Source organism: Flavobacterium arcticum (genome assembly GCF_003344925.1).
GTDB lineage: Bacteria > Bacteroidota > Bacteroidia > Flavobacteriales > Flavobacteriaceae > Flavobacterium > Flavobacterium arcticum.
In genome coordinates this window covers 2,712,400-2,770,070 of the sequence record NZ_CP031188.1, presented here as the reverse complement: position 1 = coordinate 2,770,070, position 57,671 = coordinate 2,712,400, and the positions used below count along the sequence as shown (strand labels likewise).

Genomic DNA, 57,671 nt, shown 5'->3' with positions numbered 1-57,671 from the left:
GGCGGTACGTTTAACACACGTTCCTACAGGATTAGTAGCACAGTGTCAAGACCAGAAGTCGCAACATAAAAATAAAGATAAAGCATTACAAGTACTACGTTCTCGACTGTATGAGATGGAACTTGCTAAAAAGCAAGAAGCAGATGCTGCCAAGCGTACATCTCAGGTGAGTAGTGGTGACCGTTCGGCTAAAATCCGTACGTATAACTACCCACAAGGACGTGTTACTGAACACAGAATAGGATTAACATTATATGACCTTGATGGTGTTATGAATGGTAATATTCAAAAAATTGTTGAGGAGTTGCAACTCGTAAACAATACAGAGAAACTAAAAGAAAGCGAAGTTTTCTAAAAATATAAAAAATCCCGCCAATTGGCGGGATTTTTTATAACACTTATGTTATGTTTCGAAATACAACACACATTGTTTACTTTTGCAAAATATAAATAACTACAATATTAGCATGACAACAGAACAACTATATAATCAAATACAACAAAAAAAATCTTTCTTGTGTATAGGGCTTGATACCGATATGGAGCGCATACCAAAGCACTTGCTGGCAACGGAAGACCCTATATTTGAATTTAATAAAGCTATTATAGATGCTACCCACGATTTGGCTGTGTCTTATAAGCCTAATACTGCCTTTTATGAAGCCCACGGGTTGAAAGGTTGGCATTCTTTAGAAAAAACAATTGACTACTTAAATCAAAAGCACCCCGAAGTATTTACCATTGCCGATGCTAAGCGTGGCGATATTGGGAATACATCGGCTATGTATGCTAAGGCATTTTTACAGGATATGAATTTCGATTCGGTGACGGTTGCGCCATATATGGGGAAAGATAGTGTATCGCCTTTTTTAGCGGTAAAAGATAAGTTTACCATATTGCTTGCCTTAACGTCGAATGAAGGAGCTTTCGATTTTCAGATACAAAAAACAGATGATGACGAATTGTACAAAACAGTACTAAAAACATCGCAAACATGGGAGAATAGCGAAAACCTTATGTATGTAGTTGGGGCTACCAAAGCAGAATATTTTAAAGAAATAAGAAAAATAGTACCCGATAATTTTTTACTTGTACCTGGTGTTGGCGCACAAGGAGGAAGCCTGCAAGAGGTTTGTAAATATGGTATGAACGATAAGGTAGGACTTTTAATAAACTCATCACGTGGTATTATTTATGCTTCTAACAAAGAGGGTTTTGCCGAGAAAGCACGCGAAGAGGCTTTAAAAATACAAGAACAAATGGCACAGTTACTTTCGTAATTTTACTTTGTAATTATTATCATGAAAACATATACCGACCAAATAGGTAATACTATAACACTTGATGCTGTGCCACAACGTATTGTATCATTAGTGCCGTCGCAAACAGAGTTGTTATTTGATCTTGGTTTAGAGGACAGGATTGTAGGAGTCACAAAATTTTGTGTACATCCATATCATCTTAAATCGACTAAAAAAATAATAGGAGGGACTAAAAAAGTACATATTGAAAAAATAAAGTTGCTAAAGCCTGATATTATTATTGCTAATAAGGAAGAGAATACCGAAGAAATAGTAACAGCATTACAAGAGATAGCACCTGTATGGGTTAGTAATATTATAACAATACAGGATAACCTTGATATGATTACTCAACTTGGGCAACTATTTGCTGTGCGTACTCAAGCGCAACAGTGGATTGATAAAATAAACTTTGCATTAGCTGACTTTAAAATTTTTATGCAAGATAGAGAGGTGCAAAAAGCAGCTTATTTTATTTGGAAAAACCCTTATATGGCAGCAGGAGGCGATAACTTCATAAATGAAATGCTAAAGCTAAATAACTTTACTAATATTTATGAAGATAGGGGTAGGTACCCTGAGATTATTATTCAAAAGATACGTATACAGGGTGACCCAGATGTAGTATTCCTTTCGTCAGAACCATATCCTTTTAAAGAAGAGGATGCTTTTGAAATAGGGCGATTTACGCACCATGCTAAAACGGTGTTTGTAGATGGTGAAATGTTTTCTTGGTATGGTAGCCGTATGGTAAAAGCTTTTCCGTATTTCAAGCAACTACAGCAAAGGTTAGAATAGGTTACAATTTATATCAATTCAATATATTGCTTATAAGGCTCAATGTTTTCATAGTTTATTCTACTCAATAATACATTCAAGTTTATATACTATCACGATAGTATGGAGAGATTTTGAAGTATTAATGGATTGTTTGTAGATGTCTATTAATGTGTTTTACTCTTGTTAAAATTTTAAATATCAGTCTTTTATATGAGTTTTTTAGTCGGTTAAAAGTGTTTGTTGTTTTAATAACATCCCTTAATAAAAAAATGTTAAAATAAAACCTTATTTAGATTTGTTAAAAATAAAAAAACAGTTTAGATTTGCACGAAATTAAAAAACAGGGATGAAATTTAAATTAATAGCGACTTTTGTTTTAGTCTTGGTAGTAAATTTTTGTTCATACGCACAGATAGATTCACTACAATTAGAGCAGTTGAAACAAGAAGTTAAAAAAGAACTTCGTGAAGAGTTAAAGCAAGAATTAATTGATGATAATAAAACACTTATTAACTGGAGTAATTTTACATTAAGTGGTTATGGTGTAGTAAATTACTATAATTACACAAAATATGATACTGACCCTAGTATAAGAGATAAATTTGATGCTGAGCGTTTAAATTTATACTTAGGCTATATTTTTAATGACAAGATATCATTTAAATCAGAGATAGAGTTTGAGCATGGCGGTACGGGTTCTACTATAGCGCTAGATAATCAAGAAGAGTTTGGGGAATATGAGCAAGAAGTAGAAGCTGGTGGAGATGTGAAGATAGAGCAGATTCATATTGACTTCAAGATTAAGCCATATTTTAATGCAAAAGTTGGTAGAATGAAATTACACTTCAACTTAGCACAAAACCTTGATAGACCTATATACTATTTTACTACGCACCGTCAAGAGATGGAAAATGAAATACTACCATTAGGTTGGTATGAAGTAGGAGTACAGTTTTACGGGACTTTTGCAAAAAGATTTAAATATGAACTATCAGTAACTAATGGTCTTGACGCATCAGGTTTTAGCTCAAGAGGATGGATAAAAAATGGTTATCAAACTCGTTTTGATATGGTGAATGGTAACTCTATAGCACTTACAGGACGACTAGATTATAAGTTTGGTACACATAAAAATACATTTGTAGGGCTTTCGGCTTATATTAATGATGCAGCAGCCAACCGACCTAAACCAGATATGGAAGAGAGTGCTTATGTTACCATGTTTGAAGGGCATATAACTTATAACGAAGATAATTTACGATTTAACTCGGTAGTACTTTGGGGTAATTTAGAAAACTCTAATATCGTTTCTCGAAAAAATGCTACACTTTCTAACAATCTTGGAGTAAAACGTACGCCAGTAGGTAAAAATGTACTTGGTTTTTCATTTGAGGGTGGGTATGAAGTATTACACTTTATAAAACCTAACGCCACACAAAAAGTATATCCGTTTGTACGTTATGACTATTATGATACAATGTATGAAGTAGAGGGTAGTGTTGTAAAAAAACCACGCTGGGAACGTAGTGCAGTAATGGGAGGTTTCAACTGGTTTGTAACACCAGGAATAGTATTTAAAGCACATTACCAGAACCGTACATTGGGTTCTGATCAAATAGATCCTGTTACCTCATTAAACACAGGTGAAAAACAAAAAGAGAACACTTTCTCTGCGGGAATAGGTTTCTCATTTTAAGATTTAAAATTAATTAACACTATATATAATTCATATTATGAAAAAAAGAATATTCAGCCTTAGTCTTTTAGCAATGGCATCTACAACATTTATTGGTTGTAGTAATAACGATGATTCAGCAGATACTAATACTAATGGAGTACTTTATACAGAGGTTTTAACAGACTTAACAACAGATGTAATTACAGCAACATACAATGATCTTAATGAAAAAGCACTAGCATTAAGAACAGCTGTAAGCACACTTTCTACTGAGACTACTGAAGAAAATTTTAATGCTGCAAGAACAGCATGGAGTGCTACACGTGCACCATGGGAAGAGTCAGAGGGGTTTCTTTATGGTCCTGTAGATACAGGAGGTATAGACCCAGCAATGGATACATGGCCTGTAGATGTTAGCTCTATGAACGCTATACTTAATAGTGGTCAGCCTATAACACCAGAAGTTATTGCAACTAATAATGAAGCAAGAGGTTTTCACCTTATTGAGTTTTTATTATGGGGTGAAAACGGTGATAAAACAGTTGAGCAAATGACAGAGAGACAATTAGAGTATCTTGTAGCTGCTGCAGCCGACTTGCAAAGTAATACCCAAACATTATATGATGGATGGAAAGCAGATGGTGGTAACTTTGGATCAAACTTTATCAATGCAGGTGTAAGTAGTAACCTTTACCCTTCACAAAAAGCAGCACTTGAAGAAGTTATAGAAGGAATTATTATAATATCTGATGAGGTAGCTAATGGTAAAATTGAAGACCCTTTAAACTCTGAAGGTGGTACACCAAATGCTCAGTTTGAAGAGTCTCGTTTTAGTAATAACTCAAAACTTGATTTTGCAAACAACATCCGTAGTATTCAAAACATATATATGGGCGATTTTAATGGTGTAGATGGAGCAGGTCTTACAGATATTGTTGCACTTACTAACCCTACACTTGATGCTGATATTAAAGCAAAAATAACGGCTGCAATAACAGCGATAGAAAATATACCTGGTACTTTTACTGATGCTATTTATAATAATAGAGAATCGGTATCTGTAGCGCAGCAAAGAGTAAGTGAACTTTTAGCCGTACTTCAGGGTAACCTTAAGCCCTATGTTAATAGCCTGTAGTTTATAAAATATACGTTTATAAAAACCGAAGAATATCCTTACTTGTAAGGGTATTCTTCTTTTCATTTTCTATACATGATTAAAAAAATTCTTTTCCCGATTTTAATTTTAGGTTTTGTATCCTGTCAAAATGATGATACATCTAGTTATACTGAGGTAGTAGACTTATCTGAAAGGCTTTATGCTGGTGGCGAAACTACACTTTTTAGTGTAACCAGTAATGCTTATAGAACACCTGCACCAAACCTTACTAGTACTGATCTTGAAATGCACCTTTTAGGCGATGTAGATTTTGAATCTGTTTTTGTAACAGCTCCTTCTACTATCAATCAAGGGCTAGGGCCAATATTTAATAGTTCGTCTTGTATATCATGTCATCCGCGCGATGGTAGAGCAGCTTTTCCTGATATGCTTAATAACAGGAGTGGTTTATTGTTACGCTCTAGTATAGCAGGTATGGATGAACATGGCGGACCTAACCCTGTACCGGGATTTGGAGGACAAATACAAAATCAAGCGATATTTGGTTACATGCCCGAAGCAAGCTATAATGTAGCTTTTACCGAAGTTATAGAAACTTTTGATGATGGTACAGTTGTAGCATTACGCAAACCTGAATTTTCACTATTTGATACTTATATACCTGTACCTGCTGGTACAATGCTTTCGGCAAGAATAGGTTCACCTGTTTTTGGGTTAGGATTACTAGAGGCTATACCTGAAGCTGATATAGTAGCAATGCAAGATATAGCCGATGCTAATGGCGATGGTATATCTGGTAAAGCAAACTATGTTTGGGATAAGTTTATGCAACAAACAGTATTAGGACGTTTTGGCTGGAAAGCTAATACAGGAACTATAAGAACTCAATGTGCTACTGCTTATGTAGAAGATATGGGTATAACTAATGTAGTACATAATACAGAAACAGGCGAAGGGCAATCTAATGGTAGCGATGGTTTTGGCGATGACCCTGAACTATCTTCAGATATATTAGACCAAGTAGTTTTATATTGCCAAACGCTTGCCGTGCCTGCACCAAGAGGCATAGATAATGTACAGGTAAAACAAGGTGCTGCTATTTTTGAACGTATTGGTTGTGCATCATGCCATACACCGCGTCAAAAAACAGGATATAGTCCTATTTCGGCTATTTCGTTCCAAACATTTTATCCTTATACAGATATGCTTGTGCATGATATGGGAGAAGGACTTGCAGATAATAGACCTGATTATATGGCTGATGGTAGAGAATGGAAAACCCGACCTTTATGGGGTATAGGGCTTACTGAGCTTGTAAATGGGCATACAAATTTCTTACACGATGGTAGGGCACGCAATCTTACCGAAGCCATATTATGGCATGGAGGTGAGGCAGAAAATACTCAAAAAGCCTTTAAAAAGTTGAAAAAATCTGATAGAGAAGCGCTACTAGCATTCCTTGGTTCGCTATAGTAACTATACTGATTTACAGATAATAAAAATGCCGATATAATACTATATCGGCATTTTTCTAACTAACTCTAACTAACTTTTGAGAAAACTCATCTATTTGAGTGCAAAATAAACGATTAATTTCCGCATATTTGTTAAGTGTGTGTTATTTATATGTTATTGATAATGAGTTTTTAAGCGCATTAATCTTGCAAAGCAAATACTTTTTTAAGTAACGTAGATGTTCTCTCGTTAATATTAGTACGTATATCCTTTTCTTCTACCGCTATCATAGTAAAAACACCTTCTAATGCTTTGTTGGTAACATAATCAGTAAGGTCTGGGTTTACTTTTTCTACAAAAGGGACTGCATTATATTTAGCTATTATATTACTCCATATTTTATCAGCTCCTACTTTGTCAAAAGACGATTTTATAACAGGATTAAATTTAGTATATAATTGTGATGATGTTGTACTTTGTAGGTAATTTGTCGCTGAATTATCAGCACCCATAAGTATATTTTTAGCATCATTAAAAGTCATATTTTTAACAGCCGATACAAATATTGGTGTAGCTTCTTTTACAGCATCTTCGGCAGCACGATTCATTACTTTTAATCCCTCATCAGCAAGTTTACTTAACCCTATTTTACGTAAAGTTTTATCTACCTGTTGCAATTCATCTGGCAATAGTATTTTTACCATTTGGTTTTTATAAAAACCATCAGTTTTAGTAAGTTTAGCTACTTGTTTGTCAATACCTTTATCAAGAGCTTCTTTAAGCCCCGATGCGATATCGGCATTACTCAGAATTCCTGATGCTTGTGGTAGTTGAGAGGCTACTTGTTGTAATTCGGCACAGCTCGAAAGGGTAAATGATATGGCTATTATAGCTCCAAATATTTTCTTCATAAATAAATGCTTTTGTTTAATCCTGTAAAGCAAATACTTTTTTTAACAAATCGGAAGTTCTAGACGATAAATTTGTCCTTATATCCTTTTCTTCTACTGCTATCATGGTAAAAACACCTTCTAGAGCTTTATTGGTAACATAGTCAGTAAGGTCTGGGTTTACATCACTAACAAAAGGTAAACTGTTATATTTTGTTATAATAGTTTCCCAAACGGTATTAGCACCTACTTTTTCTAACGATTCATTTACTACAGGACTAAATTTTGTATATAGTGGTTGAGTTGTTGTTTTTTCGAGGTATAGTGTTGCCGAGTTATCTTCACCTACTAATATATTTTTAGCATCGTTAAAACTCATATTAGTTATAGCATCTACAAATATTGGTGTAGCCTCTTTTACAGCTTCTTCGGCAGCACGGTTCAGTACCTTTATACCTTCATCGGCAAGATCGTTCATACCCATTTTTCTAAGAGTTTTATCTACTTTTTGCAGCTCTTCGGGTAGCAGTATTTTTACAGCTTCATTTTTATAAAAACCATCTTCAGCCGTTAGTTTGGTAACTTGCTCTGTTACCCCTTTATTAAGTGCTTCTTTAAGTCCAGATGCAATGTCTGTATTACTAAGTGAGTTATCTCCTGTTACACTACTCACCTTATCTTTTGCTTTGTTAAGTAGGTCTTTAAATTGAGCATTAGCATTTGTATATAAGGTAGTTACTAATAATAAAGTGAATACTATTTTTCTCATTGTCTTTTATTTTTCATAAATTTAAACAAAAACTGTTCCAATAGAGTGTTATTATCATTGTATAAGTATAAACAATGCTTTTTTGTATAAATAAATACTATTGAAAATTATATTTGTGTAATTAAAATCTATAAACCATATAACTATGAAACATAATAAACTTACAACCGCCTCAGGAAGACCTTATACAGAGAATGAAGATTCGAAAACTGTAGGACCTCGCGGACCTATATTACTAGAAGATTATATACTACACGAAAAAATGGCTCATTTTAATAGAGAGCGTATTCCTGAAAGGGTAGTACATGCTAAAGGCTCTGCGGCATTTGGTACTTTTACAGTTACACATGATATTACTAAATATACCAAAGCTAAATTATTTTCGGAAGTTGGAAAACAGACAAATACATTGCTTCGTTTTTCTACTGTAGGGGGCGAAAAAGGTTCTGCTGATACGGAGCGTGACCCTCGTGGTTTTGCACTGAAATTTTATACCGAAGATGGCAATTGGGATTTGGTAGGAAATAATACTCCAGTATTTTTTATAAAAGATCCTAAAAAGTTTGGCGACTTTATACATACCCAAAAACGCGACCCGCAAACCAATATGAAATCGCCTACTATGATGTGGGACTACTGGTCGCTTAACCCCGAAAGTTTACATCAGGTATTAATTTTAATGAGCGATAGAGGTACACCCTATGGGCATAGACACATGAATGGTTATGGTAGCCATACTTTTTCGTTCATGAATAAAAATGATGAGCGCTTTTATGTAAAATTCCATTTTAAAACAGCACAAGGAATTAAAAATTTTACCGATGAAGAGGCTACAGCAATGAAAGGTAAAGATCCTGATTTTTCGCAACGTGATCTTTTTGAAAATATAGAGCAAGGCAATTACCCTAAATGGAATTTAAAAATACAGGTAATGCCCGAAGCAGAAGCAAAAACGTATCATCTTAACCCGTTTGACTTGACTAAAGTATGGCCACATAAAGATTATCCGCTTATAGATGTTGGGGTACTAGAGCTAAATCGTAACCCCGATAATTATTTTCAGGATGTAGAGCAGGCTGCTTTTGCTCCTGCACACGTGGTAGATGGTGTGGGGTACTCACCAGATAAGATGTTGCAAGGTAGGTTATTGTCTTACCCAGATGCACATCGTTATAGATTAGGAGCGAATTATGAGCAAATACCTGTAAACCGCTGTCCTTTTGCTGTGAATAATTACCAGAGAGATGGAGCTATGCGAATTGATGGTAACGGAGGTAGTAAACCAAATTACTTCCCGAATAGCTTTGATGATATAAAAATAGATGAAAGCTATAAAGAACCTGCACAGGAGTTGGAGAGCAGTATAGCCGACTGGTATGATCGCAATGCAGAAAATGAGAATGACCACTATACACAACCAGGAAACCTTTTCCGATTGATGACAGATGAGGCTAAAGCCAATACTATACACAATATTGTTGGAGCTATGAGTGGGATAAACGGTGTTAAAAAAGAAGAAATAATCAATAGGCAACTCTGCCACTGGTTTAGAGCTGATGTTAACCTAGGTATGGCAATAGCCAAAGGATTAGGTATTAATGTAGATATGGATATGATGAGATAATAAAAACATTTCACAAATAACAAATAAGCCTCTGTAATGCAGAGGCTTATTTACATAATAAAAATATCATTACATTTAAGAATTGACTACCTTGCTTAGTATTGAAACCATCTTCAAATGAAAATATTAGAACTGGAATTGCTTACGGATACTATTACTGGAACAGAATCTTTTTATAGAGAGGTTCTAGGGCTGGAACCATATATGAAAGAAGGTAAATCAGTACTTTTTTACCAAATAGGCTATACCAAGCTGATTTTTAAAAAATCTGAAAATGTAAAACCCGTATATCATTTTGCTATAGATATTCCTAATAATCGATTTGATGAAGGGCATGACTTTATGAAAAAGAAAGTCGATATTATACCCGTGCCAGGCGGAAGCAATATTGCCGATTTTAGGAATTGGCATGCGCGATCTTTCTATTTTTATGATAATAATGGTAATATACTAGAGTTCATTACTCGCTATGATAATAATGTATTATCTAGTACAGCTTTTAGTAATGAATCTTATATTTCGATAAGCGAAATAGGTTTGGTTACTCAAAAAGTTCCTGAGTTTGCCGATAGTATTACCGCAAAGTTTGGAGTACCTATTTTTCATAGACAGCCTCGTGCAGAACAATTTACTGTTTTGGGCAATGATGAGGGACTTTTTATTTTAGTTGAAAATGAGCGCGAATGGTACCCTGTAACAATAAAAGCCCATTCTTATCATACTCGTGTATTGTTTATGAATAGCGGAGTTGTGCATCAGTTTGTTATGTAAATAAAATCAACTTTTAATTTATTATATTTGATATGTATATCAAATACGTTTCACATCATGCGAATTATTAAAATTATTTTAGTTTTTGTTTTATTGTCGTCAGTATTTACAGGTGTGTTATACTACTTTGTTTATAATAACCTAAACGATGCTCTTTTTGTAGGGGTATTCACTGTAGTTTTATCTTATATAGCTCCAGAGCTTAGAAAGATAATTAAAGAACGAAAAGCAAAAGCAGTACAATAAGTTAGCTTTTTTACCATATACATTTTTATACCTCTAATTTGCTTTGAATTTTTTAATAATTCCGTAAATTGCGTGCTTAAAATTGAATATATTTCAACAATGGAACAAGCACAACCTTATACTCCCAAAAATAAAGTAAGAATAGTTACAGCAGCCTCATTATTTGATGGTCACGATGCTGCAATAAATATTATGCGTCGTATTATTCAATCGACAGGTGTAGAGGTTATACACCTTGGGCACGACCGTAGTGTAGAAGAAGTGGTAAATACTGCTATACAAGAAGATGCTAATGCTATAGCCATGACATCTTACCAAGGTGGGCACAACGAATATTTTAAGTATATGCACGACCTTTTAAAAGAAAAAGGAGCAGGACATATAAAAATATTTGGTGGTGGTGGCGGTGTTATTTTGCCTGAAGAGATAAAAGAGTTGCACGAATATGGTATTACCCGTATTTATTCGCCAGATGATGGTCGTGAGCTTGGACTTCAAGGGATGATAAACGATTTAGTACAACAAGCCGATTACCCTATTGGCGATAAGCTAACCGATGAAGCAAATCATCTTGAAGATAAAGTACCTACAGCTATTGCAAGAGTTATCTCGGCAGCAGAGAATTTCCCTGAAATAGCTAAAGAAACGCTTGATGCTATCCATAAGAAAAACGAAACTTCAAAAATACCAGTACTAGGTATAACAGGTACAGGTGGTGCAGGTAAATCATCTTTAGTAGATGAGTTGGTACGTCGTTTCCTTATTGATTTCCCAGAGAAAACAATTGGTCTTATATCTGTAGACCCTTCTAAGCGTAAAACAGGTGGTGCTTTACTGGGCGACCGCATCAGGATGAATGCCATAAATAACCCGAGGGTATATATGCGTTCGCTTGCTACAAGGCAAAGTAACTTAGCACTTTCTAAATATGTAGCCGAAGCTATACAAGTGCTTAAAGCTGCAAAATATGATATTATAATTCTTGAAACATCAGGTATTGGTCAATCTGATACCGAGATATTAGAGCACTCTGATGTGTCGTTATATGTAATGACACCAGAATTTGGTGCTGCTACACAGTTGGAAAAAATTGACATGCTTGATTTTGCTGACCTTGTTGCCATTAATAAGTTTGACAAACGTGGTTCGCTAGATGCGCTTCGTGATGTTAAAAAACAATACCAACGTAATCATAACCTGTGGCATGACGACCCAGATACTTTACCTGTATTTGGTACGATTGCTTCGCAGTTTAACGACCCAGGGATGAATACGCTGTACAAAAAGATAATGGATAAAGTAGCGGAAAGAACAGAAGCCGACTTAAAGTCAACTTTTGAAATTACCCGCGAAATGAGCGAGAAAATATTTGTGATTCCGCCAAGCCGTACACGTTATCTAAGCGAAATAGCAGAGAATAACCGTAAGTATGATGAGGTAGCCTTATCTCAGCAAGAGGTGGCACAAAAACTATACGGTATATATAAAACCATAGAGTCGGTTACAGGTAAAATACCACAACTTACTAAGTTTGGTATAGAAGAATCTTCTTTCGCAATGAGCCAAGCCGAAGGGCAAGACGGTAAGCAGGAATTATCGTCACTTTTACTAAAAGAGTTCGACCGTGTAAAAATGGATCTTGACCCTTACAATTGGGAAATTATTTTGACTTGGGATGAAAAAGTAAACAAATATAAAAATCCTGTTTATACCTTTAAAGTAAGAAATAAAGAAATAAAAATACAAACGCATACCGAGTCGCTTTCGCACTCACAAATACCGAAAATTGCCTTACCAAAGTATCAGGCTTGGGGCGATATATTACGTTGGTGTTTACAAGAAAATGTACCGGGAGAATTCCCATTTACATCAGGATTATATCCGTTTAAACGAGAGGGCGAAGACCCTACACGTATGTTTGCAGGAGAGGGAGGTCCCGAGCGTACCAACAGACGTTTTCACTATGTAAGCTTAGGTATGCCTGCAAAACGTTTATCTACAGCATTTGATAGTGTTACACTTTATGGTAATGACCCAGATTTCCGTCCAGATATTTATGGTAAAATTGGTAATGCAGGTGTTTCTATCTGCTGTTTGGATGATGCTAAAAAATTATATTCAGGTTTCAACCTAGCAGATGCTATGACATCGGTGAGTATGACTATTAATGGTCCTGCACCAATGTTGTTAGGTTTCTTTATGAATGCAGCTATCGACCAGCAATGTGAGCTTTACATTAAAGAACACGGACTGGAAGCAGAAGTTGAAGCAAAAATCAAAAAAATATATGCTGATAAAGGCGTAGCACGTCCGCGTTATAATGGCGAATTGCCAAAAGGTAACGATGGTTTAGGGTTAATGTTACTAGGTGCTACTGGAGATATGGTACTACCTGCTGATGTATATAATGAAATAAAAATACGTACCCTAAGCCAAGTGCGTGGTACAGTGCAAGCCGATATATTAAAAGAAGACCAAGCACAAAACACTTGTATTTTCTCTACGGAGTTTGCACTTCGATTAATGGGCGATGTACAGGAATATTTTATTACTAATAATGTAAGGAACTTCTACTCGGTTTCTATATCAGGATACCACATTGCCGAGGCGGGTGCTAATCCTATTACACAGTTAGCGTTTACGCTTGCTAATGGCTTTACATACGTGGAATACTACCTAAGCCGTGGCATGAACATTAACGATTTTGGTCCTAACCTGTCGTTCTTCTTTAGTAATGGTATCGACCCTGAATATGCAGTAATAGGTCGTGTGGCTCGTAAAATATGGGCTAAAGCACTTAAAAATAAATACGGCGCTAACGAGCGTGCACAGATGTTGAAGTATCACATTCAAACATCAGGACGTTCGCTACACGCACAAGAAATTGACTTTAACGACATTCGTACTACGCTACAGGCATTATATGCTATTTATGATAATTGTAACTCGCTACATACCAACGCATATGATGAAGCGATTACTACACCCACAGAGGAGAGTGTGCGTAGAGCAATGGCAATTCAGCTAATCATAAACAAAGAGCTAGGACTTGCTAAAAACGAAAACCCAATACAAGGTTCGTTTATTATAGAAGAACTTACTGACCTTGTAGAAGCAGCCGTATTAACAGAGTTTGACCGTATTACAGAGCGTGGTGGAGTACTTGGTGCTATGGAAACCATGTACCAACGTAGTAAAATACAGGAAGAAAGCTTGTATTATGAAACCTTGAAACATACTGGTGAGTTCCCTATTATTGGGGTAAATACTTTCTTGAGTAGTAAAGGTTCGCCTACGGTTGTACCATTAGAGGTTATCCGTGCAACAGAGGAAGAAAAACAATTTCAGATTGAGACACTAAATACGCTACATAGTGCGCATGCCGAAAAGGTAAAAGAAACCCTTGCCGTAATACAAGAAACGGCTATTAAAAATGAAAATATCTTTGAAAAGCTTATGGAAGCTACCAAAGTAAGCTCATTAGGTCAAATTACTGCTGCATTATTTGAAGTAGGCGGGCAGTACAGGAGAAATATGTAATTTCGATTTTTTGAAAATTTGATTATAAGATAAAAGCCTTCCCGATTGGGAAGGCTTTTTTTTGTCAGTGTAAGAATATGATAATAAAAATTTGATTAGTTTTGTTGTATGGAAAAGACGAAACATATCAAAAATATTACTATTGAAAACTTCAAATGCTTTAATCACTTTTCAACAGGTGAATTTGGTTTATATAATATAATATTGGGAAATAATAATGCTGGAAAGACAAGTTTTTTAGAATCTCTTCTATTTGAAGAAAATATTTCTCAAACGATTCAACATTTTCAAGCGCTATTACAATTTAAAAATATTATAAATTCTTCAAGTGTATTTTTTTCGAATCCATTTCATTTTTTCATAAATAGATATACAAAAAAAGAGAGTATAAATATTTCTATGAATTATTATAATACCTCAAAATTTATTGCAAGTTTTAAAACTATTAAGGCTAATGATATTCCTGTTGAAGAAAGAAATAGCTTGTTAAAACATTTTAATGGTTTGACTATGACTGACGAATTATTAAAAGTCAATTTAGGAAATAAAAAAGAAGTATATCGAAAATTTGATACAGTTCAAAATTATGAAAAAACAATTGATTTTGTAAATTATGTCTATTCTTCGTCTTATTATTCCAATGATTTAATTGGATTTTACCTTGATAATTTTGCGAATAGCAAAGAAAAAAGAGAAGAATTAATGTCTAATATTAGATTTATTATTCCAAATATTCAAGACATTGAAATTACGATAAACTCTATTAATAAGGAACCTTTAATTGGTATTTGGTTGTTAGATAAAGATGAAATGTTATCACTTCCAATGTTTGGCGATGGTACTATAAGGTTATTTAGAATAGTACTTGAGATAGTTATATGTAAAGGTAAATATATATGTATTGATGAAATAGATACAGGTATACACTATACCAAATATAAAGATTTTATAAGAACCATTTTTAGAGTTGCAAAAAATAATAAGGTTCAATTATTTATTTCAACGCATAATAATGAGTTTTTAAAGTCGATTAAAGAAGTGTTAGAAGAAAAGGACTATTCAGAACACCAGAATGACACTAAAAGCTTTACTTTGAAACGATTACCTGATGAAAGTATAAAAGCTTACCGTTACAATTTCGAAGAATTTGAGTTTGCTATCGAACAAGAAAATGAATTAAGATAATGAGCAAGTCAATACGATTTTTTGGAGAAGGGAAAGCCGATGAAAAATTCTTACGTGATTTTGTAAAACATCATTTTAATATTGAAGAAATTGATTATGTGGACGTAAAAGGTAAAGACAGTATTCATCTCGTAAAGAATAAATTTATAATGAATACAGATCAAGGAGGTATTAACCTTTTGATATTTGATGCAGATAATGATTTTCAGGCTGCGTTAGACAATGTTCAAAAGCAAAAAAATGAATGTGGAGTTGAATTTGAAATTTTCTTATTCCCTAATAATACTGACATTGGTGCTTTAGAGGAATTGCTTATCAGATTAACTGTACCTGAACATCAAAGTATCTTTGAATGTTTTAAGCCTTTTAATAAATGCTTAAATGCTAGTGGTAAGGGTTATAATGTACCAGATTTGAAAACTCAGGTTTATTCTTACTTGTCTTTTCAAAAGTTAGAAGCTAAAGAGGAAAAACGAGATTATACTTTAGATTGTTGGGATTTAGATGCCGAATATGGAGAGTCTTTAAAGGAATTTATTGCGAAATATATTTAACAAAAAAAGCCTTTCCAACTGGAAAGGCTTTTTTATTTGTTTAAACAACTCATCAGTATCATATTACAGTTCAGTATTGTTTTTTATGACGGTTGTATATTGTGGTGCAACTTTGTACCATCAAAAAACAACAGTTATAATGAAATCAATCTTTACAATTATTTTTCTTTGTGTTTGTAATACAATTTTTGCACAGGTAACCATAAGCGGTAAAGTAACCGATGCTAAAGGCAATCCGCTTACAGCAGCTAATGTGTATATCGATGGTACGTATGACGGTGCTGTTACTGCGGAGGACGGTACTTTTTCTTTTGAGACTACTGAAACAGGAATCAGAACGCTGATTATCTCTTTTGTTAGTTATGAAGAGTTGAGACAACGTATAGTGGTAGGGGAGTATAAACCGCAAACCTTTACCATGCGCGAGGATGTAAACACGCTTGATGCCGTGGTTATTTCGGCAGGAACGTTTCAGGCAGGAGACAATACAAAAACAACGGCGCTAAAACCGCTCGATATTGTTACCACCGCAGGTAGTGCAGGCGATATTATAGCAGCATTGCAAACGTTGCCCGGTACGCAAACCGTAGGCGAAAGCGGTAGGCTATTTGTACGAGGTGGAGAATCGGACGAAACACAAACGTTTGTAGATGGCATTAGGGTGGCGCAGCCGTATGGTGCATCGGCTAATAATTTACCTACACGTGGTCGTTTTTCGCCTTTCCTTTTTAAGGGAATGACATTTTCTACAGGAGGATACTCAGCAGAGTATGGCGAGGCACTATCCAGCGTATTATTACTTAATACGATTGATGAACCTGAACAAGAGCAAACCGATATATCGCTGATGACGGTAGGGCTTGGGCTTGGCAATACTCAGAAATGGGAGAAGAGTTCTCTTAGTTTTAATATGGCTTACGTCAACCTAGAGCCTTATCAGTGGATGATACCTCAAAATGTAAGTTGGAATAAACCCTACCAGTCATTATCGGGCGAAACGGTGTACCGATATAAGTTTTCTAATGGTTTATTAAAAACCTATGTTGCTTTCGACCATGCCGATTTCAGTATCAATCAAAAAGATGTTAATTATACTGAGCCTATACGTACGGGCATTACTAACGATAACTTGTATGCTAATAGTTCTTACAAAGGGTTGTTAGGTAATATGTGGTCAATACATACCGGATTCAGTTATGGTTATAGTCATAACGATATAGGTATTAATGAAAATAATGTTACCAACGGAGAGCATAGCTCGCACATTAAGTTGCGGTTGAAAAAAACAATTACAAACCGTTTTAAGTTGACTTTTGGAGGAGATTACTTCATCACTGATTTTAATGAAGATTATAACGAGCCTACAGGTTTCTCTTTCAATAGTGGTTACAATAACTCTATAGCAGCGCTATATGCCGAAACCGATATATTTTTCTCAAAAAACTTAGCTTTAAAAGCGGGTTTACGTACCTCTAACTCAAGTGTATTGGGTGAAACTTCTTTCGAGCCAAGAGCAGCGTTAGCTTATAAAGTAGGGAAGAAAGGGCAGTTCTCCGTTGCCTATGGCGATTTTTATCAAACACCACGACAGGGGTACTTGAAGTATTATAGAAACTTTGAGTACGAAAAAACATCACACTACATTGCTAACTATATGTATAACCATAACGGGCGCACCTTTAGAGCGGAGGCGTATTATAAAGACTATGCCGATTTAGTAAAATATGATACTAATATGCCACAGTATGGCACACAGTTTAATAATAACGGGAGTGGGTATGCACAGGGGCTTGACTTATTTTGGCGAGATGATAAAACGGTTAAAAATCTGGAATACTGGGTTTCGTACTCCTACATAGATAGTGAACGCGATTACAGAAATTATGAAAACTCAGTAACGCCATCTTATATTGCAAAACACAACCTATCTATAGTAACAAAGTATTTTATAAGCTCACTAAGGTCACAGGTAGGAGTAACCCATAGTTTCAACTCAGGAAGACCGTATGATAACCCTAACGAAGTAGCTTTTATGAACGGCACGACTAAAAGCTATAATAGCCTTAGTGTAAGCTGGGCTTGGCTCTTGAGTCAGCAGAAAATATTGTATTTCTCAGTATCTAATGTTACGGGGAGTAATAATGTGTTTGGTTATAGTTATGCTAATACACCTAATATAAATGGTCAGTTTGATAGACAAGCTGTTACCCAACCTGCTGACCGTTTCTTTTTCGTAGGTTTCTTTTGGACTATCAGCGATGATAAGAAAACCAATCAGTTGGATAATTTGTAGTATTTAATTTAAAGAATGGTATCTTTCTAAACCTGAGCGTATTTCTTTTTCTAAATCATCAAAAGTGCATTGTAATGAAGTAGATGAGATACTTAAAGGAGTTCCATACATTTTGTGATTTGATTTTAGTAGAAACTTTTTAAATGATTTCGAGTTGTTAATATAGTGTTCAGGGTTTTCGACAAATAGTAAGATGAATTTTGTTGATTTAACCTGTGTAATCTCAATATCTGTTATATCGCTCCATTTAATTAGTCCAACGCTTACACCGCTAGAATTATCTATAACTCCTTTATTGTTAATTATTAGTGAATGTTTACGATTAAACAATGATTTTAAGCTATATATAAATCCAATACTTCCAAAACCAATAGAAATTATTCCAATTATTTTTACATACAGAGTAGGGAGTCTAGTTTGTTCATCAGCAATTTCAATTGAAATCCAATATCCCGCAGCTATAAACAGTAAAGAGCCTAATGTCAATAATATTATTTTTTGTCGGCTTCTTGGAATTTCTATTTCGCTCATGGGGTAGTGTTTTTCAAACAAATATACACCAAATTACAACTCATCATTAAAAAGTAACAGTTCAGATAAACAGTTTTTTCTACCTTAGTAAACCGTTGCATCTTTGTACTGTTAAATTATAACAACCAATTTAAAACTTAAAAATATGATACGATTAATTACAATGTTCGTTTTTTTAGTATGTAGTGCAGTATGCGCACAATCGCAGTATGAAACAGGAATGCAAACAGCTTTTGACCTTTGGCAAGAAAATAAAAATACAGAAGCATCGGCTTTATTTGAAAGAATAGGAGGAGCAGAAAAGGATAACTGGTTACCACCTTATTATGTAGCATTAGTTAATACTACAGCAGCTTTTAATCCTGCGAATAAAGACAAAGTTCCTGCTTTGCTGGCTAAAGCACAAGAAGCACAAGATAAAGCCATGATGATAGCTCCTAATAATGCCGAGCTATTAGTAATGCAGGCATTGATACACACTGCATGGATAGTTTATGACCCTATGACTAATGGTATGAAACTTTCAGGAAAAGTAAATGCAATTTATGCTAAAGCTTTGGCAATAGCACCTGATAACCCAAGAGTAGTATTCTCTAAGGCCGATTTTGAGATAGGTTCAGCCCGATATTTTGGTAACGACACTGCCCCGATGTGTGCTGAGATAGAACGTGCTGTAGAACTTTTTGCTACCTTTAAGCCTGAGACACCTTTTCACCCGAAATGGGGATTAGACAGAGCAACCCAGCAATTAGAGCAGTGTAAAAAATAATATAGACAACAATGATTAAAGCATTATTTAAAAGTTTTCTTAAAGCACTGGGACTTAGTGTTATCATTTTTGTGATACTGGTTATTATTGCCATTGTTTCAGGAGAAAATGTTAATTGGAACTCCAGCCTACTAATGAGTTTTCTTTTTACAATGCTTTATACATTTTCACTTTACGGAGCCAATAACCTTGTATTTGCTGGTGTAGCAAGAGTTTTTAATAACCGTAAGGTGATGGTATTGCGTGTATTAGTAGGCTTTGTTGCTTCGGTTATAGTCTCACTTTTTGTAATATTCCTAATAAGGATATTTGAAGATGTGGCGATAGAAGGTAAATCATTACAACAGTTTTGGGCAGAAGAGCAGCTTTCTAATTATTATGTAGCTATGACCATTACTTTGATAATGAGTATGCTGGGACACATTTTTTATTTTTATAAAAGATATCAAGAAAACAGGGTAAAACAACAAAAAATTATTGCAGGTACGGCTTCGGCAAAATTTGAAACGCTAAAAAATCAGATAGACCCGCACTTTTTGTTTAATAGTCTAAATGTATTAAGCTCGCTTATAGAAGAAAACCCAGATAATGCACAGCGGTTTACTACTTCGCTCTCTAAAGTATATCGATATGTACTGGAGCAGCGCGATAAAGAACTGGTAAGCGTACAGGAAGAATTGAGTTTTGCTAAGACATATATGAACCTGCTTAAGATGCGTTTCGAAAATAGTATATCTTTTGAAATGCTCGATGCTACAACAAACCCTGAAGCTAAAGTAGTACCGCTATCATTACAATTGTTGTTAGAAAACACCATAAAACATAATGTAGTAAGCCAGAAAAAGCCATTACACATCAAAATTTTTGAAGAAAAAGGCTACTTGATAGTACAAAATGATTTTAGAAAGAAAGAGGTACTTAGTAGTCGAAAAGGAGTGGGACTTCAAAACATTGTGAGTCGTTATGATATTATAACAAACAAAAAGGTAATTGTAGAACAAACACAAGAGTATTTTACGGTAAGGTTACCAATACTAACAAAACAGGTGACAATTATGGAAGCACCAATATATAACGAAAAAGAAACCAGTTATTATAAAGCACAAAAAAGAGTAGAGGATATAAAAGGCTTTTATGGTCACCTTACTTCTTTTATAGTAGTTAATTTGGGTTTAATGATACTTAACCTTATTACATCACCACAGCATTTATGGTTCTTTTACCCTACTATGGGGTGGGGTATAGGGGTTCTAATACACGGAATGAGCGTTTTTAACTACTTGCCATTTTTGGGGAATAATTGGGAAGAACGCAAAATAAGGGAGTTTATCGAACAGGAGAAAAATAAATAAAAATGGTAACGGAAGAAAGACATAATGAAGCAGCAGCTTATGAACGAGCTAAAAATAAAGTAAAAGACATAAAAGGTTTTTATATTAACCTTACCTGCTATTGTATAGTAATACCAGTATTGATATTTATAAACCTGAGATTTACTCCTGAATATCATTGGTTTTGGTACTCTACAATTGCTTGGGGTAGCGGAGTACTAATACATGGGCTTGGTGCTTTTGGTTATTTACCTTTTATGAGCAGAAACTGGGAAGAACGCAAAATAAAAGAGTTTATGGAGCAGGATACAAATAAAAACAAATGGAAGTAATGAAAAGTGAACAAAATAAACACGAAACGTATAAACAAGCAGAAAAAAAAGTAAAAGCTATAAAAGGATTTTATTTTAACTTGCTGATATACATTATTACAAACTCGATACTAATATATATTAATCTCATTTATAGTGGTGATTTTAATTGGGTTTGGTACTCTGTACTATTGTGGGGAATAGCAATGTTACTATACGGTATGCTAGTATTTGGTTATATGCCATTTATGAATAGAAACTGGGAAGAACGAAAACTAAAAGAGTTAATTGGAAATAAAGATGTAAAGGAGGAAGCTGTAAATACTGTAACAGTACCATTAAATAATCAAATACATTATGATCGTACAAAAAAGAGAGTACGTGCTTTAAGGAATTTTTACAGACATCTTACTGCTTATGTAGTAGTTATTATAGTTTTACTGGTACTACTTTGGGTTGGGGTTCAAACAGAACAAGATTTGTTTATTTATATTGCATGTGGCACTGCATTAGGGTGGAGTATAGGACTTGTTATCCATATTTTTAAAGTATTTGGAACTTCATTATTTATGGGGAAAAATTGGGAAGAGCGCAAACTTATAGAGTTAATGGAAGAAGAAAATAAAAAGCTATAAAAATACAAATAGTATGGAAAGATCATTAGAAGAACAAATGCGGTATGACCGTGCAAAAAAGAGGGTAAAAGCTATCAAAGGCTTTTTTATACACCTTACTGCTTATGTATTAGTAAATACTTTTTTATTAACTTTAAACTGGGTAGATTTAAAACCAGGAGAAGATTTTTTTACTTTTCGTACGTTTAACACAGCTTTCTTTTGGGGCTTCGGTCTTATGTTTCACGCTTTCGGTGTTTTCGGGTCACAAATATTTTTAGGTAACAATTGGGAAGAACGTAAAATAAAAGAGATGATGAGCCACGAAGACAGAGAATCGAAAAAATGGGAATAAGAGTTTAATTATTATACATTTAGATTAAAAAACAATCAACCAACATGAACGTTATTATAATTGAAGATGAGAAACCTGCGGCAAGACTATTGCAACGTAAATTGCAAAAAATAGGTGTAGAAGCAGGTACTATGTTGCACTCCGTTGAAGAAGCGATAGAATGGTTTAGTAACAATGCACATCCTGAACTTATATTTTTAGATATACAGCTTTCTGACGGGCTTTCATTCGAAATATTTGAAGTTGTACAAATAGATAGCGCTATTATTTTTACTACTGCTTATGACGAGTATGCACTACGCGCTTTTAAACTTAATAGTATAGATTATTTATTAAAACCTATAGATGAGGATGATCTTGAAATAGCCATTAATAAATACCGTGAACACCGTCCGCAACCGCAAAACTTATCGCTCGATTTTGAGCAAATAAAACGTATGCTAGTCAACCCAATAGAGAAGAGCTATAAAAAGCGATTTACGATAAAAATGGGACAGCGGTTAAAAGTTGTAAATGTGGATGATGCCGAATGTTTTTTCAGTGAGAATAAAGGTACTTATATCCATACAACTGAAAATAGGGATTACTTATTAGAGTGTACTTTAGAACAACTGGAAAGTGAACTAGACCCTGCTAAATTTTACCGTGTAAGCCGTAAATATGTTGTAAGCATCGATGCTATTAAGGATATAGTGGTATATACCAATTCGCGACTAAAAGTGATACTACTTACTTATAATGAAGATGAGGTTATTGTAAGCCGTGAGCGCGTAAGCGATTTTAGGCAATGGCTGGGCAGCTAGGTTATATATGAAAATAAAAAAACGCTATTTTAATTAAAATAGCGTTTTTTTAGAATGGTTTTTTGGGGGCAAATCAACCATTCTTCTAATCAAAAATAGACATTATTTCTTTTTTAGCCTTACCTAGTTTTTGCTCTAAGCGTCCCCACATTTCATCTTCTTTACCTTCTTGGTACGTTAAATCATCATCAGTAAGCTGTCCGTACTCTTGTTTTAGTTTCCCTTTGTACTCGTTCCAGTTTCCTTTAATTTCTTCTTGATTTGGCATGGTGTATTATTTTGATTGTTAATAATAACACGAAGTTACAAACCGAGTTCTAAAATTATTCCTAATACACTATTAAGGTTATCCCAAAGTTTATTTGCTAAGTCTATGTAGCGTATAAGTCATAGCTGTAAGTAGGAAAAAAGCAACTACTTGATGCGCTAGTCCTAACCATAGCGGAACTCTTAATAGTAGTGTAAATATTCCTAATATAAACTGTATAAATACGATTATTACGAGAGCGTTTAGTCCATTTTTTTGTTGTGTGTTTAACGCAATTTTTTTGCTTTTAAAATACAGGAACAGTATTAGTCCTACTACAAAATAAGCCATTGTTCGGTGTACAAACTGCACACCACTTTTTCCTTCTGTTAATGCAGTAGCAAGCGTAGGTTTTTCTATAAAAATACTATCGTGCATAAACTGTCCTTCGCTCATCATAGGCCAGTGGTTATGTATAAGCCCAGCATTAAGCCCAGCAACAAAGCCACCGTAAATTATTTGTAGTAATAGTATAATTAAGGCAACACGAGCAATTTTTTTGAGTGGAGTTATCGCTGCTTTGCGCTCAGGATATATAATATCAAGAGCTACCCAAAGCGTATATGCAAAGGTTATGAAGGCAAAAGTAAGGTGTAATGATAACCTAAAATGGCTTACATCAGGATTATCTATAAGTCCGCTTTTAACCATAAACCACCCAAAGAAACCTTGCAAAGCTCCCATGCCAAGTAGTATAAGGCATTTATTAATAGTAGCTTTATCAAGCTTTTTACGGATAAGGAAATATACAAAAGGAATGATAAATACTATCCCTATAATACGTCCTATAAATCTGTGGAACCACTCCCAGAAATAAATGAATTTGTAATCATCTAATGTGAAATCGTTATGAATATTGATTTTTTGATACTCAGGGAACTTTTTATATTCTTCAAAGGCGTGCTCCCACTTCTCCTCACTCATAGGAGGGAAAGTATCGGTAACCAAGTGCCAGTCGGTCATAGATAGTCCCGAGTTAGTAAGCCTTGTTATACCGCCTACTACTACCATTATAAATACTAAAACACAACCTAACAATAGCCAGGTAATAACAGCTTTATTTTGTTTCATAACGTGTATTGTTATTGTTTTATCAATCCCATTTTTTCAGCTTTCTCCATCATAAAGTCATGAGCAGGCTGGTATTCATTAGGTATTTCACCTTCTAGTATTGCTTCTTTAATTGCCTCTTTAAGTTGCCCTATTTCGCGAGAAGGTTTTAGGTTAAATATCTCCATAATTTCTTCACCACTAATAGGGGGCTGAAAATTACGAACATGGTCACGTTCTTCAACCTCAACAATCTTTTGACGGACTATTTTAAAATTCTTATGGTACTTTTTAAACTTATTTGGGTTCTTTGTGGTAATATCTGCTTCACACAGTGTCATTAAATCCTCTACATCTTCACCAGCATCAAAAATAAGCCTACGGACTGCCGAGTCGGTAACAATGTCTTGCGCCAATACTATAGGACGCGAACTTAACATTACCATTTTGGCAACAAATTTCATTTTTTGGTTTAATGGCATATGCAATCTTCCAAATAACTTTTTAACCATTTTTCCTCCTAAAAACTCATGCCCGTGAAATGTCCACCCAACTTTTTTATGGAATCTTTTGGTAGGGGCTTTACCAATATCGTGTAGTAATGCAGCCCATCGTAACCATACATCATCTGTATTTGGGGCAATATTATCTACTACCTCTAGCGTGTGGTAAAAGTTATCTTTATGCGTTTGTCCCTCTACTTCTTCTACACCTTGCAGTGCAGTAAGCTCAGGTAGTATAATATGTAATAACCCTGTTTGGTGCAACAACTTAAAACCTACAGAAGGTACATCGGTCATTAATATTTTATTCAACTCATCTACAATACGCTCACCCGATATAATATTGATACGCTCTTTATTACGCGTTATAGCATTAAGCGATTTTTCTTCTATAGTGAAGCCTAATTGTGTAGCAAAGCGTATGGCACGCATCATACGCAACGGATCATCCGAATAAGTAATATCTGGATCTAATGGTGTACGTATAATTTTGTTTTTCAAATCTTCGACACCGTTAAAAGGGTCTACTAGTGTGCCAAAATCTTCTTTATCTAATGAAAGCGCCAATGCGTTTATAGTAAAGTCACGACGGTTTTGATCGTCTTCTAGCGTTCCAGTTGTTACTAGTGGTTTACGACTTTCCCATTGGTAGGACTCTTTTCGAGCACCTACAAACTCAATGTCAATAAAATCGTTCGGTTCGTTTTCATAACGAAGCATCGCCGTACCATAGTTTTTAAAGACCTGTACTTTGGGTTTGTTGGGTAACAACTGGGCAACCTGCTGTGCCAAATCGATACCGCTACCTACGGCAACAATATCAATGTCTTTTTTAAAATTTCGTTGTAATAAAAAATCCCTAACAAAACCGCCAATAACGTAGCTTTTCACGTTAATTTGGTCAGCAGCTTGCGAGGTTATATTAAATATGTTATTATTTAATGCTTGTTTGTATGAAATAGTTTCTGTCATTAAGGTCGGATAACTTTTACCTGTAAATCATTGCCGAGTTTGATAATTGTTGATGGTTTTGCGGCAATTTTATCGTGGTGCAAATTTACGACATAGTCTACGCCATCCAAAATATGATGGTCAATTTCTTTAAAAGAATTTGGTGTTGGCATTCCACCTATATTTGCAGAGGTAGATACAAGTGGTTTTTTCATACGCTCCATCAGTTTATAGCAAAAAGGTTCTTTTACTAATCGTACGCCAAGCGTGTTATCAGGAGCTATAATATTTGCAGCTATATTACGTGGCTTGTCTAGTATTAAAGTGGTTGGTTTTTCACTTACTTCAATAATTTCCCATGCTACGTCGGGTATTTCTTTAAATACATTGTACATCATTCGGTCGCTGTTCATAAGTACTATCATGCTTTTGCTTTCTTCACGCTGTTTTAAGGCATATATTTTTTTTACTGCTTCGGCATTGGTAGCATCACAACCGATACCCCAAACGGTATCAGTAGGGTAGAGGATAATACCTCCATTTTTTATTACTTCAAATGCGTGGTGTACTTCGTCGTTTATATTGCTGTCGCTCATGGCTAATTAAATTTCAAAATTGTTTATTGCTTTTACAACTGTTTCAAGCTCTTCATCTGTTAACACAGGACTTATAGGTAAACTTAAAACTTCGTTATGTATTTGTTCTGTTATCGGGAAAGATAAAGTATTCAAATCGCTATACGCCTCTTGCTTATGTGGTGGTATAGGGTAGTGTATTAATGTTTGGATTCCGTTTTGGGTTAAATAGTGCTGTAGTTGTTCTCTTTTTTGGGTGCGAATGACGTACAAATGCCAAACGTGTTCATTTTCATTATCAGGCAGTTTAGGCAATATAATAGCAGAGTTATTTATATGTTCATTGTAATACTTGGCAATTTCTTTTCGTTTTTGGTTTTCTTCATTCAAATAAGGCAACTTTACGTTGAGCACGGCAGCCTGTATTTCATCCAATCGGGAATTTAATCCTTGGTACTTATTTATATATTTTTCTTCCGAACCATAATTGGCAATAGCGCTAATAGTTTTGGCTAATGTTTCATTGTTGGTGGTTACGGCACCAGCATCGCCTAGTGCCCCTAAGTTTTTACCAGGGTAAAAGCTAAAACCTGCTGCATCGCCAAGGTTACCTGTTTTTACACCATTCCATGTTGCACCTATAGCCTGTGCATTATCTTCAATAATTTTCAGGTTATGCTTTACAGCGAGTTGTTTTAATGCATCAGAAAATACAGCTTTCCCGTAAAGATGTACTATTAGTATAGCTTTTGTTCTTGCTGTAATTTTCTCCTCTATTTTGCTAATATCAATATTGTAGTTTTCAATGTTGGGTTCTACTAAAATGGGGGTTAGCTTATTATCTGTAATAGCTAGTATAGAGGCTATATAAGTATTTACAGGAACAATAACCTCATCACCCTCCTGCATTATGCCAAGCCCTATATAAGCTTTAAAAATAAGGCGTAGCGCATCCAGTCCGTTAGCAACACCAATAGCGTGTTTTGCCCCGATATAGTCGCAAAGATTTTGTTCCAGTAGTTTTACTTCTTCGCCAAAAAGATACCAACCGCTTCTAAACGTTTTTAGTAAGCGGGTTTCTATTTCCTGCTGATGCAGAAGGTTTACTTTTTGAAGATCTAGGAATTTTATCATGACATACTATTTAAAGCAAAAATAACTAAAGTTGTCTTTATTTTAGGGTAGTAGTAAAGGATATGTTTTCATAATTATGATTAATAGCTACATTTGTGCATTATATAGTTATTATGAAAATACTACACGTATCGGGAGCCAGAGGATGGGGGGGGAATGAACAACAGCTTATTGATTATATACCTGAACTCGAAAAGTTGGGAACGGAGCATATTGTTTTTGGTGTTACCAACTCGATACTGCACAACCGTTGCAAAGAATTAGGTATTAGTTTTATTGAAGCTAAAAAGAAAAAACTAAATAAGTTTGCCAATTATCTATACTTAAAAGATGTGGTAAAAAAGGTAAAGCCCGATGTTATTCATTTGCATACCAGCGATTCACTTACGGTATATACTATTTCTGATTTGCTTACAGGGCTTAAAACCAAAGCTGTTTTCTCTAAAAAGGGGATGGGTAGCCGTAGTAGTTTATTAAGTAAGTATAAGTATAACTATAAAAATGTTGCTGCTACTATATGTGTTTCTCAAAGAGTACAGGAGGAATTTTCAGCGATATTAACAGAAGCTGCTAAAAAGAAAACCATCGTAATACACGATTGTGTTTCGCCTGATATTTTAAAAGACACCAATGATGCTGAGGATATAAGAGCGAAATTTAATATCCCCGAGAATACTTTTATAGTAGGTAATATAGCCAACCATACCGCTGCAAAAGATCATTTCACTTTAATTGATACAGCAGACCACCTTATTAATACAATGGGGCGAAAAGATGTAGCTTTTGTACAAGTGGGGGAATATACCAAGCTCACAGATGAATTAAAGGAACTTATTAAAGAAAAAGAACTTGAAAAACACGTGTTTTTTATGGGACGTATAGCAGGAGCTTATCGATTTAATCATCAGTTTGATGCGTTTGTAATGACATCGCAACGTGAGGGCGGACCAACATCGGTATTGGAAGCAATGCTTCTGGGTTTGCCTGTTGTTACTACTAATGTGGGTGTAGTACCCGAAGTAATGGTGAACGGTACTAATGGTTTTATTTGCGCTGTAAAAGATTATAAATGCCTTGCCGAGAATCTGGCTAAACTTATAGATGATGAGCAACTTATAGAGAAATTTTCTGAATTGGGGAGTAATGCCATAAAAAAAGGGTTTATGGCAGCAACATTAGCTCCGCAAACCCTTGATGTGTATAAAAAAGCAATGCAGTAACTTATTTATCTAAGTACTGATCTACACCTTTTTCTATATAGGTTAATTTTTTTTGGGTAGTTTCTTCTTCAATTTTACGATTAACGTCAATGTGGCTTTTTGATTGTTCTTTATGGTAAATGTGATAGGCTATACCACTATATTTTAAGCGTTTGCCCAGTATGCCTAAGTTGTGTAGTCGTTGTATCATTTCGCTGTCATCTATACCCCAACCCACAAGGCTTTCGTTAAACCCGTTGATAGCCATAAAATCTTTTTTCCAGAATGACATATTACAACCTCTTAATTTTTTAGAACGTAGTGATACGGGTTTTATAAAGTTCATGAATAACGGCACACGCAGCGTGCGTCCTCTTTTTTTGATACCACTTGATAAGAAACCGAAATGCATAAGCTGTTTTTTATACAGTTCGGGTAGCTTTTCTTTAGTAATCGTAACTCTAGAGCCAAACAGGTACATACCCTCTTCGGCAAAGCGCAGGTGGTCTTCTATAAAATGCTTTTCCATAATTATATCGCCGTCAATCTCTATAATATAATCGCCTTTTGCTTGTGCAATGGCTTTGTTCATTATAGCAGGTTTTCTGTTGCCCTTATCCTCATGCCATATATGTATTAGAGGCACACTAAACTTATCCTTGTACTTATCAATTACACTTTTTGTTTCTTCCTTAGAACCATCATCGGCAATAATAATTTCGTCAGGTAGGTGGGTTTGCCTTAGTAAACTCAATAGTAGCAGTTCTAATGCTTCTGGCCAGTTATAGGTAGGTGTTACAAGGGTAGAAGTAGGTAGTTTTCGCATAGTGGCATTTTTTAGAAAATAGAAGTGTTATGATTTAATCTTATAAATACCCAAAGCCTTTTTGAGCATTTTGTTAAATAGTACCCAGTTTACGTACAGTCCGTTTTTAAAGCTCGTCCAAGCCCATTTGCTGTGCGGCAGTATGTTTTTACTGATGTTGGCTTGCATAGCAGGCGAAACGATAAACTCGGTTTTTACATCTTCCCATTTTATATTACCATAACCATCAAATTCGTTTACTTTGTTCTTTTCATGTATTATGGACATCCACAATCTTTTATCGGTTACTTGGGTAATACGGGTTTCTTTTTTCCAATGATTATGGTCGTTAAGCCATACCGTTTTTGGTTCGTTATTTTTTTCAATGAGACTTATGAAAGGATTAAATATATGCTCTTTTTTACCAAGCATAACAACAGGTTTTATTTGTAACGAATAACCTTTTATAACATCTATAGCCATATAATCTTGCTCCTTAAACTGATTTTGCACCTCGTTTATAAAACTGTTGCGAATACAATCATCATTATCAATACGTGAAGTGATAAGGTAAGGTACATTTTTTGTCTCGGCAGTAATCAAGTTTTTTATCTCAGGATAAAAAGCAGGCATTCCTTCGATATAAAAAAGTTTTATATTACCGTGCCCAGCAATAAGAGTTTCTATTTTTTGTCTGTAAGTATCAGGAGTAGTTATATCAAAATAAATAAGCCATGTAAAGTTCTTATTGGTTTGTGCTACTACCGATGGAAAACAAAAGTTTTCGAATAGCCAAAGCCTATGTTCTAGCCATTCATCCGTAAGTAAGGTTTCGTTGTTTTTGGTAACATCCCACTTAGGGTTTTTAAGGTTAAAACGAGTAATGAGGTAATGGCTAAACATATATTGATTTATGGATTATTTGGTAAAAATAAAGCAATTATTTGAAGTCTAAAATGCAAATGGTTACTTTTGTTGAAAATTGCAGTTGCCGATGAATAAAGTGATCCATACTGATTTTCAGAATCAGTCCTCAGAAATTACAGCGATAATCGAAAATTTCGCTACACAAGGTACTTTATTTATAGATGGTAAGCGTAACAAAATAAAGCTTTTTGAGTTAGGAGGTACTACAGTAAATGTAAAATCGTTTAAAGTGCCTAATGTTGTAAATAAGTTGGTTTACCGTTTCTTTCGGAAGTCTAAAGCCCAACGTTCTTATGAGTTTGCTAATATTCTATTAGAAAAAGGTATTGGCACCCCACAGCCCATTGCTTATTTTGAGCATAAAGCTGCTTTATCGTTACAAGATAGCTATTACATGAGCGAACAGCTTGAAGCCGACCTTACATTTAGGCAACTTATAGAAATACCTGATTATCCTGAACATGAAATTATATTGCGACAGTTTACGCAATTTACTTTTAAACTACATGAAAAAGGGATTGCTTTTCTAGATCATACACCTGGTAATACGCTTATAAAAAAAGTAGGGCATGAGCAATATGAATTCTTTTTGGTAGATCTTAATAGAATGCAGTTTCATTCTCAAATGAGTTTAGAACAAAGAGTTATTAATATGGCTAAGCTTACTCCAGAAGAACACCTGATAACAGTAATGAGCGATGAGTATGCAAAATTATATGGGTGTACTTATGAAGCGGTATTAAAGCCTATGATAAAACATACTCAATATTTTGCTAACAGGTTTCACAGGAAACGCGCCATTAAGAGAAAGCTAGGGTTACGAAAAAATTAAAAAAATAATATCTTTATACAATCGTTATACGGTAATTCAATAATAAATCAATATCTATGAAAATATCAGTAATAGTAAGTACATATAATGCAGAAAAATGGCTAGAAAAAGTACTTATAGGCTATAGTAACCAAACGTATAAAGATTTTGAAGTTATTGTTGCAGATGATGGTTCTCGTTCAACAACCAAAGATCTGATAGACCGTTATGCTGCCAATTATCCTGTTACTCTAAGGCATATTTGGCATGAAGATAAAGGTTATCGTAGACAAGAGCTACTTAATATAGCTATAGTAGAAGCTGCGAATGAGTATATTATTATGACAGATGGCGATTGCATTCCGCGTGAAGATTTTGTAGCAGTACATGCAAAGTTTGCCGAGAAAGGTAAGTTTTTATCAGGCGGGTACTGCAAACTACCTATGAGTACCAGTGAAGCAATAACAAAAGAAGATATACTAACTCAACGTTGTTTTGACGTAAACTGGTTAAAGGGTATTGATAAACTCGGTTTTTCTCAAAAATTAAAACTTTCCTCTAGTCCTATTCTTGCTACTGTTTTAGATAATGTAACGACTACAACTCCTTCTTTTAATAATTGTAATTCTTCAGGTTTTAAAGAAGACATGATAGCTATTAATGGTTATGACGAGCGTATGAAATATGGAGGTCCTGACCGTGAATTTGGTGAGCGTTTAGAGAATTATGGTGTAAAAGGAAAACAGATAAGGCACAAAGCAATATGCTTGCACCTAGACCATAGTAGGGGCTATAAGACCCCTGAATCATTGGCTGCTAACCTAGCAATACGTAAAGAAGTTAAAGAGAAGAAAATTAAATGGACTCCTTACGGGATAGTAAAAGACCCTCATCTTTCGCCTGTTTCATAATACGTTTTAAAAACGCTTCAAGATCATTTTCAAATAAATTTAGCGTGAGTTTTTTATACAGTTCTAATGATTGGTCTTTAAACTCTTTAGGGTGCTTAGTGCCATATATTTCAGGGAAATAATCTTTCAGGTGCAAAGCAGTATGCTTTTCGTTTTCAGTAAGCATATTCCATGAGTTTTTGTTTATCCATGGCGAGAAGATAGTAAAAGTAGGTATATCTAAGGCTTTAGCCATATTTACGGCTCCTCCTTCATTGCCTATTAATGCATTACATTGTTCTAGCACAGCTAAAAATGATCTAAGATCTTTAAAATAAAAATCAAAAAATATTTTAGCCTGTGTTTTAGGACTACATAAGTTATATATCTCTTTTGCTTTTTCTATTTGTGATGGCAGGTAGTTAAATAGTAGTTGTGCATTACAACTATCACTTATTTTATCTATCATTTTTGCCATTTCTTCTGCGGGCAGGCTTTTTATATTATCACTACCCAAAACACTTATCATAAATACAGGCAAATGCATATTGAGTTTTTCACTCATTTGTTTTTTTGCCTCTTGCCTTTCTTGCTCTATGAGGTATATTTTAGGGTAAACAATAGGGTGCTTTTTCTCTGTTAAAGCTTCTGCAAGCTGCATACGGTGATATAAAGCCGATCCTGATACTGTTTTATCTGGTGCTATTGTTTTATTGTAAAAAAATGAAGTATACCACTTTTTATATCCTATTTTGGTTTCGGCTCCAGAGAACGATGTTATAATTCCGCTTTCCCATTTGGCATAGGCATCAATTACTACATCATAATTTGTTTTTCTTATTTTTTTAAGGAATTTAAAAAACTTGAGTTTACTTTCTCTATATCCATCTTCAAATGGAATTATATTATCTATATTAGGGTTGTTTTCTACCACAGGTGTGGTAAAAGTATTTACCAAATAGTCTATGCGAGAGCACGGATATTCAGCTTTTAATGTATTACAAATACTACTACTTGCCAGTACATCGCCTATCATTTTTTGTTGTATTACCAATATTTTTGTACGTGCGGCATTCATTTCTCTTAGATATACATAACGCATGTATACATGATAGCCAAGTATTCGTGCAATTTCATAACCGCGCCTACCATTGATAAACCCAAATTTTAGTATGTAATATTTAAAGAATCGAAAGCCTGGTCGTACAGTAAAGTGGAAGATATTAGTATTTACCCCTTCATTATAAAACTCTGTAGCTTTTAATCTCGAATAGTGAAGCCTTTTTTGCAAGAAGTCTTCTTTATTTATAAAAGAATAATGCTCAATAGCATATTTTAGAACTCGACTTTTACCATTTATAATTAGTTTTTCGTGTACTAATTTATCAGAATAGCGACATTTAGATTTTCTAAAAATCCTAGCTGTTCTATCTTCATTAAAATTGTTATTTACAAGTGGTTTACCTTGATAGTAAAATACTCGTTTTACCCATAGTGCTACTTCTTCAGGACCACTTCTTACAACGTCTAGTATTTCATTTATACCTTTCTCTGTTATCCTTTCATCAGCATCAAAAAAAGCGATCCAATCATGTGTTGCAAGGTCTAGCGTATAATTACGTTGCGAAGAAAAATCATCAAATTTGCGCTGATAAAATTTTACATGAGGGTACTCTTCCTTTATTATATCAGGAGTTTTATCATCACTGTAAGAGTCTACAACAATAATCTCGTCTGCAAAAGACATGTTGTTAAGGTATTCTCTTATGTTGTGCTCTTCATTATATACAATGGCGAGCGCAGATATTTTTATGTGTTTTCCGCTCATTATCAGTTATTAAACCGCTACATCATATTCCCTTAAGGCATTATTGAGCGAGGTCTTTAAGTCGGTTGAAGGTTTACGTTTACCTATAATTAAGGCACACGGTACTTGATATTCTCCAGCAGCAAATTTTTTGGTGTAACTTCCTGGTATAACCACAGATCGTGCTGGTACAACACCCTTCATCTCTACAGGGGTATCACCTGTAACGTCTATAATTTTTGTCGATGCTGTTAGGCATACATTTGCACCTAGTACAGCTTCAGTTTCTACTTTTACACCTTCTACTACTATACATCTAGATCCTATAAAAGCTCCATCTTCTATAATTACTGGCGCAGCTTGTAGAGGCTCTAATACACCGCCAATACCTACACCACCGCTAAGGTGTACATTTTTACCAATTTGTGCACAACTACCCACAGTAGCCCATGTATCTACCATAGTACCACTGTCTACATAAGCACCAATGTTTACATAACTAGGCATTAATATAACCCCCGATGCTATATAAGCTCCATGACGTGCTACAGCATTAGGAACAACACGAATTCCTTTTTCTGCATAGTTATGTTTTAGTGGCATTTTATCATGATATTCAAAAATACCCGCTTCTAGCGTTTCCATTTTTTGTATCGGAAAATACATTACTACTGCTTTTTTTACCCATTCATTTACTTGCCAACCACCTTCAATAGGTTCGGCAACACGTAATTTTCCTGAGTCTAGTAATTCTATAACTTCACGGATTGCGTCGGTAGTTGATGGTTCTTGTAACAACGCTCTTTTCTCCCAAGCGTGTTCTATTATAGTTTGTATGGAATTCATAGCAAAAATTCTTTTGGGCAAAGATAGCAATCTAGTTAAATTATCGCTATCAAATAACTCCCCTATAGTATAATTCTTTTAACATTCTTTATCAAAAGAATAGTAATTGATTAAATTTACTAAAAAATCATTAATAATGAAAGATAATTTTTCGTTGCAAGCTAAAGATTATTCAATATACCGCCCTCATTATCCACAAGAAATGATTTCCTATATAATGACTTTTGTAAAAAATAAAAATAAAGCATTAGATGTAGCAACGGGTAATGGTCAGGTTGCTACTGCAATAGCTCTTTTTTTTACAACTGTTTATGGTATTGATATTAGCCAAAAACAATTAGACAATGCTGTACAGCAAGAAAATATTATCTACAAAATACAGAGGGCAGAACATACTAGTTTTAACACTGAAGAGTTTGATCTTATTACAATAGCACAGGCTATACATTGGTTTGAATTTGATGCTTTTTATAATGAGGTTTATCGCATCCTAAAGCCTTCAGGGGTTATAGCTGTAATGGGGTATGGACTTTTTCAATCTAATACAGAAACAGAAGGAGTAATAAATTATTTTTACAATAATATAATTGGTAATTTTTGGGATTCTGAGCGTAGGTACATAGAGGAGGAGTATAAAACAATACCTTTTCCTTTTGATGAGGTTGAAACTAACAAACAGTTTTCAATTACTTTTACATGGACATTTGAGCAGCTCGTGGGGTATCTTGAAACATGGTCTGCTGTGCAGCATTATATCAGGCAAAATGGCAGTAATCCATTAAATATTATAAAAGATGATTTAAAAGAAAGCTGGGCAAAAAGTGATATGAGGGTAACATTTCCTTTACTTTTGCGAATAGGAAGACTTGAAAAGAATTAACTTATGACAAATGATTTTTTTGGTAGTAAAGGAAAAGGACGTATTCTTGCTATAGACTATGGACTAAAACGTACTGGTATAGCAGTAACCGATGAAATGCAAATGATAGCTTCGGGGCTTACAACTATACCGTCGGGAACTGCTATAGAATGGCTAAAAGATTATTTTGAAAAAGAACATGTAGAAAAGGTTTTAATTGGTGAACCTAAGCAAATGAATAATGAGCCATCACAAAGTGCCCCGTTGATAGCTGCCTTTGTAGAAAAGTTTAAAAAATCATTTCCTGATATGGTTTTAGAGGGGGTAGATGAGCGTTTTACAAGTAAAATGGCATTTCAAACAATGATAAATAGTGGGTTAAAGAAAAAACAACGTCAGAATAAAGCACTAATTGATGAAATTTCCGCAACAATTATGCTTCAAGATTATTTATCACGAAAAAATATCATTTAAAATTTTCAATTTTAGTAAAAATTGAGATTACAATTTTTATAGCATGATATTAATATAAGTTTTAGAAAGCGTGGTTTACCTTTGCATTTTAAACTTTACCAATGTCTGATACCATACAAAACGAACCTGATGTTATATTAATTGGCGCAGGTATAATGAGTGCTACACTAGGTATGCTCTTAAAAGAATTAATGCCCGAAATAAAGATTGATATTTATGAAAGACTTGATGTTGCTGCTGCCGAAAGTTCTGCCGCATGGAATAACGCAGGCACGGGGCACTCTGCTTTTTGTGAACTTAACTATACGCCTACATTACCTAATGGCGAAATAGATACTAAAAAAGCGGTGAAAATTGCTGAGTTTTTTGAAGAGTCTAAGCAATTTTGGACATATCTAGTACATCAAAATCGTATCACCAAACCAGAAGATTTTGTAAACAGTGTACCACACATGAGTTTTGTGTGGGGTAAGGATAATGTAGATTATCTAAAAAAACGTTACAAAGCTTTACAAAAGTATCCGATATTTAAAGGGATGGAATATAGTGACGATCCCGAAACCATAAAAAAATGGATTCCATTAGTTATGGAAGGTCGCGATGCTAATGAGCCTATTGCTGCTACCAGCATGAAAATAGGTACTGATGTTAATTTTGGCGAGTTAACACGCGATATGCTTGCATGGCTAGTAGATCAGCCAGGAGTTAACTTATACTTTGGGCAAGAGGTGCGCGATATGCGTCGCTCAGGAACTGGTAATGGTAAATGGAAATTAAAAATAAGAGACCTTGAAACTGGAGAAAAGAAGCGAACTTATACAAAATTTGTATTTATTGGCGCAGGAGGCGGTTCGTTACACTTACTCGAAAAGTCAGATATACCCGAAGGTGATGGTTTTGGTGGTTTTCCTGTAAGTGGGCAATGGCTAAAATGTATTAACGAAGCGGTAATACAAAAACACGATGCCAAAGTATATGGTAAAGCATCGGTGGGGGCACCGCCCATGTCGGTACCGCATATTGATAGTCGTATGATAAATGGTAAAAGAGAATTGCTTTTTGGTCCGTATGCAGGTTTTAGTACTAAGTTTTTAAAACAAGGGTCATACTTGGATTTGCCTAAAAGTATAAGTACCGATAATATTTTACCGATGCTTGCAGCAGGTTATCATAACCTTGCGCTTACCAAGTACCTTATAGAACAGGTGACCCAGTCGCAAGAAGATAGAATGGAGGCTTTACGCGAATATTTGCCAGACGCTAAGAGTGAAGATTGGGAACTCGAAACAGCAGGGCAGCGTGTACAGGTAATTAAAAAAGATGCCGAAGAGGGCGGTAAACTCGAATTTGGTACAGAGGTTATTACTAGTGCCGATGGTTCGCTTGCTGCACTACTTGGCGCATCGCCAGGGGCGAGTACAGCAGTATCCATAATGCTAGATGTTATGAATCGTTGTTTTCCTGGTGAAATGCGAAGTGAAGCATGGCAGCAAAAATTGCGTGAAATGATACCATCGTACGGGCAATCTATAAATGCTAACCCTGAGTTATTGCGACAAGCACGATATAAAGCAGCTCAAGTACTAGGGTTAGAAACACTTGATGAAAAATACTATGAGTAGTTAAAACATATAGTTAGTAAGAATAAAAAAACATCCTTATGGGTGTTTTTTTGTTTTAAATTAATAATCTTACTTCCCTAATTCCAATTGCTTTGCAGCTTTTACAATCTTTTCAGACAAGTTATTAAGCCATATCAGTTGCTCTATAATAAGCTGTGCTTCCTGCATTTTTAGTTTAAAGGTTTCCTCATCAGTTAGATGGTTTTCTTGTAATTCGCGGGCACGTATGTTTTTCAGTTCGGTAAAGCGGGCAGCAAGTTCTTCTTTTTGTGCGAGTTGTATTTCTTCTGCCTGTATATCCATATTTAGTAGTGCTATGGTATAGTTTAGGTTTCGGGCAACGGCTTGTACTACTACATTAAAAGCATCTGATGCTTTTGTGGTATGATGTGATTGTATGTATGTACCCAACGATGCTAGTGATGACAACAACGTGTGGTTAAGCACCGCTAATTTATATACTTGTGGTTGTTGTTTTTGTTTCGATTTTGGTTCTTGTGTCATCCTTTGGTAGGATGCTGTTAGGTTGCCCACCTCTATAAAAGCACTTTTACGTGCTAGTCTATAAGAGGTAGGTACACTCCCTTTTTTATTATATAGTTTTGATATTTGTTCGAGATAATTTCTGTTGGCTTCAATAGATTTTCTTATAAATACAGGTAGGTTTATAAACTCCCAAGACGGCCATAAAAAATGATTGGCTATAAAAGCAAGGGTAGCACCTACAGCAGTATCTATTAACCTATACTGTATTACCTGTGCAATATCAGGGTTTAGCATACTATATACAAATACTACAAAAATAGTTACAAAAGTAGCCCCAATTCGGTAGTTAATAGCTGTAAAAGTAAAGCCCAAAAGCATAAACCCTATTGCTAAAACTGCAATAATAACAGGGTGGTGCAGTAGCGTTAACAAACCAAAAGCGATAATACAGCCTATAACAGTACCTACAATACGCTGATAAGAGCGCTGTTTTGTAAGCCCGTAACCAGGACGCATAATTACTATTATAGTAAGCAATATCCAATATACTTTTTGTAAAGGGAATAGCGCTCCAATAATAAAACCAATGGCTATAGTAATGGTAAGCCGTAACGATAGCCTAAAAATAGTAGAGGAGAAGCTTAAGTTTTCTTTTAATGTGTGTAATGGGTAATACTCTGGTGTCAAGAATTTCTCCATGTCTTTGTCGCGTCCCTGCATATCTTTAATTGCTGTATTCAGGGTAAATGCACGCTCCATTATTTTAATTTTTTCAACCTGCTTTTCGGCATAATGTAACATATTAGTTAACAGGTATACATCCTCTGTAGCTGCTTTACCTCTCTCGTTTTCATAGTCACGTATTGCTTTATCAAATGCTTCGAGGTCATCCAGTAATTGGTGTATTGTAATGTATTTCTTTTTGTTTTTAATACTTTTTGATATATTCTTTAATGCAGCAGCAAGGTTATAGGCAAGGTTTTGATAAGTAGTAATAACCTTGGGGTGTGTACTGAATTTTTCACGTAGTTTACTATGGTCAAAAGATGTAGATAATGCAAGCTCCATCATTTCTACAAGCGATATAAATACTAAAAGCATTTTTCGGCTACGGTTAGAGTTACCAGCATTAGACCCCGAACGTAATAATACTTCTCTAAGACTTTCATGATTAGCATTAAGCTCTACCTGTAAGAAAAGTTGCTTTCTAGTAATTTTTTCGGTATTGGCATGAGTGTCCCAAAGATGCCCACGTTGCTTCATGTATTTACTGGTCAGTTTTAAACATTCTGCCATTTGTAATTCAGTATAACGATGCGGACTCAGGTAGTTAAAAATTATTGATGTTAGTGTATATATAAGCCCTCCTGCCCATACTAAGCCACAATATATTACTATGTCCCAGCCTTGTTGTACATGACCACTAGCGAGTGCAAGTGCGAGTAAACCAGAAAATGATACCATTGTAGCTCTTTGCCCATAAACAGATATCATAGAGAGTAAAAACACCAGTAGTAATATAACAGGGTAAAACAATGCAGGGATGTTATACAACAAATTCACTGTAAGTGTACAAACCACAATGATTATTGATGTTGTTAATAAACCTCGTGTACGGTGTAATAGGTTACTAGGAATATCGGCAGGATAAGTAAGTACAGCTCCAATAGCCAAGGCAAACCCCATTTGGAATAAATCAAACTGCGATAATATAATAACAGGCATTACTGCCGCAAATGTAACAGTAAGTGCTTTGGTGAAATTTGTACTATCAATAAACTGTTTTAATTTTTCTATCATTCTTTTTTCCTGTCTAACAAAGGTAGTAAATGGCTAGCTATTATGGCTTTTATCCTGTAATTCTCACAAAAATTTAGCATTTGTAATAGTATAAGGAAAGATGAATTATTTTTAATTTACTATTTTTGCGCACGATATTTGATTAATGCTTGAAGGCTGGTGCAATGCCCTAAAAAATAAAACGATAACAAAAATGATATTACCAATAGTAGGATATGGCGATCCTGTACTGAGGAAAAAGTGCGAAGAGATAAGTAATGACTATCCTGAATTGAAGAAAGTTATTGCCGACATGTATGAAACAATGTATAACGCTTATGGTGTGGGGCTTGCAGCGCCACAGGTAGGTATGCCTATTAGGCTTTTTATTGTTGATACTAAGGCGTTTAGTGACGACGAAGATCTTAGTAAAGAAGAGCAAGAATTATTAGCAAACTTTTCTAAAACATTTATAAACCCTATTATAACCAAAGAAGAAGGAGAAGAATGGGGCTTTAACGAAGGTTGTCTTAGCATACCAGAGGTGCGCGAAGATGTATACCGTCAAGAAAAAATTACTATTGAGTATGTAGATGAAGACTATAAGAAACATACTGATGTTTATGATGGATTGATTGCTAGAGTAATACAGCATGAGTATGATCATGTAGAAGGAGTGCTGTTTACAGATAAGATATCATCATTAAAAAAACGCTTGATACAAAAGAAGCTTCAAAACATAATGGATGGCAAAACAAGACCTGATTATAAAATGAAATTTGCTGCCAAAAAAGGCAGATAATTTTTGTTTTTAACCTCAAAGATTAGATATTTGTCACCCTTATAAAAAACTGCATAAAATGAGTATAGAAAAAATATTAGCAATTTCCGGAAAACCGGGACTATATGCCTTGAAATTACAAACGCGTACAGGTTTTGTCGCAGAATCATTAATAGACGGAAAAAAAATAACTGTAGGACTACGTAGTAACGTGAGTCTTTTGTCAGAGATATCAGTTTATACTTATGGCGGCGAAGTACGTTTGTCTGAAGTTTTTACAGCTATAGCTGAGAAAGAAGACGATGGAGCTGCGATATCGCATAAAGAAGATAACGCAACATTGGTAGCTTATTTTCGTGAAGTAATGCCAGAATTTGACGAAGACAGAGTATATACTTCTGATATTAAAAAGATACTTAACTGGTATAATATGTTACAAGCAAAAGGTCTTGTATCTAAAGCATTACTGAAAGCTGATGAACCAACAGAGGCTCCTGTAGAAGAAGAAGCTCCTAAAACAGAAGAATAAAAATTATTATCTTACTAATAAAAAATCCTGCCGTTGCTTTTTAAGCGGCAGGATTTTTTATTTTTACAAAAAAACAAATGAATACTAGACAACAGCAACTCGACGCATTTAACAGGTTATTAGATATAATGGATGATCTTAGGGAGAAATGTCCTTGGGATAAAAAGCAGACATTACAAACTTTGCGCCATCTTACTATAGAAGAAACATATGAATTAGGCGATGCCATACTAAATAATGACCTACAAGAGGTAAAAAAAGAGTTGGGCGATGTATTATTACATATTGTTTTTTATTCGAAAATAGGCAGTGAAACGGGCGATTTTGATATTGCAGATGTAGCTAATGAGATATGTGATAAACTTATACACCGTCATCCGCATATTTATGGAGATGTTGTGGTAGAGAATGAAGAACAGGTAAAACAAAACTGGGAGAAACTGAAGTTGAAAGAGGGTAAAAAATCAGTACTAGAAGGTGTGCCTAAAAGTTTACCAGCATTAGTTAAAGCGAGTCGCATACAAGACAAAGCTAAGGGTGTAGGGTTTGATTGGGAAGAATCACACCAGGTGTGGGATAAAGTAGAAGAGGAGCTACAGGAGTTTCAAGATGAGGTACAGGGAGGTGATAAAGAAAAAATTGAAGCTGAGTTTGGCGATGTATTATTTTCTATGATAAACTATGCAAGGTTTTTAAATATTAACCCCGAAGATGCTTTAGAGCGTACTAATAAGAAGTTTATAAAACGTTTTCAATATCTTGAAAGCAAAGCCAATGAACTAGGTAAACCATTAGCAGATATGACGCTTGCCGAAATGGATGTATTTTGGAATGAAGCTAAAAAACTATAAATAAAAAAGCGACTTTTAAAGTCGCTTTTTTTATTATTCTACATTTCCTTGATTAAAATTCCTTATTTGGGTCAATTTTTCTTTCCAAGTTTTAAGATCTTCTTTATGACGTTCAATATTTTTATTGACTTCTTTTATAAAGGGATTATCTGCTTTAGCATTAGATATAAACTGGATATTATTTTCTAATTGTAATATCTCACTTTTTACCTCGTCAATTTTACGCATAATGAAAATTTGTTCATTTTCTAGTTTGCGAGAGTCTTCATTTTCAGCAAGGTGTTCTAGACGATTACTAAATTTAACCATCTCAGTCTCTTTTTTAGAAAGACTAAGTTTATCGAAAAGTGCATCTAGTATTTTATTAAACTTACCTTCTATATGTCTTCTTGCTTGTGGTACACGCCCTATGGCTTTCCAGTTATCTATATGTTGCTTAATAGCATCAAGATCGGTTTTATGGTCTCCTACAAGCTCAAAATCTTTTAGAGATTCAAGATACTCTTTCTTCTTTTCAAAAGCTTCTAGCTCATCTTTATTTGCTTCGTTACGATGTGCGTGTAACTTATCAAAATAATGGTTACAAGCTGCTTTAAACTCTTTCCATAATGAATCAGAATATTTTCTTGGAACATGACCAATTTTTTTCCACTCCTCTTGTATTTGTTTCATTACTTGAGTAGTGGCAGCATAGTCGTCACTATCTTTAAGAGATTGGGCTTTTTCTACAAGAGCCTGTTTTTTATTTAGATTCTCTTGTTGGTCTTTTTTTATCTCTTTATAAAAAGAGTTTTTAACACTGTTAAAATTTCTTACTGCTGCTTTAAAAGCCGCCCAAGTATCTTCATTTACTTCGATAGGTACTTTTCCTGCACTAAAAAATGCATTGCGAAGCGCTTCAATTTTTTGAATTTGTCCTTGCCAACCACTATGGTTTTTTACAGGCTCTTGGGCAATAGCATCTATTTGAGCTATAATATCTTTTTTCTTCTTTAAGTTTTCTTCCTCACGCTCTCTTATTGTAGCGTTAAATGCTTCGCGCTTATCATGAAGTTGTTTGGTTAAATCGCTAAAACGATTCCATATTTCTTCACGGTGTTCACGAGATACAGGTCCTATTTCTTCTTTCCACATTTTATGTAGCGATTGCAATTCGCGGAAAGCTTTCATAATATCTTTTTCTTCTAGTAACTCTTCAACACGCACAATAATCTTTTGCTTTTGCTCCAAATTATGTCTAAAATCCATGTCTCTAGTTTCTCTATCTAAATTCAAGTGGTCATAAAAACGCTCCATATGGAAATGGAAGTTGTTCCAAACATGGTTGTATTTATCCCTAGGTATAGGGCCAGCATTTTTCCACTTATCACGTAGTTCGCCTACATGTTTAAGAGCTTCTTTCATGCTCTCATCACTATCTACAAGGTTTTTTAGCTCCTCAATAATTGCAAGCCTATTTTCTAAGTTGCCTTTAAGGTCGTTTTGTATTTTTTTAAAGTGACTGTTTTTTCTGTCTTTATATTGATAGTAAATTTCATCAAATTTACTTTTTAGCGGAAAGTTATAATCAAACCCCGAAATATCGCCATCATTATTATGGCTATATTCTTCTTTTTTCTCTTCTAGGTCATGAGTATACTTCGCGTAAAATTCTTTTTTAATATCTTCTACATGATCCTTAACTAGCATTACTTTTTCAAAAACTACAAGCTTTTCAAGTTCAGCAGTAAGCTCTTCCATTGATAGCGCCTCATAATTCAGTTCAGGAAGTTCTTCTTTACCTGATGCCGAATCATCTTCGCCTTCTTCAGCATTACTTTCCTCAATAGCATCTACAGCAGTACGTTCTTTAGGTGCTTCTTGCTTTGTTTCATTTGTTCCTGTGTTCAATACTTCCTCGGGGGCAAAAGGCAATTGTCCCTCAGTTTGGTGTATCTTTTTTATATCTTCGATATCCTCAGGTACATCATTATTATCGACAGCTTTATTACTAGGCGAATACCCGTTTTCAAAAGTATCACCAGCTCCTGTAATCAATTCTCCATCTGCGTTTTGCAGGTTATCATTCTTTTCTTCTAACATTTTGTAAATGCTTAAGGTTTATACTGCTTTAATGCCGAAAGATAGTAAAGGCAACTTAAAATTCAAAGGAAAAGATTGATTTCCATAGAATTTGATATTTTTTTAATGTAAAAAGCATGAATTTGTTAATAGAGTAATTTCAGACTATTTTTTATTCCATATTTCCCAAGCCTTTTCTGCTTGATAAACAAGCATTTGCTCTCCATTTTTTATTTTTGCACCATTGTCTTTTGCTTTTCTTAAAAATGTAGTTTCCTCTGGGTTATAAACCAAGTCAAAAGCAATATGTTTTTCAGTAAAAAGGGTATAGTCAATATCAGGGCATTCTGTTATGTTAGGAAATGTACCTAATGGGGTAGTATTTATAATAATTTGATATTCATTAAAAACATTATAATCGATATCGTCATAACCAAAAACTACATCAGTACTGGTTCTAGATACAAAATCATATTCTATTTTTAATTTTCTTAGTGCAAAAGCCACTGCTTTAGATGCTCCGCCTGTACCTAATATTAATGCTTTTTGATGGTAGGCTTCTAGCATTGGTTTTAATACTTTACGAAAGCCATAATGGTCTGTATTATAACCTTTCAGTTTCTTTTTACCTACTGCAATAGTGTTTACTGCTCCTATAATTTTTGCATTTTTAGAAACATTGTCTAGTAGTGGTAGTATAGCCTCTTTGTAGGGTATAGTAACATTAAGTCCTTTGAGGTTTTTAGTATCTGAGACCACACTTTTAAATTGACTAATATCGTCAATGTCAAAATTTTTATAAATGTAATTGTCTAATTTCTTTTTGGTGAATTTTTTATTGAAATATCCTGCCGAAAATGAATAATCAATATTACGACCTACCAGTCCGAAAATCTTTTTTTTCTGTTTCATAGGTCTATTATTAATCACGTTTACGTATGGTTAAATAGTAGGGGATAACTACTTTTACTCTAACTAAATCACCGTTTACTTTGCCCGGTACCCAATTGGGCATTTTTTTCATAGCCTTTATGATTTCTTCTTTAAGTCCTTCACTTACTCTAGCGTTAATTCCACTCACATTAGAGTCAATATTACTTAGCCTACCATCTTTTTCTACTATAAAATGAATATATATACTTATTAGGTTTGCTTTTTTTCGCACTCCCGATGGTACCCAGAGTTTTTTATTGAAAATGGTATAAAACTCTTCTATACCATCGTTATAATAAGGGTATATATCTACATCTTTATAAGGGTATACAGTATTTATATTAGTCTTATTCTCATTATTTACTGGCTGTGGCACTGCAAATCGATCTTCGAGACTACCTTGTGCCATGGTGTTTATGGAAAAAAATATGAATAATGTAATTTGCAATAATCTCATGAAATAAAAAAAAACAGTAAAAATAGTATTTCTATTGTTTACTAAATTAGATAATTGTTGAAATTTTATATTAGCCTACCCTTTATTAAAACATGATCTGCCCGAAAATTTTTAGTTGTTTATAGGAAGTGAATAAGGAATTGTTACTTTTACTCTTACAGGCTGACCATTAACTTTTCCAGGTATCCAGTTTGGCATTTTTTTCATTTTCGTTATAATCGCTGTTTTTAGTTCATTTTCTTCATTAGATGAATACTGAATAAATAAACAACTTACACTACCAATTCTTCCTTTTTTGTCTAGTATGAATGATATGAACATTTCTAAAGAGCTTGCTTTGCTTCTTGTTCCTTTAGGAAGTAATATTTTTTCTGTTAAAAGTTTGTAAAAAGCCTCCATGCCATCATTATAATATGGCTTTATATCTACATCATCATATATGTAAACTCTTTTTTTCTTAACTTTTTTGGTAACTTCTTTATCTGTATTAGTATATGGTTGTGGCACAGCAAAGTGTTTTTCTAAATCACTTTGTGCCATAGTGTTTATGGAAAAAAATATAAAGAATGTAATTTGTAATAATTTCATGAAATAAAAATAAAAAACCCAATAAAAATAGTATTTCTATTATTTACTGGGTTAGCTAATTGTTAAAATTTTTATTTTGCGCTGTATTCTGCTAAAATATCTTTCACTATTTTTAAATCCCATACTGATGGAAAAAACTCTTCTATCATTACATGATTTTTATAATTAAGGCGTAAACCATTACTCAGGTGAAAAACCCCTTTTTCGTTTTCATTGCCCATAAAGTATAAACCTGCAAGACGATACTCTATTTGATATTCTTCAGGAAAATATTCTGTTGCTTGTAGCAGTGTTATAATAGCCGAGTCTCTTTCGCCTAAAAGGCGTAATGTATCTACCCAAAATAACCAAGTGTCTAGCTCATAATCGCCAAATTCTACAGCTTTACGGTAACCAGCCTCTGCTTCTTCATGATAATCTAGTTCTTTATTAATAACGGCATAGCGTTTCCAGTATAACTTATTTTCATTGTCTATACCAATAGCCTTATTTACATAGTATAATGCTTTCTGGAAGTTTTTGCGACGTATATAAAAATCAGTTATGGCTATCCAAGCTTTGTCTAGCAATGGATCTTCATGAACAGTTTTCTCATAAAACTCTATTGCTTTTTTGTGATTATCTAAACGCTCATAGCATTTACCAACACGTAGTAAAGCAAAAGATGTAGGGTCATCTAGCTCCATTGTCATGCCATAGCATTCTATAGCTTCTTGATATTTTTTAAGTTTTTCGAGCGTTTTTGCCTTTTCTAAAAAAGCCCCAAGAAAACTATCATCTATTAATGTGGCATAATCAAAAGCACGCAACGCTTGCTCATACTCTTTTAATGTATAATATTGCCTACCAAGTTGATGCCATGCTACTTCACTATATGGGTTTTTGTCTATAAAACCATTAAGAAAGTTTGCCGCCTCTTTATTTTGGTCTAAAAAATCAAAACAATATACCACGTTATATAATGCAGAATGGTCATCGGTATCCTCGTCTAGACATTTAATAAAACTATCTTTTGCCATTTCAAGGTTATCCATAAACAGGTATTCCATTCCTATTAAAGAATGTACATCGGCATAGTCGTCAGTATATTTTAACGCTATGTTTAAAAGTTCTACCGCTTTATCATGTTGATCGCGCTTAGAATGTATGTTTGCTTTTTGAATATAAATTTCTTCGTTGGTGGGTTCTATAGCATAGAGTTCATTTAAAAGTCGCTCTGCTATTTCGAGCTTATCATCAAAAACTAAAAGCTCTACTTCTACTAATTTTAAACCTGTTGACTTTGGGTGCTGTTCCAAGCCAAGTTTTAAGGCCTTTTTAGCTAAATTAATTTTTCCGATGTCGAGGTAATGAAGTATGATATCTTCAAACTCTTCGGAATCAAAGAACAAAACTTTGTTGGTTTTCAACATCGATTCGAACTTTTTTAAGGATAAACTGTGATCTTCTTCTTCGTGGCTCAAATGCATACTCCTTTTGTTTAAAATTATCCTTTTTAAAGTTACTTAATGTTTCGTTATAAAAGAATTTATTCTGTATTCTTTTGAACAATTTAATTAACAATTATTAGTGTTAATTATTTTATTGCTCGCTAAGAATTTCATTCATGACTTCAATAATAATGCCACATCCTATGTTGATTTCTTCTTCGGATATGGTTAGTGGTGGTGTAATCCTTATGGCGCAGCCTTCAAAAAGCAACCAAAATAAAATTAATCCTTTTTCCTGGCAACGAAGTATCACGCTATCAGTAATGGCAGGGCTGTTAGTCATGGCAGCAAGCATTAGTCCTTTACCGCGAACCTCTTTAATTAATGGATGCACTAATAGTTCTCGAAATAGTTTTTCTTTTTCTAATACCTGCGCCATAATGGCAGTTTCGGTAATTTCTTGTAATGTAGCTAGACATGCTGCTGCAATAACAGGGTGTCCGCCAAAAGTAGTAATATGCCCTAGTTTAGGATCGTGGCTCAATAAATCCATCATTTCTGCCGATGCTGTAAATGCACCTACAGGCATTCCGCCGCCCATACCTTTTCCCATTACAATTACATCAGGCACTACATTATAGTTTTCAAAACCAAATAGTTTACCTGTGCGTCCAAAGCCTGGTTGTATTTCGTCGAGTATCATTACTGTACCTGTTTCGTTACAGCGTTGTCTTACTTTTGTAAGGAAATCATTTTTCGACTCTATAAAGCCCGCACCACCTTGTATGGTTTCGAGTATAATACCAGCTGTTTTCTCTGTTATTTTTTGTAGGTCTTCTTCGTTGTTGAAGGTAATAAAATCGACATCAGATATTAATGGTCTAAATATTTGCTTACGCTCTTCAAACCCCATAACGCTCATACTACCCATTGTGTTACCATGATAGGCATTATTGCAGGATATAAGCTGGCTGCGCCCCGTTACCCTACGAGCTAGTTTTAATGCTCCTTCAACAGCTTCTGTGCCCGAGTTAGTAAGGTATGTTTTACTAAGTTGCGGGGGTAAATGTTCTGCTAATAATCTGCAAAATGCTGTGGCAGGATGTTGCGCATATTCGCCATATACCATTACGTGCGAATATTTATCGAGCTGGTCTTTTATGGCTTGGTTTACACGTGGGTGTTTATGTCCCAAGCTTGTTGCTGAAACTCCAGCAACAAAGTCTAAGTAAGCCTTGTTATTAGTATCATATATATACGAACCTTCGGCATGCGAAACTTCCATACCCAATGGATGGGGCGAAGTTTGTGCTTGGTATTTATAAAAATCGTTAATCATTAGTATGCTATATCACATTTATAGGAGTCAAAAACTACAGAAGCTAATAGTATAATTACTATTCAGTAGTAGTTTTTTGTTTCTTTATAGTAGGTTTTAGCTGTGGTTTTTTAGGATTGTTCTTGTCATAATCAAGCGTTTCCTGCATTATTTCCATTGGCTTGTCTTCTACCTTCTTCTCTTTTGTAGTTTTGTTTACTATCTGTTCATGAAGTTCTTTTTCTTCTGGCGGAAATATGTCTTCTTTACTTTTTATTTGTTCATCACCTCGCCATATAAACCCTCTTAGCTTTCTTACATTTTCAGGAAATTCAGCATCAGGGTACGATTGACTTTCGGGATTTTTAATAGAACGTATCGATTTTATTTGATTATCATTAAGTTTCATGTGTATTTTACTACTCACACCTTTATCAATACCTATTAGGTCTTCTTTATCATACATATAGAATATCTTTTCGGTATTTTTTATCAAGTCAACCTCATACAGTTTATTATCCTTAAACTTTCCGTACAAGTTTTGCCCTTTTACCTGATTGTATCCTGTTCCTAAGGTATCTTTCTGGATAATAAAAGCATTATTCAATACTTTAAGGGAGTCTATTTGTTCTGTTTTACTATTAGATATAAGGTGTATAACATCGCCAGTCATTTGGCTGTCGCCATTCCATACTACAGGGCGACCTATTAATTGCGTTAGCCCTCTTTCTTCATCAGAATGTATAGAGTCGCATTTACCGCTCATATCTGTTTTATAAAATCGAGCATTGTTATAGCCTCTCACCACGCGTTGCCCTTCCTTACCTGTTATTACTATTCTTTTGGCATGAGTATAAAGTGAGTCGGCTTCTACTAACGTAACTGCTACAGCATGCTTGGTTATAAATAAAGAATCTTTTTGTTTGTATACTTCGGCATAATGCCCTCTTACGTTATACTTGTTTACAGTATCGGTAACCTTTACATTATTAGTAGCCGATGAAAATTCTCTATTCCTGTCATAATATATACTATCGCCCTCTATTAGTTGAGTGTCATACTTAATGTAGGAGTTGGTGAGCAGGTGTGCAAAGTTTTTTTTGGTGTCATAAACACCTTTTTCGGTATAAATATAATTTTCCTTACTGGTAATGGTAGTAGGTCCAAAAACATAAGCGTGTCCTGAATTTGTATAATAATCTAAGTGATTAGATTTTAATATATATTTAGGATTAGTAAGCGTTACTGCTGTTAGAAATTGATATTTTTTTTGGTTGATGTAATACCTGCCTGATTTACTTTTTAACGTATTGTCTTCATTTACAATAGTTCCATAAGAATTGTAATAAGCTTGCTGTGATGCTCTATCAAAATACAGAGTGTCGGTAGTAAGACGCATATCGGGCGATTTCATTACTACGTCGCCACTGGCAAATGCAAAGTTTTTATTACCGTTATACTCGGCATATTCACTATTCATGTGTATGGTGTCGCCTTGAATGATGCGAACATCTCCAAAAAGCTTAGCATAATTTTCTTGTTCGAAAAGATAGGCTTTGTTGCACCATATAGTAGCACCGTTGTGCTCAAACTGTACATCACCTGTAAAAACGACAGCACCTGGTATCTCATTTTCATTACCATCAAGATGCTCAGTATCTATGAGGCGTATTTTTTTTTGTGCGTTTGCATTTATTGAACCAAATGCTATAAACAGTATTCCTATATATATAAGAAGTTTCTTCAAAGTATAAAAATTTGCTGCAAATTTACATAAAATACATTACAATGGGTTGTATTGCTTATAGCTAATAATAAACGAAATGACGCTCAAAAAATTACATAAAAAAAACGCTTTGAGACTCCAAAGCGTTTTTTTTGATTACTTGACTATTGTTTGTTTCCTATCAGGACCAACAGATATTACTTTTATTGGTACTTCTAGTTCTTTTTCAATAAATGCGATATATTCTTTAAACTCAGCAGGAAGTTCATCATAAGTACTCATTCCTGTCAGGTCAGCAGCCCAGCCTTTTTTCTCTACATATACCGGAGTTACATTCTCGGGCTCTATGTTATAAGGTAAATGGTCTATTTTTTCACCTTTATATTCATAAGCAGTACATACTTTTAGTGTATCAAAACCACTAAGTACATCACCTTTCATCATATACAGTTGGGTAACACCGTTAACTTGCACAGCATATTTTAAGGCAACAAGATCTAGCCATCCGCAACGTCTTGCACGCCCTGTAACAGCTCCAAACTCATTACCCACTTTAGCCATAGTAGCACCAACTTCATTAAAAAGCTCAGTAGGGAAGGGGCCACTACCCACACGAGTAGTATATGCCTTAAATATACCAAATACTTCTTTTACCCTGTTTGGGGCAATACCAAGACCTGTACAGGCTCCTGCAGCAGTAGTGGTAGATGAAGTTACAAATGGATATGTACCAAAATCAATATCTAGTAACGAACCTTGTGCACCTTCGGCAAGTATAGTTTTACCTGACTTCATGGCACTATTAAGGTATTCTTCACTGTCTATAAAAGTAAGTTCTTTTAAGGCTTTTATAGCGGTAAAAAACTCTTCTTCTAGCTCTTTAAGGTTGTATTGTAAGTCTACATCATAAAAAGCAATCATCGATTGATGTTTGTCTGCCAGTGCTCTGTAGCGCTCTTCAAAATCAGCTAGTTCAATATCGCCTACACGAATACCGTTTCTACCAGTTTTATCCATATAAGTAGGACCTATACCTTTTAGAGTAGAACCAATTTTGGCTTTACCTTTAGATGCTTCTGATGCAGCATCAAGTAAACGGTGTGTAGGTAATATAAGGTGTGCTTTTCTTGAAATAAGTAATCTTGACTTAATGTCGATATTAAATTTTTCAAGCCCTTCTAATTCTTTTTGGAAAACCACAGGATCCATTACAACCCCGTTACCAATAATATTTATCGATTTTTCATGAAAAATACCCGATGGTATAGTACGTAATACATGTTTTATACCGTCAAATTCAAGTGTGTGTCCTGCATTTGGACCTCCTTGAAAACGGGCAATAATATCATATTTAGCAGTAAGTACGTCAACAATTTTTCCTTTGCCTTCGTCTCCCCATTGTAGTCCGAGTAGTAAATCTACTGTCATTCCTGTATAGTTGTTTGTTTATATGTAGTTATTGTTTCATTCTAAAAACAAAAACCAATCCTTTGCAGGGTTGGTTTGCGTTATTGCAATTTGCCACAGTTGTTTAACTTTCTGTGGCAGGTTCTTGTTTTTTATTTCCGTAAAGGTACAAAGAGTGGTTGTGTATCTCGATACCAAAAATTTCTTCTATTGTTTTTTTTATCGACTGTATTCTTGGGTCGCAAAACTCAATCACCTCACCAGTATCAGTCATTATAATATGATCGTGCTGCTTATCAAAATATGATTTCTCGTAGTGCGATTGGTTTTGTCCAAATTGATGTCTTCTTACCAAGCCACAATCTAATAACAACTCTATAGTGTTATATAGTGTTGCACGGCTAACACGGTAGTTTTTATTTTTCATTTTTATGTACAACGACTCAATATCAAAATGTTCATGATTGTCGTATATCTCTTGAAGTATAGCATAACGCTCGGGCGTTTTTCTATGCCCTTTATCTTCTAGAAATTTAGTGAAGACATTTTTTACAATATCCTGATTTTTATTGTTATCCATATATTAATAGGTGTCAAAGTGCAAAGATAATCTAATTTTTTTGAAGTTAAAGTTTAGTTTGGCTTAATAACTCTTTGGTATAGTATTGTTTCGTTTCTCAGAAAAGGAAGTGTTACTATTTTAGAGTACCATTCATTATCAATTTCAGGATATTGATTTAATATTTTTTCTGTAAAATTTTTCCATGAACCATGCTCTTCACTAATTGTAATCCCTCCATCACTATCCCAAATTTCAAGCTTTATATCATCAATAGTCAACAAGTCTACTTTATAAGCAATTATTTTTGTAATGCGATTCCATGCAAATAATCGGTTAATATTTTTATATACATAAACAAACCCATAGTCTTTAAAATAAATGACAGACTCTTTATTCATATATTTTTAATTGTTCGAAACTCGTGTTACCTTATCTACTCCATCTATTTTTTTGATATTGTCAATCAATTTCTTTAAAATAGTGTTGTTTTGTACTATTACTGTTAGTTGCCCGTTAAATACACCTGCATTACCATTAAGCGATATGCTTTGTATGTTTACATGCATAATGTTAGATACTACTTTAGTAAGCTCATTAGTAAGTCCTAAAATGTCCATACCTGTAATTTTTAGCGTAGCTTTAAATTCTTCTTGTGAAGAGTCTATCCATTTTGCAGTTATTATACGGTAAGCATAGTTAGACTGTAACCTGATGGCATTTGGGCAATCTTTTTTATGTACTTTAATACCTTCATTTATAGTAATAAACCCAAAAACAGTATCACCTGGTATAGGGTTACAGCAGCTCGAGAGTTTATAATCTAGTTTGTCTTCGTTTTTACCAAATACAAGTAGGTCATAATTACGACTTATTTCTTCTTTATGTATTTGTTCTTGTGGTACATTTGGCGCACGCTTAATTTTGTTCTTAAAGAAGTTCATTAACGTGTTGCTCTTCATTGCAGCAAAATCTTTTAATTGCTGATTATCTATAGTACCTACACCTACACGATAAAAAAGATCTAGACTTGTTTTTAGTTTAAAATAGCTTACTAGCTCGTTTACTGTCGTTTCATTAAGAGTAACTTTTAAGTGACGTAGTTTTCTAGTAAGTAGCTCTTTACCTTCTTCGGCAATTTTTTTAGTGCTTTCGTTTAGTACATTTTTAATTTTATTTCGCGCTCGCGATGTAGTAACATATTCTAGCCAGTGGGGGCTCGGTTTTTGGTTTGACGATGTAATAACCTCTACTTGGTCGCCACTGTTAAGTACATGATTAAGCGGTACTAGTTTACCGTTTACACGAGTTCCGCGGGTGTGTATTCCTATTTCTGAGTGAATGCTAAAAGCAAAATCAAGTGAGGTTGCTCCTTTAGGTAACGATTTAATTTCGCCCTTTGGCGTAAATACATAAATTTCTTTGGCGTAAAGGTTTAGCTTAAAGTCTTCTACAAAATCTACAGCATTACTCGATGTATTTTCTAAGGCTTCCTTTAAAAGGTTTAACCATGTTTCGAGCCCGTGTTCTTCGCTATTGCCCTGTTTGTATTTATAGTGTGCAGCATACCCTTTTTCGGCTATTTCATCCATTCGTTCACTACGAACTTGTATTTCTACCCAACGTCCTTTAGGTCCCATTACTGTTATGTGGAGTGCCTCATATCCAGTAGATTTTGGCGATGATATCCAATCCCTAAGCCTGCTAGGGCTAGGGCGGTAATGATCTGTAACTATAGAGTATATCTTCCATGCAAGAAATTTTTCTTCCTGCTGGTTAGCTTTATAGATAATACGTAGCGCAAATTTATCGTACACCTCGTCAAAGCTAACGCCTTGGTTAAGCATTTTACGGCGTATGGAGTATATAGATTTTGGGCGCCCTTTTATAACATATTCTATACCTTCGCTATTAAGAGAACTTTTAAGCACGTCTGAAATAGATTTAATGTAAGCATCTTGCTCTTCTTTACTCTCTTTCATTTTGCTAAATATACTGTCATAAACAGCTGGTTCAGTATATTTAAGCCCCAGATCTTCAAGTTGATTTTTTATGTTATAAAGCCCCAATCGGTGTGCTAGAGGTGCATAAATATATAATGTTTCTGATGCTATCTTGGCTTGCTTATAATCTACCATAGATTCCATCGTTTGCATATTATGCAACCTGTCGGCTATTTTTATGAGTATAACCCTTACATCATCATTTAGGGTAAGCAACATTTTACGGAAATTCTCTGCCTGCATCGATATTTCCTTATCTGTTTTTACCTTGGCAATTTTAGTTAACCCTTCTACAATTTTAGCTATTTTAGGATTAAACATTTGCTCGATATCTTCAACAGTAATATCTGTATCTTCTACTACATCATGTAGTAGGGCGGCAGCTATAGAGGTTGCTCCAAGACCAATTTCTGAAGCTACAATTTTAGCCACAGCAATAGGATGGAAGATATAGGCTTCTCCCGATTTCCTGCGTTGGTCTTTATGCGCATCTACAGCAACGTCAAAAGCTTTTCGAATTAGCTTTTTGTCGTCTACACTAAGTGTTTGGTAACTAATGCGGAGTAACTCCTTATATTCTTTGGCTATTGCCTTATTTTCCTGCTCAAGATCTATTGTTGTCATATTCATGGTTCAATAGTCTAAAGTTATGTAAAAGATTTATGATTAACAATAACACTAGCCGTTATTATTATGATAAAATAAAAAAGCGGACAGGTATATACCTATCCGCTTTTTTCGATATAAAAAATTGCAATTATAGTCCTCCCGAAGCCGTTATTATTTCTCCTGTTACCCATGCAGAATCTTCTGAAGCAAGGAAAACAGCTACACGAGCTATATCATTAGGCTGCCCTGCGCGCGCCAGTGGAGTAGTGCTTATTATACTTGCTTCAAGTTCGCTACCTTTAATACCTGCAGTTTCTGTACCTTCAGTTTGTACTAGCCCTGGGGCAATAGCGTTTACACGGATGTTTTTTGGTGCAAGTTCTATAGCAAGTGCTTTGGTAATAGTGTCTATAGCTCCTTTTGTTCCTGAATATATACTAGAGTTTGCAGTTGGAGCTGTACTTACTACAGAGCTGATATTGATGATGTTTCCACCGCTTTCAGGGAAATGTTTTACAGCTTCTTTGGCAGCAAGTAATGATCCAAGTACATTGATGTTAAACTGAGTATATAGTTCTTCTGATGTAATTTCTTCAAGAGCTAAAAACTTATAAACACCTGCATTATTTACTAATATGTCCACCCCGCCCAATGCTTTTTTAGTTTCTTCAAAAATACGGATTACATCTTCTTGATTAGATACATCACCCTGAACGGCAAATGCTTTACCACCATCGGCAATAATTTGATTGACAACTATGTTAGCACCTTCTTTACTGTTAGCATAGTTTACAGCTACAGCTGCTCCTGCTGCTGCAAGACTTTTGGCAATTGCGCTACCAATTCCTTTTGAAGCCCCTGTTACAACAGCTACTTTTCCGTCTAATTTTAAATTCATTATTGATATATTTAAATTTATAAATATTTTTAAATGTAATTATTGTATATAATTACAGTACAATATTACAATAAAATAAATTAATGTATTTATATATTTAAATATATTTTTAACTTTTCAGTGACTTCAAAAAATCAATATATTCGGTAATTACCTCTTCGTTTATAGTATATTTTATACAGCGACCTTCTTTTTCAGAGAGAAGTAGCTCTGCATCCGTTAATTGTTTTATGTGATGGGAAATAGAAGGTTGTGCAAGATTTATAATCTCGCAAATATCAGCACACTGCATCCAGTTGTTGCGTTTTACTTCTTGTAATATTTTTAAGCGATTAGGGTCGCTTAATGCTTTAGAAATGCGCTCTATATCTTTAGATTTCATAATTATATTGAAAAATGCAAATTTATTGATTTATTGTTGTATTACCTAATTATAGACTATATGAGGGTTATATCACTACTATAAATCAGCCATATTGTTTGAGTAACTTTTTGTCAATACCTCGCCTTATTGCCAGTTGATATATACCGTTGGAAAATGGAGTGAGTAAATAAAAAAATGGATTTTTTAAATGAGTATCGCCCCATTTTAGTAATAAAGCAGCATGAAAAATATTTTTAGGGATTTGTCCTTTTGTGGTTCGCCTATCCTGAACAAGCCCAAAGAGAACTTTTATAAAATTTTCAAAATCTTCTTGCCCATTTCGTAGTATGATACGAAAAATGATATCTTCACTTGAAGCATTAAAAAACCGATGTACTGCACCTATGGGTACTAGTTTTGACTCTCCTGATTGTAAATGTAATATCTCTTTATTGTACCCTAAGCTTAGTGTACCTTGTACTGCTATAAACTCTTCTGTAAACCGAGTATGATAATGCATAGGGTTGCCGCCACCAGGTTTTAGGCATACTTCTAGTAATGAATAGTTACCTCCTGTTGTTGCCGAACTTTCTAGTATCTTAGTATATTCACCATTTACAGGATTGTAATATGTTTTTGATTTAGTCATTAATCGCAGGTAAAAATAATGGAATGCAGTTTATTATCTTTAAAATAAAAATCCCATTCATATTGTTCGGCTAAATCTCGAGGGAAAATAATTATTCTTTCAAATTCTATACCGCGTTCTTCGTCATAATAATCTTCTATGTATTGTGATTGCTCAGGGAAAGAGCGTTCAAAGCTATTAACGGTAGTGCTATGGTCAAACCAGTCATCATCTATAGCAAAATACATTCGCTTTCGCACCGAAAAATCGATGCTTCTGAACTTGAGCATCTCATTCTTTTTTTCGAAACATATTCCTTTATAGTAATAATATTGAGTAGCTACAGTATTTAAGTCAGGGCAGGTATCTACAATGACATCTATTATACTATCGGCTTTTTTGTATCTATTTTCAAATTCAGTAATAGTTATTGCGAGTTTTATTTTTTCGTTTATACTCGCTTCAACCCAATTAATACCCTCATTTTTTTGGGAGTATGCTGATAGTGTTAAAAGGATAAGAAAAAAGAAGAATAATTTAGATTGCATACTGCTGTACTATTTAATACTTTTTACAGATTAAAACCT

At 34.6% G+C, this 57,671-nt stretch carries 57 protein-coding genes (2 of these 57 only partly in view); 28 read left to right on the top strand and 29 right to left on the bottom strand.

Features of this window, described 5'->3' with window-relative positions:
• From prfA to DVK85_RS12495, 6 genes are all read left to right on the top strand, one after another.
• A protein-coding gene (prfA, locus tag DVK85_RS12520; RefSeq protein WP_114678768.1) for a peptide chain release factor 1 crosses the window boundary here: on the top strand, positions 1-355 show its 3' end. It extends 719 nt beyond the left edge of the window; the window shows 355 of its 1,074 coding nt (coding positions 720-1,074); the start codon falls outside the window, past its left edge; its stop codon occupies positions 353-355.
• A gap of 112 nt (positions 356-467) precedes the next feature.
• A complete protein-coding gene (pyrF, locus tag DVK85_RS12515) occupies positions 468-1,280 on the top strand; it encodes an orotidine-5'-phosphate decarboxylase (RefSeq protein WP_114678767.1) in 813 nt (270 codons plus the stop codon).
• A gap of 21 nt (positions 1,281-1,301) precedes the next feature.
• On the top strand, positions 1,302-2,099 hold the full coding sequence (locus DVK85_RS12510; protein WP_114678766.1) for an ABC transporter substrate-binding protein: 798 nt from the start codon (positions 1,302-1,304) through the stop codon (positions 2,097-2,099).
• 328 nt (positions 2,100-2,427) lie between these two features.
• Positions 2,428-3,777 carry an autotransporter outer membrane beta-barrel domain-containing protein gene (locus tag DVK85_RS12505; RefSeq protein ID WP_114678765.1) on the top strand — a complete coding sequence of 450 codons (1,350 nt, stop codon included), beginning with the start codon at positions 2,428-2,430 and terminating at the stop codon, positions 3,775-3,777.
• A gap of 37 nt (positions 3,778-3,814) precedes the next feature.
• Positions 3,815-4,894, top strand: coding sequence for an imelysin family protein (locus tag DVK85_RS12500; protein WP_114678764.1), 1,080 nt, complete (start codon positions 3,815-3,817; stop codon positions 4,892-4,894).
• A gap of 75 nt (positions 4,895-4,969) precedes the next feature.
• Complete coding sequence (locus DVK85_RS12495) at positions 4,970-6,349, top strand: di-heme oxidoreductase family protein (protein ID WP_114678763.1); 1,380 nt, start codon at positions 4,970-4,972, stop codon at positions 6,347-6,349.
• A 182-nt stretch (positions 6,350-6,531) separates the two neighbouring features.
• On the opposite strand, the gene DVK85_RS12490 is transcribed toward DVK85_RS12495, so the two are convergent.
• Both DVK85_RS12490 and DVK85_RS12485 read right to left on the bottom strand, forming a co-directional pair.
• A complete protein-coding gene (locus DVK85_RS12490; RefSeq protein ID WP_114678762.1) occupies positions 6,532-7,242 on the bottom strand; it encodes a DUF4197 domain-containing protein in 711 nt (236 codons plus the stop codon).
• A 16-nt stretch (positions 7,243-7,258) separates the two neighbouring features.
• Positions 7,259-7,990, bottom strand: coding sequence for a DUF4197 domain-containing protein (locus DVK85_RS12485; protein WP_114678761.1), 732 nt, complete (start codon positions 7,988-7,990; stop codon positions 7,259-7,261).
• A 145-nt stretch (positions 7,991-8,135) separates the two neighbouring features.
• Between DVK85_RS12485 and DVK85_RS12480 the strand changes: the two genes are divergently transcribed.
• From DVK85_RS12480 to DVK85_RS12450, 7 genes are all read left to right on the top strand, one after another.
• Positions 8,136-9,614 carry a catalase gene (locus DVK85_RS12480; RefSeq protein ID WP_114678760.1) on the top strand — a complete coding sequence of 493 codons (1,479 nt, stop codon included), beginning with the start codon at positions 8,136-8,138 and terminating at the stop codon, positions 9,612-9,614.
• A 117-nt stretch (positions 9,615-9,731) separates the two neighbouring features.
• Positions 9,732-10,385 (top strand): VOC family protein, encoded by a 654-nt coding sequence (locus DVK85_RS12475; protein WP_114678759.1) that lies wholly within the window; start codon positions 9,732-9,734, stop codon positions 10,383-10,385.
• Positions 10,386-10,442: 57 nt separating this feature from the next.
• Positions 10,443-10,631, top strand: coding sequence for a hypothetical protein (locus DVK85_RS12470; RefSeq protein WP_114678758.1), 189 nt, complete (start codon positions 10,443-10,445; stop codon positions 10,629-10,631).
• Positions 10,632-10,730: 99 nt separating this feature from the next.
• Complete coding sequence (locus DVK85_RS12465) at positions 10,731-14,171, top strand: methylmalonyl-CoA mutase family protein (RefSeq protein WP_114678757.1); 3,441 nt, start codon at positions 10,731-10,733, stop codon at positions 14,169-14,171.
• 108 nt (positions 14,172-14,279) lie between these two features.
• Complete coding sequence (locus tag DVK85_RS12460) at positions 14,280-15,356, top strand: AAA family ATPase (RefSeq protein WP_114678756.1); 1,077 nt, start codon at positions 14,280-14,282, stop codon at positions 15,354-15,356.
• Positions 15,356-15,910 carry a DUF3226 domain-containing protein gene (locus DVK85_RS12455; protein WP_114678755.1) on the top strand — a complete coding sequence of 185 codons (555 nt, stop codon included), beginning with the start codon at positions 15,356-15,358 and terminating at the stop codon, positions 15,908-15,910. The genes DVK85_RS12460 and DVK85_RS12455 overlap by 1 nt, the downstream gene beginning before the upstream one ends.
• A 139-nt stretch (positions 15,911-16,049) precedes the next feature.
• Positions 16,050-18,203, top strand: coding sequence for a TonB-dependent receptor (locus DVK85_RS12450; RefSeq protein ID WP_114678754.1), 2,154 nt, complete (start codon positions 16,050-16,052; stop codon positions 18,201-18,203).
• 3 nt (positions 18,204-18,206) lie between these two features.
• On the opposite strand, the gene DVK85_RS12445 is transcribed toward DVK85_RS12450, so the two are convergent.
• Entirely contained in the window at positions 18,207-18,734 is a 528-nt protein-coding gene (locus DVK85_RS12445; RefSeq protein ID WP_114678753.1) for an STM3941 family protein, read from the bottom strand.
• Positions 18,735-18,879: 145 nt separating this feature from the next.
• Here DVK85_RS12445 and DVK85_RS12440 point away from each other — a divergent pair, with 145 nt between their 5' ends.
• From DVK85_RS12440 to DVK85_RS12415, 6 genes are read left to right on the top strand one after another with little or no spacing between them, the layout of a single operon-like run.
• A complete protein-coding gene (locus DVK85_RS12440; RefSeq protein WP_114678752.1) occupies positions 18,880-19,503 on the top strand; it encodes a tetratricopeptide repeat protein in 624 nt (207 codons plus the stop codon).
• Between the two features lie 11 nt (positions 19,504-19,514).
• Positions 19,515-20,855: a 2TM domain-containing protein gene (locus DVK85_RS12435; RefSeq protein ID WP_114678751.1), complete on the top strand. Its 1,341-nt coding sequence runs from the start codon at positions 19,515-19,517 to the stop codon at positions 20,853-20,855.
• A gap of 2 nt (positions 20,856-20,857) precedes the next feature.
• Positions 20,858-21,166: a 2TM domain-containing protein gene (locus DVK85_RS12430; RefSeq protein WP_114678750.1), complete on the top strand. Its 309-nt coding sequence runs from the start codon at positions 20,858-20,860 to the stop codon at positions 21,164-21,166.
• Positions 21,157-21,780, top strand: coding sequence for a 2TM domain-containing protein (locus DVK85_RS13680; protein ID WP_241209609.1), 624 nt, complete (start codon positions 21,157-21,159; stop codon positions 21,778-21,780). Before DVK85_RS12430 ends, DVK85_RS13680 begins: the two co-directional genes overlap by 10 nt.
• A 13-nt stretch (positions 21,781-21,793) precedes the next feature.
• Positions 21,794-22,114 (top strand): 2TM domain-containing protein, encoded by a 321-nt coding sequence (locus tag DVK85_RS12420; RefSeq protein WP_114678749.1) that lies wholly within the window; start codon positions 21,794-21,796, stop codon positions 22,112-22,114.
• Between the two features lie 44 nt (positions 22,115-22,158).
• A complete protein-coding gene (locus DVK85_RS12415; RefSeq protein WP_114678748.1) occupies positions 22,159-22,917 on the top strand; it encodes a LytR/AlgR family response regulator transcription factor in 759 nt (252 codons plus the stop codon).
• Positions 22,918-23,002: 85 nt separating this feature from the next.
• On the opposite strand, the gene DVK85_RS12410 is transcribed toward DVK85_RS12415, so the two are convergent.
• The 5 genes from DVK85_RS12410 to DVK85_RS12390 all read right to left on the bottom strand — a co-directional run bounded on the left by DVK85_RS12410 (position 23,003) and on the right by DVK85_RS12390 (position 27,437).
• The gene (locus DVK85_RS12410) at positions 23,003-23,185 is read right to left on the bottom strand and encodes a CsbD family protein (protein WP_114678747.1); all 183 of its coding nucleotides are present in this window, start codon (positions 23,183-23,185) and stop codon (positions 23,003-23,005) included.
• A gap of 90 nt (positions 23,186-23,275) precedes the next feature.
• Positions 23,276-24,295 carry a COX15/CtaA family protein gene (locus tag DVK85_RS12405; protein ID WP_114678746.1) on the bottom strand — a complete coding sequence of 340 codons (1,020 nt, stop codon included), beginning with the start codon at positions 24,293-24,295 and terminating at the stop codon, positions 23,276-23,278.
• 11 nt (positions 24,296-24,306) lie between these two features.
• Entirely contained in the window at positions 24,307-25,749 is a 1,443-nt protein-coding gene (locus DVK85_RS12400) for a CCA tRNA nucleotidyltransferase (protein ID WP_162845345.1), read from the bottom strand.
• Positions 25,749-26,324, bottom strand: a complete 576-nt coding sequence (locus tag DVK85_RS12395; RefSeq protein WP_114678745.1) for an L-threonylcarbamoyladenylate synthase — start codon at positions 26,322-26,324, stop codon at positions 25,749-25,751. Before DVK85_RS12395 ends, DVK85_RS12400 begins: the two co-directional genes overlap by 1 nt.
• A gap of 6 nt (positions 26,325-26,330) precedes the next feature.
• On the bottom strand, positions 26,331-27,437 hold the full coding sequence (locus DVK85_RS12390; RefSeq protein ID WP_114678744.1) for a DegT/DnrJ/EryC1/StrS family aminotransferase: 1,107 nt from the start codon (positions 27,435-27,437) through the stop codon (positions 26,331-26,333).
• Between the two features lie 113 nt (positions 27,438-27,550).
• Between DVK85_RS12390 and DVK85_RS12385 the strand changes: the two genes are divergently transcribed.
• Positions 27,551-28,657 carry a glycosyltransferase family 4 protein gene (locus tag DVK85_RS12385; RefSeq protein ID WP_114678743.1) on the top strand — a complete coding sequence of 369 codons (1,107 nt, stop codon included), beginning with the start codon at positions 27,551-27,553 and terminating at the stop codon, positions 28,655-28,657.
• Position 28,658: 1 nt separating this feature from the next.
• Here the strand turns inward: DVK85_RS12385 and DVK85_RS12380 are convergent, their stop codons facing one another.
• Together DVK85_RS12380 and DVK85_RS12375 are read right to left on the bottom strand one after the other, a co-directional pair.
• Complete coding sequence (locus DVK85_RS12380; protein ID WP_114678742.1) at positions 28,659-29,462, bottom strand: glycosyltransferase family 2 protein; 804 nt, start codon at positions 29,460-29,462, stop codon at positions 28,659-28,661.
• Positions 29,463-29,489: 27 nt separating this feature from the next.
• Positions 29,490-30,344 carry a glycosyltransferase gene (locus DVK85_RS12375; protein WP_114678741.1) on the bottom strand — a complete coding sequence of 285 codons (855 nt, stop codon included), beginning with the start codon at positions 30,342-30,344 and terminating at the stop codon, positions 29,490-29,492.
• A gap of 91 nt (positions 30,345-30,435) precedes the next feature.
• On the opposite strand from DVK85_RS12375, the gene DVK85_RS12370 reads away from it, so the two are divergent.
• Together DVK85_RS12370 and DVK85_RS12365 are read left to right on the top strand one after the other, a co-directional pair.
• Positions 30,436-31,200, top strand: coding sequence for a lipopolysaccharide kinase InaA family protein (locus tag DVK85_RS12370; RefSeq protein WP_114678740.1), 765 nt, complete (start codon positions 30,436-30,438; stop codon positions 31,198-31,200).
• 56 nt (positions 31,201-31,256) lie between these two features.
• Complete coding sequence (locus DVK85_RS12365; protein WP_114678739.1) at positions 31,257-32,090, top strand: glycosyltransferase family 2 protein; 834 nt, start codon at positions 31,257-31,259, stop codon at positions 32,088-32,090.
• On the opposite strand, the gene DVK85_RS12360 is transcribed toward DVK85_RS12365, so the two are convergent.
• The gene (locus DVK85_RS12360; protein ID WP_114678738.1) at positions 32,035-33,897 is read right to left on the bottom strand and encodes a glycosyltransferase; all 1,863 of its coding nucleotides are present in this window, start codon (positions 33,895-33,897) and stop codon (positions 32,035-32,037) included. The two genes, DVK85_RS12365 and DVK85_RS12360, sit on opposite strands and share 56 nt — an antisense overlap.
• A gap of 9 nt (positions 33,898-33,906) precedes the next feature.
• Positions 33,907-34,722: a 2,3,4,5-tetrahydropyridine-2,6-dicarboxylate N-succinyltransferase gene (locus DVK85_RS12355; protein ID WP_114678737.1), complete on the bottom strand. Its 816-nt coding sequence runs from the start codon at positions 34,720-34,722 to the stop codon at positions 33,907-33,909.
• 136 nt (positions 34,723-34,858) lie between these two features.
• On the opposite strand from DVK85_RS12355, the gene DVK85_RS12350 reads away from it, so the two are divergent.
• The 3 genes from DVK85_RS12350 (at position 34,859) to DVK85_RS12340 (ending at position 37,677) form a co-directional block, all read left to right on the top strand.
• Positions 34,859-35,602, top strand: a complete 744-nt coding sequence (locus DVK85_RS12350) for a class I SAM-dependent methyltransferase (protein ID WP_114678736.1) — start codon at positions 34,859-34,861, stop codon at positions 35,600-35,602.
• A 3-nt stretch (positions 35,603-35,605) separates the two neighbouring features.
• Complete coding sequence (gene ruvX, locus DVK85_RS12345; protein ID WP_114678735.1) at positions 35,606-36,055, top strand: Holliday junction resolvase RuvX; 450 nt, start codon at positions 35,606-35,608, stop codon at positions 36,053-36,055.
• Between the two features lie 101 nt (positions 36,056-36,156).
• Positions 36,157-37,677 (top strand): malate:quinone oxidoreductase, encoded by a 1,521-nt coding sequence (locus DVK85_RS12340; protein ID WP_114678734.1) that lies wholly within the window; start codon positions 36,157-36,159, stop codon positions 37,675-37,677.
• A gap of 69 nt (positions 37,678-37,746) precedes the next feature.
• Here DVK85_RS12340 and DVK85_RS12335 read toward each other — a convergent pair whose 3' ends face one another.
• Positions 37,747-39,963 carry an FUSC family protein gene (locus tag DVK85_RS12335; RefSeq protein WP_114678733.1) on the bottom strand — a complete coding sequence of 739 codons (2,217 nt, stop codon included), beginning with the start codon at positions 39,961-39,963 and terminating at the stop codon, positions 37,747-37,749.
• A 193-nt stretch (positions 39,964-40,156) separates the two neighbouring features.
• On the opposite strand from DVK85_RS12335, the gene def reads away from it, so the two are divergent.
• The 3 genes from def (at position 40,157) to mazG (ending at position 42,103) form a co-directional block, all read left to right on the top strand.
• The gene (gene def, locus DVK85_RS12330; RefSeq protein WP_206501535.1) at positions 40,157-40,744 is read left to right on the top strand and encodes a peptide deformylase; all 588 of its coding nucleotides are present in this window, start codon (positions 40,157-40,159) and stop codon (positions 40,742-40,744) included.
• Positions 40,745-40,802: 58 nt separating this feature from the next.
• Positions 40,803-41,252, top strand: a complete 450-nt coding sequence (locus DVK85_RS12325) for a DUF5606 family protein (RefSeq protein WP_114678731.1) — start codon at positions 40,803-40,805, stop codon at positions 41,250-41,252.
• Between the two features lie 77 nt (positions 41,253-41,329).
• Positions 41,330-42,103 carry a nucleoside triphosphate pyrophosphohydrolase gene (gene mazG, locus DVK85_RS12320; RefSeq protein ID WP_114678730.1) on the top strand — a complete coding sequence of 258 codons (774 nt, stop codon included), beginning with the start codon at positions 41,330-41,332 and terminating at the stop codon, positions 42,101-42,103.
• Between the two features lie 33 nt (positions 42,104-42,136).
• Here mazG and DVK85_RS12315 read toward each other — a convergent pair whose 3' ends face one another.
• The 16 genes from DVK85_RS12315 to DVK85_RS12240 all read right to left on the bottom strand — a co-directional run.
• Positions 42,137-44,185 (bottom strand): DUF349 domain-containing protein, encoded by a 2,049-nt coding sequence (locus tag DVK85_RS12315; RefSeq protein WP_114678729.1) that lies wholly within the window; start codon positions 44,183-44,185, stop codon positions 42,137-42,139.
• A gap of 144 nt (positions 44,186-44,329) precedes the next feature.
• Positions 44,330-45,076, bottom strand: coding sequence for a shikimate dehydrogenase family protein (locus DVK85_RS12310; RefSeq protein ID WP_114678728.1), 747 nt, complete (start codon positions 45,074-45,076; stop codon positions 44,330-44,332).
• A 10-nt stretch (positions 45,077-45,086) separates the two neighbouring features.
• On the bottom strand, positions 45,087-45,506 hold the full coding sequence (locus tag DVK85_RS12305) for an energy transducer TonB (RefSeq protein WP_127960592.1): 420 nt from the start codon (positions 45,504-45,506) through the stop codon (positions 45,087-45,089).
• 159 nt (positions 45,507-45,665) lie between these two features.
• Complete coding sequence (locus tag DVK85_RS12300) at positions 45,666-46,142, bottom strand: energy transducer TonB (protein WP_114678726.1); 477 nt, start codon at positions 46,140-46,142, stop codon at positions 45,666-45,668.
• 71 nt (positions 46,143-46,213) lie between these two features.
• Positions 46,214-47,611 carry a tetratricopeptide repeat protein gene (locus tag DVK85_RS12295; RefSeq protein WP_114678725.1) on the bottom strand — a complete coding sequence of 466 codons (1,398 nt, stop codon included), beginning with the start codon at positions 47,609-47,611 and terminating at the stop codon, positions 46,214-46,216.
• A 112-nt stretch (positions 47,612-47,723) separates the two neighbouring features.
• Positions 47,724-48,911: an aspartate aminotransferase family protein gene (locus DVK85_RS12290; RefSeq protein WP_114678724.1), complete on the bottom strand. Its 1,188-nt coding sequence runs from the start codon at positions 48,909-48,911 to the stop codon at positions 47,724-47,726.
• 58 nt (positions 48,912-48,969) lie between these two features.
• A complete protein-coding gene (locus DVK85_RS12285) occupies positions 48,970-50,637 on the bottom strand; it encodes an OstA-like protein (protein ID WP_114678723.1) in 1,668 nt (555 codons plus the stop codon).
• Positions 50,638-50,772: 135 nt separating this feature from the next.
• Positions 50,773-52,044, bottom strand: coding sequence for an adenylosuccinate synthase (locus DVK85_RS12280; RefSeq protein ID WP_114678722.1), 1,272 nt, complete (start codon positions 52,042-52,044; stop codon positions 50,773-50,775).
• A 103-nt stretch (positions 52,045-52,147) separates the two neighbouring features.
• Entirely contained in the window at positions 52,148-52,603 is a 456-nt protein-coding gene (locus DVK85_RS12275; RefSeq protein WP_114678721.1) for a Fur family transcriptional regulator, read from the bottom strand.
• A 53-nt stretch (positions 52,604-52,656) separates the two neighbouring features.
• A complete protein-coding gene (locus DVK85_RS12270; protein ID WP_114678720.1) occupies positions 52,657-52,983 on the bottom strand; it encodes a hypothetical protein in 327 nt (108 codons plus the stop codon).
• Between the two features lie 6 nt (positions 52,984-52,989).
• Positions 52,990-55,209, bottom strand: coding sequence for a RelA/SpoT family protein (locus DVK85_RS12265; protein ID WP_114678719.1), 2,220 nt, complete (start codon positions 55,207-55,209; stop codon positions 52,990-52,992).
• 133 nt (positions 55,210-55,342) lie between these two features.
• Positions 55,343-56,092, bottom strand: a complete 750-nt coding sequence (locus DVK85_RS12260; protein WP_114678718.1) for an SDR family NAD(P)-dependent oxidoreductase — start codon at positions 56,090-56,092, stop codon at positions 55,343-55,345.
• A 109-nt stretch (positions 56,093-56,201) separates the two neighbouring features.
• Positions 56,202-56,474, bottom strand: a complete 273-nt coding sequence (locus DVK85_RS12255; RefSeq protein WP_114678717.1) for an ArsR/SmtB family transcription factor — start codon at positions 56,472-56,474, stop codon at positions 56,202-56,204.
• A gap of 85 nt (positions 56,475-56,559) precedes the next feature.
• On the bottom strand, positions 56,560-57,105 hold the full coding sequence (locus tag DVK85_RS12250) for a cupin domain-containing protein (protein ID WP_114678716.1): 546 nt from the start codon (positions 57,103-57,105) through the stop codon (positions 56,560-56,562).
• Positions 57,105-57,632: a hypothetical protein gene (locus DVK85_RS12245; protein WP_114678715.1), complete on the bottom strand. Its 528-nt coding sequence runs from the start codon at positions 57,630-57,632 to the stop codon at positions 57,105-57,107. Before DVK85_RS12245 ends, DVK85_RS12250 begins: the two co-directional genes overlap by 1 nt.
• Positions 57,633-57,655: 23 nt before the next feature.
• Positions 57,656-57,671, bottom strand: the 3' end of a protein-coding gene (locus DVK85_RS12240) for a TrmH family RNA methyltransferase (protein WP_114678714.1). It continues 779 nt past the right edge of the window; 16 of the gene's 795 nt are visible here — the last part of the coding sequence; its start codon lies beyond the right edge, outside the window; it ends in the stop codon at positions 57,656-57,658.

Coding starts and splice junctions, on each gene's coding strand:
- pyrF (WP_114678767.1), top strand. CDS start 468: ATGACAACAGAACAACTATATAATCAAATACAACAAAAAAAATCTTTC.
- DVK85_RS12510 (WP_114678766.1), top strand. CDS start 1,302: ATGAAAACATATACCGACCAAATAGGTAATACTATAACACTTGATGCT.
- DVK85_RS12505 (WP_114678765.1), top strand. CDS start 2,428: ATGAAATTTAAATTAATAGCGACTTTTGTTTTAGTCTTGGTAGTAAAT.
- DVK85_RS12500 (WP_114678764.1), top strand. CDS start 3,815: ATGAAAAAAAGAATATTCAGCCTTAGTCTTTTAGCAATGGCATCTACA.
- DVK85_RS12495 (WP_114678763.1), top strand. CDS start 4,970: ATGATTAAAAAAATTCTTTTCCCGATTTTAATTTTAGGTTTTGTATCC.
- DVK85_RS12490 (WP_114678762.1), bottom strand. CDS start 7,242: ATGAAGAAAATATTTGGAGCTATAATAGCCATATCATTTACCCTTTCG.
- DVK85_RS12485 (WP_114678761.1), bottom strand. CDS start 7,990: ATGAGAAAAATAGTATTCACTTTATTATTAGTAACTACCTTATATACA.
- DVK85_RS12480 (WP_114678760.1), top strand. CDS start 8,136: ATGAAACATAATAAACTTACAACCGCCTCAGGAAGACCTTATACAGAG.
- DVK85_RS12475 (WP_114678759.1), top strand. CDS start 9,732: ATGAAAATATTAGAACTGGAATTGCTTACGGATACTATTACTGGAACA.
- DVK85_RS12470 (WP_114678758.1), top strand. CDS start 10,443: ATGCGAATTATTAAAATTATTTTAGTTTTTGTTTTATTGTCGTCAGTA.
- DVK85_RS12465 (WP_114678757.1), top strand. CDS start 10,731: ATGGAACAAGCACAACCTTATACTCCCAAAAATAAAGTAAGAATAGTT.
- DVK85_RS12460 (WP_114678756.1), top strand. CDS start 14,280: ATGGAAAAGACGAAACATATCAAAAATATTACTATTGAAAACTTCAAA.
- DVK85_RS12455 (WP_114678755.1), top strand. CDS start 15,356: ATGAGCAAGTCAATACGATTTTTTGGAGAAGGGAAAGCCGATGAAAAA.
- DVK85_RS12450 (WP_114678754.1), top strand. CDS start 16,050: ATGAAATCAATCTTTACAATTATTTTTCTTTGTGTTTGTAATACAATT.
- DVK85_RS12445 (WP_114678753.1), bottom strand. CDS start 18,734: ATGAGCGAAATAGAAATTCCAAGAAGCCGACAAAAAATAATATTATTG.
- DVK85_RS12440 (WP_114678752.1), top strand. CDS start 18,880: ATGATACGATTAATTACAATGTTCGTTTTTTTAGTATGTAGTGCAGTA.
- DVK85_RS12435 (WP_114678751.1), top strand. CDS start 19,515: ATGATTAAAGCATTATTTAAAAGTTTTCTTAAAGCACTGGGACTTAGT.
- DVK85_RS12430 (WP_114678750.1), top strand. CDS start 20,858: ATGGTAACGGAAGAAAGACATAATGAAGCAGCAGCTTATGAACGAGCT.
- DVK85_RS13680 (WP_241209609.1), top strand. CDS start 21,157: ATGGAAGTAATGAAAAGTGAACAAAATAAACACGAAACGTATAAACAA.
- DVK85_RS12420 (WP_114678749.1), top strand. CDS start 21,794: ATGGAAAGATCATTAGAAGAACAAATGCGGTATGACCGTGCAAAAAAG.
- DVK85_RS12415 (WP_114678748.1), top strand. CDS start 22,159: ATGAACGTTATTATAATTGAAGATGAGAAACCTGCGGCAAGACTATTG.
- DVK85_RS12410 (WP_114678747.1), bottom strand. CDS start 23,185: ATGCCAAATCAAGAAGAAATTAAAGGAAACTGGAACGAGTACAAAGGG.
- DVK85_RS12405 (WP_114678746.1), bottom strand. CDS start 24,295: ATGAAACAAAATAAAGCTGTTATTACCTGGCTATTGTTAGGTTGTGTT.
- DVK85_RS12400 (WP_162845345.1), bottom strand. CDS start 25,749: ATGACAGAAACTATTTCATACAAACAAGCATTAAATAATAACATATTT.
- DVK85_RS12395 (WP_114678745.1), bottom strand. CDS start 26,324: ATGAGCGACAGCAATATAAACGACGAAGTACACCACGCATTTGAAGTA.
- DVK85_RS12390 (WP_114678744.1), bottom strand. CDS start 27,437: ATGATAAAATTCCTAGATCTTCAAAAAGTAAACCTTCTGCATCAGCAG.
- DVK85_RS12385 (WP_114678743.1), top strand. CDS start 27,551: ATGAAAATACTACACGTATCGGGAGCCAGAGGATGGGGGGGGAATGAA.
- DVK85_RS12380 (WP_114678742.1), bottom strand. CDS start 29,462: ATGCGAAAACTACCTACTTCTACCCTTGTAACACCTACCTATAACTGG.
- DVK85_RS12375 (WP_114678741.1), bottom strand. CDS start 30,344: ATGTTTAGCCATTACCTCATTACTCGTTTTAACCTTAAAAACCCTAAG.
- DVK85_RS12370 (WP_114678740.1), top strand. CDS start 30,436: ATGAATAAAGTGATCCATACTGATTTTCAGAATCAGTCCTCAGAAATT.
- DVK85_RS12365 (WP_114678739.1), top strand. CDS start 31,257: ATGAAAATATCAGTAATAGTAAGTACATATAATGCAGAAAAATGGCTA.
- DVK85_RS12360 (WP_114678738.1), bottom strand. CDS start 33,897: ATGAGCGGAAAACACATAAAAATATCTGCGCTCGCCATTGTATATAAT.
- DVK85_RS12355 (WP_114678737.1), bottom strand. CDS start 34,722: ATGAATTCCATACAAACTATAATAGAACACGCTTGGGAGAAAAGAGCG.
- DVK85_RS12350 (WP_114678736.1), top strand. CDS start 34,859: ATGAAAGATAATTTTTCGTTGCAAGCTAAAGATTATTCAATATACCGC.
- ruvX (WP_114678735.1), top strand. CDS start 35,606: ATGACAAATGATTTTTTTGGTAGTAAAGGAAAAGGACGTATTCTTGCT.
- DVK85_RS12340 (WP_114678734.1), top strand. CDS start 36,157: ATGTCTGATACCATACAAAACGAACCTGATGTTATATTAATTGGCGCA.
- DVK85_RS12335 (WP_114678733.1), bottom strand. CDS start 39,963: ATGATAGAAAAATTAAAACAGTTTATTGATAGTACAAATTTCACCAAA.
- def (WP_206501535.1), top strand. CDS start 40,157: ATGATATTACCAATAGTAGGATATGGCGATCCTGTACTGAGGAAAAAG.
- DVK85_RS12325 (WP_114678731.1), top strand. CDS start 40,803: ATGAGTATAGAAAAAATATTAGCAATTTCCGGAAAACCGGGACTATAT.
- mazG (WP_114678730.1), top strand. CDS start 41,330: ATGAATACTAGACAACAGCAACTCGACGCATTTAACAGGTTATTAGAT.
- DVK85_RS12315 (WP_114678729.1), bottom strand. CDS start 44,185: ATGTTAGAAGAAAAGAATGATAACCTGCAAAACGCAGATGGAGAATTG.
- DVK85_RS12310 (WP_114678728.1), bottom strand. CDS start 45,076: ATGAAACAGAAAAAAAAGATTTTCGGACTGGTAGGTCGTAATATTGAT.
- DVK85_RS12305 (WP_127960592.1), bottom strand. CDS start 45,506: ATGGCACAAGGTAGTCTCGAAGATCGATTTGCAGTGCCACAGCCAGTA.
- DVK85_RS12300 (WP_114678726.1), bottom strand. CDS start 46,142: ATGAAATTATTACAAATTACATTCTTTATATTTTTTTCCATAAACACT.
- DVK85_RS12295 (WP_114678725.1), bottom strand. CDS start 47,611: ATGCATTTGAGCCACGAAGAAGAAGATCACAGTTTATCCTTAAAAAAG.
- DVK85_RS12290 (WP_114678724.1), bottom strand. CDS start 48,911: ATGATTAACGATTTTTATAAATACCAAGCACAAACTTCGCCCCATCCA.
- DVK85_RS12280 (WP_114678722.1), bottom strand. CDS start 52,044: ATGACAGTAGATTTACTACTCGGACTACAATGGGGAGACGAAGGCAAA.
- DVK85_RS12275 (WP_114678721.1), bottom strand. CDS start 52,603: ATGGATAACAATAAAAATCAGGATATTGTAAAAAATGTCTTCACTAAA.
- DVK85_RS12270 (WP_114678720.1), bottom strand. CDS start 52,983: ATGAATAAAGAGTCTGTCATTTATTTTAAAGACTATGGGTTTGTTTAT.
- DVK85_RS12265 (WP_114678719.1), bottom strand. CDS start 55,209: ATGACAACAATAGATCTTGAGCAGGAAAATAAGGCAATAGCCAAAGAA.
- DVK85_RS12260 (WP_114678718.1), bottom strand. CDS start 56,092: ATGAATTTAAAATTAGACGGAAAAGTAGCTGTTGTAACAGGGGCTTCA.
- DVK85_RS12255 (WP_114678717.1), bottom strand. CDS start 56,474: ATGAAATCTAAAGATATAGAGCGCATTTCTAAAGCATTAAGCGACCCT.
- DVK85_RS12250 (WP_114678716.1), bottom strand. CDS start 57,105: ATGACTAAATCAAAAACATATTACAATCCTGTAAATGGTGAATATACT.
- DVK85_RS12245 (WP_114678715.1), bottom strand. CDS start 57,632: ATGCAATCTAAATTATTCTTCTTTTTTCTTATCCTTTTAACACTATCA.